Source organism: Nesterenkonia sp. CL21 (assembly GCF_031705515.1).
In the GTDB taxonomy this organism is placed as follows: Bacteria; Actinomycetota; Actinomycetes; order Actinomycetales; family Micrococcaceae; genus Nesterenkonia; species Nesterenkonia aethiopica.
In genome coordinates this window covers 1-49,308 of record NZ_JAUTWR010000018.1, presented here as the reverse complement: position 1 = coordinate 49,308, position 49,308 = coordinate 1, and the positions used below count along the sequence as shown (strand labels likewise).

Genomic DNA, 49,308 nt, shown 5'->3' with positions numbered 1-49,308 from the left:
GTCCTCGTCCTCGTCAGAGTCCTCGTCCGGCTCAGGCTCGGGCTCCGGCTCGGGCTCCGGCTCGGGCTCCGGCTCGGGCTCAGGCTCCGGCTCAGGCTCCGGCTCAGGCTCCGGCTCAGGCTCCGGCTCAGGCTCAGGCTCGGGCTCCGGCTCCGGCTCCGGCTCAGGCTCAGGCTCAGGCTCAGGCTCCGGCTCAGGCTCAGGCTCAGGCTCAGGCTCCGGGACGTCAGGCGTCTCGAGATCCTCCTGCGGGTCAGATGCCGACGTCTCGTCGGGGCTGACCTCCGCGGGCACGTCGCGGACCGACTCTTCGGTCTCCGCATAGGCCGGAAGTGCGCTCAGCGGCGCGCTCAGGCCGACCACCACGGCAGCAGCAAGACCGGCTCGCACGCCAGCAGGACGATTCATCGGTGTCATCAAGCATCCCCTCGGTCCCGGGAGAGCGCCACCACCGAACCATCCGGCTGCCGCACCCACATCGTCCCCCCTGGGGACACCCCGATCACTCTGTCAGTCTCTGAATACACGTGCTGGTCCAGCACGATATGACGCCCACTGTCGGTCTCCACCACCGCCGCGGGCCCCAAGGCCACGGTGAAATCGGCTCCATCCCAGGCCGCCTCCAACTCGCCAGACGTCAAAGACACAGCATAATTCTCGATGATGGCCAGGTCCATACCCCGCCCGACCTCCCAGGCCGGCGCCTCGGAGGCCGGGGTCGGCGTCTCGAGCACGGCACGGGCCGCCCCGTCGTCGAGATCGTGGACCACGTAGTAGCCCTGGTCCTCGGCAGCCCAGTACGACAGTCCCTGCCCGTGCCCCACGGCCAGGTGCTTGGTGAAGGTGAACCCTTCCTCCGGCGTCTCCAGGGTCAGTGCCGTCGACTCCTCGCCCTCTGACCACGGGATACGCACGATCTCCGGTTCACCGGGTCGGGCCTGGATGATCCCGGCCCGGTCGGCCGCTCCGGTGATCAGCTCGGGATTAACCTCCAGGAGCTCCGGCTCCTCCGAGCCCAGCTCGAGCAAGTGGACGCCGTCCTGGTCATGCAGCAGCGGGATCTCCCCCATTGCCGTGACCTCCGACCCCTCAGGAATCTCCCACCTCTGCTCATCCCCTGCGGCGGTCACCACGGTGAACTCACCGTCGGCACGGACGCCCACGGCGTCGACGGCGGCCTCGGTCTCCCCTGGCAGCCGCAGCTCGGTGGTCCACTGCAGCTCGGAGTCCAGCTCGATCTCCGCCACCGGCTCGCCGGTCAGCCCAGCACGCAGCACCAGGGTCTCGCCCTCGCCGGCCACACTGAGAACGCCCGCCGAGAACACCGAGAGCTGACCGGCCTCCGACGGCGGCAGGTCCCACAGCCGCAGGGAGTACTCGTCCCGAAGATCGATCCCTGCCTCCACGAGCTCAGGAGAGGCGGTCGCCGGAGAGTCTCCCCGTGCGTCGTCCTCCCCTGTCACGGCGTACCAGGCGAGGCCGCCGACCAGCACCGCCACCACCGCTCCCAGCACCGCAGCCCGCCGACGACGACGCTTCCGCCGCTGCCGGTCCTGGGCACGGCGCGCACTGCGGGTGAGCGCTTCGAACTCACCGGTGTCCAGGGAAGGCTCACCCTCAACAGCCCCGGCCACAACAGGAGCGGAGTCCGAGCCGACCTCGTCGGCGCGGCTCGCGTGCCCTGCCGCCTCATGCTCAGCCGTGCCGTCTGACTCCGGCTCCTCCTGGGGCAGCCCGGCGGACCGGATGTGCTCCGCCAGTGCTGCGGGTGCGGGCGCAGCACGGCCGTCGGTGTCCAGGGTGAAGACGGTCGGTCGCAGGCCCAGCAGATCCCCGACGACTTCGGCGGGCCGCCCGCTGGCGCGGATCACCGACGCGAGTTCCTCGCCCAGCTCCGCGACATCGACCGGGCGAGGCCCCTCTCCCGGGACCGTCATCGTCCAATCCGTGTAGGCAAGAGTGAAGTCCACGGCCTGACGAGGAGGCCGTTCGCACCGCTCCGGATCGATGTACTCCAGCGTCCAGCACCCGGACTCGACGACGTCGGCGGCGCCCGGACCCGCGTCGAGCCCGATGACCGGAGACAGGTGCCCGTGATGACCGCGACGCACCGCGGCTAGCGCGGAGGCAAGGTCCGCATGCCGCGTCCGCTGACCGTCCCGATCAGCGAGGTCCACGGCGGCGTCAAGACGCACCGGAATCAGCAGGGGCGAGCTGCTCTCAGCGTCCGCCCCGTTCCCCTCAACCCGTTCTGGATCGCCTGCCACCTCAGCCTCTTTCTCGCCGCACCGCAGCGGTGATCGTTCTGAAGCCTCACCCTCGAGGCTGTGCTCACCGTTCTACCAGCTGGACCTGCCGGGCCACCAGAGATCCACGGACCTTCTCCCGAGGTGAGACGCCTCAGCCTGCTGGCGCCTCACCGCCCGCGTCGCTCCCCCTCAGACGGATTCGGACGCCCGCCGACGTCGGCGGTAGTCCCACGTCACCGCCGCCAGCAGCGGACCCCAGGCGACCAGGGGCAGGTAGAGGAACCCGACGGCAGTGTGCCAGCGCGGATCCACCCCGCTGGACAGGGGCTCCACGGCCCACCACCAGAACAGCTGCGCCCAGAGCAGGGTGAGCAGCACCGCGCCGATCGAGGCCACCACGACCACGGGACGCACGGGGACGACCCGCCCACCCAGCTGCGGCACCCAGCCCGGCACGGTCTGACCCCAGGAGCGCACCAGGCCGAGGCTGAGAGCCGCCGTCGCGGTGGTCAGGAGCGACAAGGCGATCAGGGCTGGCCGGTCCTGGTCCCACCGCGCGCTGGCATAGCCCCACGGAAGGCCCAGCGCGTTGCCGAGCCTCCATAGACCGCTGGGAAGCGTGGTGAGCACGGTGCCCCAGGCAGCCCAGACCGCCCAGCGCGGCGCGGGCACGGCCCCGCCCGCGGAGCACGTGGAGCCCGTGGAGCCCGAACTCATCGGCCAGGTCCCTCGGTGGGCTCGCTGCCGGTCGGCACCGCAAGAGTCCGGGGCTCCCTCCAGGACCAGTCCCGGTCCGCCTCGGTGATCTGCCTCAGGACGCGCGCCGGGGTCCCGCCGACCACCGTCAGCGGTGGCACGTGGGCGTGGACCACCGCACCGGCGGCGACCACGGACCCGGCCCCGACCCTGACGCCGGGGAGGATGACGGCATGGGCCCCCACCCAGACGTCGTCCTCGATGATCACGGGTGCGGAGAACTGGGTGCCGTCCCGGCGCAGCTCCGGGTGGACAGGGTGTCCGGTGGAGGTGATGGTGACCCTGGGGGCGAGCATCACGCGGTCGCCGATGTGGACCTCGCCGTCGTCGACGAGAGTGAGCCCGGTGTTGACGAAGACGTCGTCGCCGAAGAACGTGTGCGCGCCGTAGGAGACCACGACATCAGGCTCCACCCACAGGTCGCGGCCCGCGCGACCGAACAGCTTCCCGAGCAGCTCGGCCCGCCGGGAGGCGTCTCGCGGACCCGTGGCGTTGTACTCGCCGGCGAGCTCCTTCCCCCTCATGCGGGCCTCCTCCAGGCCGTCGAGGCCGGGCGCCGCATCGGTGTAGAGCTCCTGGGCGGCGATACGACGACGGACCTCACGCTCGCGGGGGTCCATGCCGACGTCGGCGCCCGGGACGTTGCGGAAATCACGGCGATGGTGGGATGCAGTGGGGGTCGTCTCCATAGGCCCATCCTGCCTCACGACCTCGTGAGTGCGATGTGAGTGAGATGTGAGCACCCCCTGGGAGAGTCGTCAGCGTCGACATAGTCGGCCATGCCGAGGGGCGCGGCCTCACGGGCGTCCGGACGACATGCGTCCGGGCATCTGCCACCTCACCGCGCCCCTCGGTCCAGACCGCGACGCCAGGACCCGAGAGGAGGAGCCATGCTCGAATTTCTCACCACGGTGATGAACTTCATGAACATCATGTACATCCTGTGAGCCGCATACACGGCCACGTGATCACAGAGGTGGACGTCCCACCCCTGGGCATCTGCTCAGGGATCTCTCCCGTGGAACGGACGCAGTAGCCGATCGGGGCTGGTGACGCCGCATGCGTCGCCAGCCCCGTGGCATGACTGTCAGGCGGCGGCGGCGAGGTCCCGTCACGCCCCGGAGGGCCGTTCGAGGGCGGATCACTCGACGACGAGCGTGGCGGTCATGGACGGATGCGGGGTGCAGTGCAGGCTGTAGTCGCCCGGCTCCTCGGGGGCGGCGAAGGTCACGGTCTCACCGGCGCCCACCGCGACGTCGAAGATCCCGGACTCATCGGAGGTCACGGTGTGGGCCTCACCGTCATGGTTGGTCACGGTGATCTCCGCCCCGGGAGCCACGGTGTCCGGGACATCGAACTCGTGGTCGGTGATGGTCAGGTGGACCGGTGTCGCCGCGCTGTCACCGTCGTCGGCACCGTCTGCCTCTTCCTCGGCCTCTCGAGGGGCGCCGTAGCCCGGCCGGGGGCTGTCGGTCTCCTCCTCAGTGCCGCGGTCATCGGCCGGATCGTCACCCTCGCAGCCGACGAGCAGGAGCCCCGCGGCGGCCAGGACTGCCAGGGTGGTGCTCGTCCGGCGCCTGCCGGGCTGTGCAGGAGTTCTCCTCAGGTGTGGTCTCATACCGACGATACGTCTGGAAGCCGCAGAGGGATTGGTCGGTCACAGGCGGGAGGAGGCCCACCGCTGCCCGTCCTGGTCGATGAGCAGGACCTCCACCACGCTGGGGTCGCGGTCGGCGACGACCCACGTGCCGCCGCCCTCACCCAGCGGCCACTCGCCGACCTCCTGCACGGTGCCGTCGGCCAGCCTGACCAGGCATGTGACGGCCCGGCCCTCCGGGGCCGCGACCACGTCGATCACCAGCACCGCCCCAGACTCTCCGTAGGCGCGGGAGACCTCACCCACCGGATCGGCGTCATCCTCGTCGGCGGCGACGAGAGGGAACCCCGCTGCGTCTTTCGGTCCCGCCGGTGGCTGCCCGCCGAGCACTCCCCACATGATCCCCGCCCCGATGGTCAGGCCCGTCACCGCTGCCGCGGAGGGCAGCAAGGCCTTCCGCAGGCGACCGGTGGACCCGGGGGCAGGCGCCGCCGTCGGGAAGGACGACGGCGGCTCCACACCCAGACCGGCCAGCACGCGTGACTCCAGCCCCGGCGCGGGGGCCGCCCGCGGCGCCGCCGGCAGGACCGCTTCCACGGCGTCCAGGAGTTCGGCGACGGTGCGGCGGCAGCTCGGGCATTGGGATACGTGGTCCACCAGCGGCGCGGTGGGCTCGGGGTCTCCGGTGCCCAGTGCGAGGTCCGTCAGCAGGTGCGGGTCGGGGTGGGCATCAGGCATGGTCCGCCTCCTTCCGATCCCGCAGGCGGCGCAGCCCGTCGCGGATGCGCGTCTTGGCGGTGCCCAGCGGGATCCCCTCCCGGTCAGCGACCTCGGCGGCGGTGCAGCCGCCGAACACTGCCAGCACCACCGCCCGCGCCTGGGGAGGTGACAGGCTCTGCAGCCTCCGGAGGGCCCGCTCCGACTCGATGCGGTTGAGCGCCGTCTCCTCCTGTTCCGGCACCGCCGTCAGCGTGTCCTGCACCAGCCGGTCCAGGATCTCGTCCTCCACCGGGGTGACCCGTCGGGCACGCACGGCGTCGATGGCGGCGTTGCGGGAGATCGTCAGAAGCCAGGTCAGCACGGAGGCGCGCCGCAGGTCATAGGTGCCCGCGGCCCGCCAGGCACGCAGGAACACCTCCTGGCTGACGTCCTCGGCGAGGGCCGGGTCGCGGGTGATGCTGACCGCCATGCCGACCACCGCACGCTGGAATCGGCGCACGAAGGCCGTGGCCGCAGCGGCGTCTCCCACTGCGAGGCCCGCCAGCAATGCGGCGTCGTCCGCCCGGTCCGCCCGGGACAAGCCCTCCATAGTCCATGGTACGAGTCACAGCCGCCGGGAGATGGGTCAGCTCGGGCGACCCCGGGGGCGGTCTGCGGGGCTCAGTCCAGTGTGACGCCGGTGTGCTGGGCCAGCGCGGACAACAGCTGCCCCTGGAACTGCTCATCGTGGACGGCGGCATGGGGCTCTTCGCGACGCCGGTGGTGCCAATACCCGCCGACGCCGGCGGCGGCGTCGGCGGTGACGGCCAGCCATTCCTGGGTCCGAGTTCCTTCCCGGAGGTCCCCGGTGGCCGAGGCGCCGCCCATGCGGGTCGGCACCCAGCCGGGGTCCACCGCGTGTGAGACGGTCTCCGGCCATCGGCGCTCGACGGCGGCGGCCAGAGCGGTGGCCATCAGCTTGGTGTCCGCATAGGTGGCGGTCTCCTGCTCTCCGGCCCAGTCGAGTCCCTCCAGGGCGGGGTGGCCTCCGTGGTGAAGACCGCTGGAGAGGATGATCAGGCACCGGGGACGGGGCAGCAGCGCCGTGAGCAGATAGGGGGCCACCACATTGACCGGCGGCAGGTGCGCACCACGGAGGACGCCGGCGTTGTGGATGACCGCATCGAAGCCACCGAGCTCCTCCGCCTGGGCGGCGATGTCCCGGACCTGCTCCCTGTCGGCGAGGTCGCCGACCACGGCCGAGGCGCCGTCGTCCACCAGCGGCCGCAGGGAGGCGAGACGGTGGTCGTCGCGGGCGTGGACCGTGACGTGGTGTCCTGCCGCCTGCAGGTGCTCCGCGGCGATGCGACCGAGTCCGTCGGTGGATCCGGTGATGAGGATGCGTGCCATGGGCGGGTCCTTCCGGTGTGCTCGCAGGATAGTCAGCGGCACCTCGCCTGCGCGAGGTTTCGGCGTCGCCGGCTGTCCCACCCCTCAGCGCTGGACACCGGGCCCTGGTCCTGGCCCTGGGCGCCCCTCAGCCTCGGGCGGACAGCTGCATCAGCGTCTGCAGGGCACGCTGCACCACAGGGCGCGGCTGCGGGGCACGCCGGACATGCACCACGATGCGCCGGCGGACCTCCGGGGCTGTCAGCCCCCGGACCGGGAGCCTCTCCTCCACGCCGGTGAGCGCCAACCGCGGCAGGACTGTGAGACCGATCCCGGCCTCGACCAGCGCCAGCGCCGCGTGGTGGTCGTCCAGCCGCGCCACATAGCCCGGCGCGAATCCCGCCGCGCGGCAGGCGGTGCTGATGATCCGGCCCGTCGGGCTGTCATAGATGTCGTGGTCGATCCAGGGCTCGTCCTGCAGCTCCTGCAGCGGAATGACGTCCCGGTCGGCCAGCCGGTGCCCCGGCGGCAGCACCACGAAGAAGGCGTCCACGGCCAGCGGATGCCGCTCGTAGCCCTCCAGGCGGGGAGCATCCGGCTCCGGCGGATCGTCGAGGGGCTCGTTGCGGATGTCGAGGTCGGCATGACGGCGGCCATGCCCGCCATAGGGCTCGTTGAGGCTGACCTCCACCGTGACCTGAGGGTGGTGGGCGCGGACCGCCTCGATGACTCCCGGCAGCCAGACCTGCGCGGCCGAGGAGAAGCACGCCACCGCCAGGTGTTCCGCCGGGGATTCCCGCAGGTCAGCGATGGTGCGGTCCAGCCGACGCAGCTCGGTGAGCGCTCCCGAGGCGTGGGCGACGAGCTCCCGGGCCGCCTCGGTCGGCACGATCCCCCGGCCTTCTCGGGTGAACAGCTCCAGCCCGGTCTCGCGGGCCAGCTGTTTGAGGTGCTGGCTGACGGTCGCCGGCGAATAGTTCAGGTTCCGGGCCGCCGCCTGGACGGAGCCGCTGGCGATCACGGCCTCCAGCATCTGGAGACGGTGCGGGTTCTGCATGCCATGACCATACGGTGATGACGAACAATCATTCAAGAACACCCGCTTGTCCCGAACAGTTGAAGGAGGTGGAATGGTGAGGCTGGCCGTTCGCCCCCGAGGAGACATCGTGACCCTGAGCAGCTACCTGGCCTTTCTCGGCGTCGCCGCGATCCTGGCGGTCACTCCGGGACCGGACACGTTCTTGGCTCTGCGCTATGCCATGGCTGGCCGTCGCCCCGGCCTGCTGGCCGCCACCGGATCCTCCGCGGCGATCTTCGCCTGGGCCGCGCTGGCGGCGGCCGGAGTGGCGGCGGCGCTGCGCAGCTCCACCACCGCCTACTACGGACTCACCCTGCTGGGCGGCACGTACCTGATCATCGTGGGCGCCCGGGCACTGCACGCCGCGCGGGAGGCCCGCGCGTCCCTCTCGGCCACTTCCGCTCCGGTCACGCCTGCCACCCATGCCCACGGCCCGCGGGCCGACGCCGAGCCGGCCAGGACCGACGACGACGCCGCCGTCGGCCCGTCGGGGGCGGTGGCCGTCGCCGCGCCGCCCAGGATCCGGAACCGGACCGCACTGCTGGCCGGGGTGACCACGTGCCTGACGAATCCGAAGACCGGACTGTTCTTCATCGCCCTGTTCCCGCAGTTCACCTCGGCCGAGATGAGCGTGCCGCAGGTGACCTTCGCCCTGGGCGGGACGGTGGCGCTGTGCATCTTCCTCTACCTGATCGCCGTCGTGGTGCTGGCCGACGCCGCCCGTCGCTGGCTGGCCCGGCCGGCGGTCACCCACGGCATCCAGGCCGTCAGCGGGGCGGTGCTCGGCGGGCTGGGCGTCTACATGGTCGCCACGGCTCTGCCTCAGCTGATCTGAGCCTCAGGCCCCGCCCTCCACGCCGGCGAGGGCGGCGGCCAGGAAGCCCTCCTCGGCCTGGTTCCCCGGCAGTTCGAGGGCGCGCCGGTACGCTGCTGCGGCGGCGCCGTGATCCCCCAGCTGCTCCAACGTGAGCCCCCGGGCGGTGTGGAACGGCCGGAACCGCGAAAGGACCGGATCCTCGGCGAGCGCATCCAGCTCTCGCAGGCCCGTCTCCAGGCCCCGAGCCTTGCCTCGCGCGACGGCCCGACCGAGCAGGACCACCGGGCCGTCGTCGTGGGTCCGCAGCATGTCGTAGAGCACCGCGATCTGTGCCCAGTCGGTGGACTCTGCGGCGGGCGCCTCGGCATGCACCGCAGCGATGGCCGCCTGGATGGCGTACGGCCCTGCGCCAGGGGAGGCGGCCGCCTGTTCGGTGAGGGCCACACCCTCGCGGATGAGCGCCTCGTCCCACAGGGCCCGGTCCTGGGCGGCCAGCGGCACCGGGCGCCCGTCATCGGCCAGCCGGGCGGGACGCCGGGCCTGGGTGAGCAGCAGCAGGGCCAGCAGGCCGGTGGTCTCGGCGGAGCCCGGGATGAGTAGGTGGAGCACCCGGGCCAGGCGGATCGCCTCGGCGGTGAGGTCCTCCCGGGTGTGAGACTCTCCCCCGGTGGCGACGAAGCCTTCGGTGTAGAGGAGGTAGATGACGCGCTGCACGCCGACGAGCCGCGCCCCGAGATCCTGCCGTCGAGGCGGGGTGAAGGCGATGCCGAGGGTGCGGATGCGGCGCTTGGCCCGCACGAGCCGCTGCTGCATGGTCGCAGTGGGCACCAGAAGCGCCTGCGCCACCTCCGCAGTGCTCAGACCGCCGAGGAACCGCAGGGTCAGCGCGATGCGATCCTCGGGGGCGAGCAGGGGGTGGGCGCAGGCGAAGAACAGTCCGAGGCGCTCATCCGGGATCTCGGCATGCTCGTCGTCGTGGTCCTGCTGGGCGGGGTCCTCCAGCGCCTCAGGGACGGGGCCGCGGTCCTGCTCCACCCGCAGCCGCGGCAGCGCGGCGGCCCGCACCCTGCCCCGGCGCAGGGAGTCGATGCCCTTGCGGCGCGCCGTGGTGGTCAGCCAAGCCTCCGGAACGGCGGGCACGCCCGTCTCGGACCAGCTGTGCAGCGCTTGGACGATGGCGTCCTGGAGCATGTCCTCGGCGAGGTCGAGGTCTCCGAACCGACGCGCCAGGGCGGAGAGAATGCGCGCCCGGGCGTCCCGGCCGAGGCCGGCGATCGCCCGGTGCGCGGCATCCGCTCCGCCGATGTGCGGGGCTGTCACGGCCGGCGGCTCAGTAGGGGGCCACAGGGCGGACCTCCACATGCCCGCCCGGGGCGGAGCCGGGGCTGCGGCGGGCCCACTCGATGGCCTCGTCGATGTCGGCCACCTCGATGATGTAGGTGCCGCCGACGAACTCCTGAACCTCGGCGAAGGGGCCGGAGGTGACGACCCGGGCGCCGTCGTCGTCACTGGCGACCCGCACCCCGTGCTCGGGGTCCTCCAGGGCGAAGGAGGTGACGACGACGCCGGCCTCGGTGATCTCCTTGTCGAAGGCGAAGAACTCCTCAGGGTCCGCGCCTCCGTGCTCGCCGCAGCCGGCGTCATCCGTGCGACCCATCAGCAGCAGTGCGTATTTCATAGTGACTCCTCATATCTGTCGGCCGTGGACCGCGGCCCGGGGAGGGACGCGACGAGAGCCGAAGGACGTCGCACCGGATGGTCCGACAACATCTTGACGCACGGGGTGTGCCGGGATCGACAGATCCGGGCGAAGTTTTTCTCGGGGTTCCTCTCACGGTCCCCGATCTGTGTCTCCGTTGCAGGCACGAGACGGTCCCCTGATGCGAGGCGGGGCGGGGCGGGGGTTTCTATGAGTGGCGGGGCGGTTTCTATGAGTCGTCGCATCCCTGAAACTGGGACAGCGACGGTGCTCGACCCGGCGACCGCCCCGGGAATCCTCCTGCACCCCCGATGGTTCCCACTGTGGACGTCGCTGCAGCAGTGGACGTCGGCACAGCATCCCGCCGATCGCATCGCCCGAGAGGACCCGCCATGACCGAGACGACCCCCGCCACGATCCGTATGTTCGGCGCCCAGTGGTGCGGTGACTGCCGCCGCACCAAGGCGCAGCTGGACGGCCTCGGCGTCGACTACCAGTACATCGACTTGGAGCAGGATGTGGCAGCCGCCGACGTCGCCCGGGAGATCTCCGGGCGCACCAACATTCCCGTGGTGGTCTACCCGGACGGCTCCCACCACGTGGAGCCCAGCAACGACGACGTCGCCGCCAAGCTGCGGGAGCTGGCGCTGATCTGATCAGCGCCGGCTCCCGCAGGTCTGCGTGACGGCCGTTCTCCGTGGCCCCTTGGATCTCGGATCCGCCCTCGAGCCCGGCTCAGGACTGCTCGACTCAGAGGTGCTGACCGAAGAACTCCACAGCCTTCTCTGCTGCGACGCCGGCACCCTGGGGCTGGTCGTAGAGGTCATAGTGCGAGACACCCGGAAGCACGACCAGCTCCTTCTGCTCGGAGGCGGCCCGGCGGTGGATCTCCAGCCCGTCTCGGTACGCCCCGAAGCCGCCTTCCTTGTCTCCGACCACGACCAGCAGGGGCTGGGTCAGCAGCTCCTCCGCCAGGTGGAAGGCATCCCAGCCCAGCGCCGCGGCATTGTGCGCCAGGTCCAGGCAGGTGGTGCCGTTCTCCGCCTGAGCCCGCGGCGTCCGGTAGTAGTCATAGGCCTCGATGATGTCGATGTCACCGGTCTGCTCGGCCGCCTCTGCGGAGTCCGGCAGGTGATTCAGGATCACCTGCTGAGCCCCGGACGCCTCGGCGGTGCGCTGCTGGGCGACACCCTCCAGTGCGGCCACCACGCTCCCCGCCGTCGCTGCCGCACCTGCGCGCATCATGCGGCCGAAGTTGACCCCGGTGAAGGAGGCCACCGCTTTGAAGCGGCGCTCCGTCATCGCGGCGTTGAGCGTGTATCCGCCGCCGCCGCAGACACCCATGACGCCGATCCGCGCGGCGTCGACGTAGGGCAGGGTCGTCAGGTGGTCCACCACCCGGCGGAAGTCCTCCACACGCTGCGTCGGGTCCTCCAGATTCCGCGGGCTGCCTCCGCTGGCTCCCTGGAAGCTCGCGTCGAAGGCGATGACGACGTATCCGGCCTCTGCCAGGCGGGTGCCGTAGACGTTGCCTGCCGTCTGTTCCTTGCAGCTGCCGATCGGGTGGGCGCTCACGATGGCGGGGTAGGTCGAGCCGGCGTCGAACTGCGGAGGGAAGTACAGATCGGCCGCGATGTCCCAATACATGTCCGGGTTGCGGAAGGTGATGTTCTCGATGGTGATGGCAGTCATCAGGACTCCTCGGTCAGGGGTGAGTCTGTCATGCAGGGGACGGGCCCGAACCCGTCGCCACCTGTCCCACCATCCTGCAGAAGTGACTGAAACCTAGGAAGAGAAAGTTTGTGCCTAGGAAAATCTCTTCCTAGGCAGGATCGTCCCTCAGGCGCTCGAGCCGCTCGCGCGACGGCGAGTCGTCGTCGACGGAGTTGATGACCAGCTGCTGCTCGGGAGCGCCGGCGTACCGGAAGATGTCCCACTCGAGCGTGATCTCCCCGACTTCCGGGTGGATGATGACTTTGGTGCCGAAGTCCTGGCGCTCGACGCCCCGCGCGCTCCACCAATGCGCAAACTGCGGATCAGCAATGGTCAGCTCACCGACCAGCTTCGACAGCGCGGGGTCATCGGGAGTCGCCGCCGCCTCTCGTCGCAGGATGGCGACGCAGGCTCGCGCCACTGATGCCCAGTCCGCAAATCGTGACCGCATCTCCGGATCGGTGAAGATCAGCCGGACGTAGTTCAGCTGATGTGTCGGAAGGGCGTCGAAATCGACGTAGAGACGGGCCGCGAGCCGATTCCAGGCGAGGATGTCGGTCCTGGGGCCGAGCACGATCGCTGGGGTCTCGGTCAGCTGACGCAGCAGCCGCGCGAGCTGGGGCCGTGGCGCGGCACGCCCCCGGGCTGCAGGTCCACCGGACTGTCGCTGTGCATCGGGCCGCCGGGCGTTCTCCCGCAGCTCATTGAGATAGTCGACCTGGTCATCGTCGAGTCCGAGCGCAGAGGCCAGCGCCTCCAGCACCGGCGCAGAGGGCGGCACGCGCCCCTGCTCGATCCGCGTGTAGTAGTCGGTGCTGATCAGCGCGAGCGCCGCTGCCTCTTCGCGCCGCAGACCTTCCACCCGACGTTGTGAGGAGCCGCCGGGAAGTCCGACGTCGGCGGGCTGGACCTCGGACCGTCGTGTCCGGAGGAACTCACCCAGCTCCTGAAGATGCGGACCGCGTGCCGAGGAAGACTTCATGCTTCCCAGGATACGGTCGATTCGTTCGTGGCGACGGGAGTTCCTGACTGGTGCCAAGGCCCGGTCCCCGCACCCGGCGAGCCCTCAGACCTGGCCCCCGAGCCACTGATGCGCTATATATGGTCGGATGACCACCCGTGCGTCGGACGTCCGGCGGTGAGCCTGACGGCGTCGGCGGGGCATGGCGAGGGGAAGGACTTCACCGGGTGGCCGAGGCCGAGACGATGACTCAGCGCGGAGACCCGCGCGCGCCGACGGCGTCGAGGATCCCGTTGCGCCGCCTGCCGACCAGCATGATCCTCTGGTCCGCCATGCGCGTGCTCGTCGCGGTGCTCGCCACTGCGGCCGTGGTCGCGCAGTTCGTCGCCGCCCTGGACGGCGCCCTCACCCATGACCGGGCTCTGGGCGCCACGGTGGGGAACTTCTTCAGCTACTTCACGATCCTCTCCAATTCGGCGGCAACAGTGTTCCTGGCCTGGGCCGGGCTGCGTCCGCTCATCCGTCGGCGGGGATCACTGGTGGACCCGCCGGCACTATCCCTGGGGCTGGCCTGTGTGACCAGCTGCGTGCTGATCACCGGGGCGGTCTACAACACTCTGCTGCGCCATCTGCCGCTGCCTCCCGGCAGTGAGCCCCCGCCGTGGTCGAACGAGGTGCTGCACCTGGTGGTGCCGCTGTTCGTCTTCGCCGACCTGCTGCTGGGGCCGCGCCGACGCGCTCTGCCGTGGCGTGCCCTGTGGGTGATGGTGGCGTTCCCGCTGCTGTGGGCGATCTACACAATGGTCCGAGGCCCGCTGGTCACCGATCCGGCCACCGGCGCACCCTTCTGGTACCCCTACCCCTTCATGGATCCGGGCAACCCGGACCTGGCGCCGCTGGCCGGCTACCCGGGCGTGATCCTCTACCTGGCCGGCATCGCGGCGGCCATGATCGCCGTCAGCGCCGTCGTCGTCTGGTGCGGGCGCCGCGGACCCGGGCTGTGACACCGCTGATGCGGGACTTTCCCAGAGAGGCATTCGAGACTTCGACCATGGTCGAGCCGGGCTGCTGACGGCCCGGCACCACATCACCTCTCAAGGGAGTCGGCATGAACCTGGGCACGATAGAGCAAGCTGACGATGCCCTGAGGATGAAGGTCCGGGCCCGACTGAACCGCCGGAACGCGGCGAAGGTGCTGCGATCGATCGAATCCGCGACAGGCCCGGTGCCACGGCATGTCAGGGCGCAGGCCGACGACTACGCCGGCGATGTGCTCGGTTCCACGAGCCATGCGGCCTGGCTGTACGTCTACTGCGCGATCGCCGGCGAGTTCCGCGACGGGTGGATCCCCGACGACTACTACATGTCCGTGGTCCTTCCCGCGATCGAGGGGCGACATGGCGCGCTCTCCGACATGCGGTCGATGACAGCCCGCATCTTCGGGCACGAGAAGGAGATCCCCGACAGCGGATACGTGGTCAAGGGACGGCTGTTCAGCGCATCACTCGACGAGAGCACGTCCCTGGAGGAGTTCACCGACCTGGTCTTCGCAGGAGGGGACAGAGTGGCCTTCAAAGCTGACGGGAGCGCGCGCGGCCGCGGCGTGCAGATCCTTGATCGAGAGAGCTTCACGCGGACGGCGAGGGGCCTTCCCGACGGCGTGGTCCAACCCTTCATCCACCAGCACGAGGCCTTCGCCGAGATCGCGTCCGGCTCCGTCGGGACGCTGCGGATGACGACGGTCATCGAACCTGACGGGCAGACATCCCTCAGGGATGCGTACCTGCGCTTCGGGCGGGAGGCGGAGGACCATGTCGCCTCGGACTCGAACATCCGGGTTCTGCTCGACACGACCACGGGCGCCTTCAGCCCGATCGGCTACTCGGTGGACTGGCTCGAGATCGACCGGCATCCCGACTCCGGCGCCGTGTTCGCCGGACATGAGGTGCCGAACTACGCCGCCTGCCGCGAGGCCGTGGAACGGCTTCACGGGCGATTCCCGGTGGCCCCGGTGATCGGGTGGGACCTGACCGTTGGTCATGACGGTTCCGTCCACGTGCTCGAGTGGAACAACGGGCACAACGACATCAAGTTCTCCGAAGCGACCTCGGGGCCGTGCTTCACGGGGTTGGGCTGGGAGTTCCTCGGCCGGAAGGGAGGGCGGCCCGGTGTCCCTCACTGAGACGGAGGCGCCCGCGGCGATCTTCGCCCAGTCTGGCGCAGCCCTCTCCCCCGATCAGCGAGTCGTCGACCTGCTGGCGGATCTCATCGGAAGCACCTCTCTGGCTCTCGGCCTGGGGCTGACCTTGGCGCCGAAGAATGTGGGGAGCCTCCTGGGCCTCGACGGGACGCCACCGGCGCGAGCCCGTCTCATCGGTGTCGCCGACGTCAGCCTCGGGTCCGCGATCCTCACATCCTCCCGCATCTGGCCGCGACGGCGCTGGCCAGCCCTGATGGCCCGTGAAGGCCTCCACCTGGTCATCGCCTCAGAGTATGCCCGCCACTGCAGAACCCCGGCAGCACTCGCCATGATCGGGCTGTTCATCGTCGATGGGGTCGTCACGGTGATGATGCACCGGCAGGAGCGCCGCTGATCAGCCTCCCGGGCGATCGCCCCGTCCTAGCGCCCTGCTCACGGGTGCAGGGCGACGTCGGCTTCAGTGGTCCGCCACGCGTGGAAGGTCACGGTCAGCCCGGCCCGTGTCGGGGCACAGACCAGCGGGCCGGCGGCGACGTCGTCGCGGGCGGGGAACGGGAAGACCCGCAGCAGGCGCAGCTCGCCGCCGAGGAGCTCCGCGCGCACGGTGATCGCGTCATCGCTCCAGCTGGCGCGGACCAGCACCCGCTGGCCCAGCCAGTCGTCCGCCGGGGAGAGCGACCAGTCCGAGGCGCCATCGGTGACGACGGCGCCGGCGCTGAGGTGCCCGTCCGAGAACTCCGTGGCCGCCTTGGTCCAGTGATCCTGCGCGGCGCGGATGAACAGGCCCGCCTGGTCGAACTGGGCGGAGAAGTCAGCCGTGTACTCCACCTCCATGGCGGCGCCGGGCCGGAAAGGTGCCAGCAGGGCGTGTTCGGTGTCGTGGACGAATCCGTAGCTGGTGTGCCGCCAGGCGTCAGAGGTCTCCACCGCGGTGACCAGAAGGTCTGAGCCCTGGTTCTCCACCGCCGCGGGCGGGTTGCTCCACACTCCCTGCTCCCAGGGGATGTCCCCGGACGGAACGGACGACGACGTCATGGCGGCTCCTCTGGGAGAGCTGATCAGGGACGGGTGCGGGTGCGGGTGGTGCGGCGTGAGTGATGACGCCTCCGGATGACACCCCTAGATGATGCCACCGGGGCAGCTCTCACCGGGACAGATCTCACCGTAGATCCCGCCACCTGTACAGCGGAAGCCCCCGGGCGGCGCACCGCTTCACCCCACCCCTTGACAGGTACCCCCTAGGGGTATACTTTTGTCTCCCAGGTACCCCATTGGGGTATATCCATCGACCGTCCGGGAGAGAAGGAGCCACCGATGAAGGCACCCGCACGACTGGGGCTGTACGGGCTGATCCTGGTGACCGTGTTCGCCGTGGCCGGATTCACGGCGAACGCCGTCGTCCCCGACGCCACCGTGCAGACCTGGACCGACCAGAGCCCAGACGGCCACCACCAGAACGAGGACGGAGACGAGGACATGACCGGCACAACGCACCACGGCCACCACCCAGACCCGGCGGCGCTGGGACTCGGGCTGGCCCAGGACGGCTACCGACTCACCGACGTCAGCGCGCCTGCCTCCCCCGGAGTCCACGGCGAGCTGACCTTCGCGGTCACCGGCCCCGACGGCCGACCGGTCACCGACTTCGCGCTCGAGCACGAGAAGGAGCTGCACCTGATCGTCGTGCGTGCCGACGGCCAGCACTTCGCCCACGTGCACCCTGAGCGCGACGAGACCGGCACGTGGTCGATCCCCTGGGAGTGGGAGGCCGCAGGGTCCTACCGCATCATCGCCGACTTCCTCCCCGCCGAGACCGGGGAAGGGCTCACCCTCTCCACCACCGTGCACGCCGGGGGCGACTACACTCCGACACCGGCTGAGCAGCCGATCACCGCCGCCACGACGGACGGCTTCGACGTCGCCGTCGAGGGTGACCTCGTCGCAGGGGAAGCCTCCCCGCTGACCATGACGGTCTCTCGCGACGGCGAGCCCGTCACCACCCTGGAGCCCTACCTGGGCGCCTTCGGGCACCTGGTGGCCCTGCGCGACGGAGACCTGGCCTATCTGCACGTCCATCCGCACGGGGCCGCGCCGCAGCCCGGGGAGACCTCGGGGCCTGAGATCGCCTTCGAGGCCACGGCCCCCACCGAGGGCCGCTACCTGCTGTACCTGGACTTCCAGGTCGACGGGCAGGTCCACACGGCTCCCTTGGTGCTCGACGCGGGCGACGCGGGCGACCGACCCGACCACGGCACGCACGAGGACGACACGCACGAGGACGAGGACGGAATGGATCATGACCACTGAGCGCACCAGCACCCCCGACGGCCTCGCCGGCGTCGAGCTGAGGATCAGCGGCATGACCTGCGCCTCCTGCGCGAACCGGATCGAGAAGAAGCTCAACCGGCTCGACGGCGTCACAGCGAGCGTGAACTACGCGACGGAGAAGGCCAGCGTCACCGCTCCCCACGACTACGACCCCCAGCTGCTGATCGCCGAGGTGGAGAAGACCGGCTACACCGCCGAACTCCCACCCGCCGCCACGGACGCCGCCCAGGCCGCCGGGGAGGAGCGCGAATCGAGCGAGGACACCGAGATCCGGGTGCTCAGGCAGCGACTGATCGGGGCGGCCGCCCTCTCCGTGCCGGTCATCGCCATGGCCATGATTCCGGCGCTGCAGTTCGACTACTGGGGATTCGCGTCCCTGGTCCTGGCCGCACCGGTCGTGGTGTGGGCGGGCTGGCCCTTCCACCGGGCCGCCTGGGCCAACCTCAGGCACGGCACGGCCACGATGGACACGCTGATCTCAGTGGGCACCTCCGCCGCGTTGGTGTGGTCGGTCATCGCGCTGTTCTTCGGCACCGCCGGTCAGCCCGGCGTCGTCCACCCCTTCGAGCTCACGATCTCCCGGGCCGACGGGCTCGGCCACATCTATCTGGAGGTCGGCGCCGGGGTGATCACCTTCATCCTGTTGGGGCGCTACTTCGAGAAGCGCTCCAAGCGCCAGGCCGGCGCCGCCCTGCGGGCCCTGCTGGAGCTGGGGGCCAAGGAGGTCTCGATCCTCCGGCAGGGCCAGGAGGTGCGGGTCCCCGTCGACGAGCTGTCGGTCGGCGACGAGTTCGTCGTCCGCCCCGGCGAGAAGATCGCCACTGACGGCACGATCGTCTCGGGGACCTCCGCCGTCGACGCTTCCATGCTCACCGGCGAATCGGTGCCGGTGGAGGTCTCCGCGGGCGACGCCGTCACCGGCGCCACGGTGAACGCCGGCGGGCGGCTGGTGGTGCGGGCGACGCGCGTGGGCGCCGACACCCAACTGGCACAGATGGCGAAGATGGTCGAGGACGCGCAGTCCGGGAAGGCCGAGATCCAGCGGCTGGCCGATCGCGTCTCCGCCGTGTTTGTGCCCGTGGCGATCGCTATCGCCGTCGCCACGCTCGGAGCCTGGCTGGGGGCCGGATTCCCGGTCAGCGCGGCCTTCACCGCCACCGTGGCGGTGCTGATCATCGCCTGCCCGTGCGCCCTCGGGCTGGCGACGCCGACCGCACTGCTGGTCGGCACCGGGCGCGGAGCCCAGATGGGCGTGCTCATCAAGGGCCCGGAGATCCTGGAGTCCACGCGCAGGGTCGACACCATCGTGCTGGACAAGACCGGCACCGTCACCACCGGGAAGATGACCCTGGCAGACGTCATCCCTGCCGCCGGCGTGGACCGCTCCGAGCTGCTGCGGATCGCCGGCGGCCTGGAGGACCACTCGGAGCACCCCATCGCGCAGGCCGTCGCCGCCGGCGCAACCGCGGAGGTGGGCGAGCTGCCCACCCCGGAGTCCTTCGAGAACATCGAAGGACTCGGGGTCCAGGGGGTGATCGACGGTCATGCCGTCGTCGCCGGACGCGAGGCGCTGCTGGCGGACTGGTCGATGCACCTGGACGAAGATCTCCGGTCCGCCAAACGCGCGGCGGAGGCCGAGGGCCGGACCGCGATCACAGTGGGCTGGGACGGCCAGGTCCGCGGCGTGCTGGTGGTCTCCGACACGATCAAACCCACCTCCGCGGAGGCCATCGCGCAGTTCAGAGAGCTGGGACTGACCCCGGTCCTGCTGACCGGCGACAACCAGGCCGTGGCCGAGCAGGTCGCCTCCGAGGTCGGCATCACGGAGGTCTTCGCCGAGGTGCTGCCGCAGGACAAGGTCGACGTCGTCACGCGCCTGCAGGATCAGGGCAAGGTGGTGGCCATGGTCGGCGACGGCGTCAACGACGCCCCCGCCCTGGCCCAGGCCGACCTCGGCCTGGCCATGGGCACCGGCACCGACGTCGCCATCGAGGCCGCTGACATCACCCTGGTCCGCGGCGATCTGCGGGCGGCGGCCGACGCGATCCGCCTCGCCCGACGGACCCTGCGCACGATCAAGCAGAACCTGTTCTGGGCCTTCGGGTACAACACCACGGCGATCCCCATCGCAGCGTTCGGGCTGCTCAACCCGATGCTCGCGGGGGCGGCGATGGCCTTCTCCAGCGTGTCGGTGGTCGCCAACAGCCTCAGGCTGCGCGGCTTCAGGGCCACGGCCGACGACGGCGCCGCCCTGGCGGTCCGTACCGCGGCGCCGGCACGCGGATCGGCGAACGAGTCGGCGAACACCTGACCATCCATCATCGAGACCAGACGAGAGGACACACGATGACTGCACGAGAGAGCCTGCCCCTGACCGGCACCTCCTCCGGCGGTGGGAGCTGCTGCGGCCACACGCCCCGCCCTGAGGCCACCACGAAGGCCCCGGCCGACGACATGGCCGAATGCCCGGTGATGGCCGGCACCCCGGTCGTCAAGGCCCAGGCGGAGGAGGCCGGCCTGTACCGCGACCACCGGGGCACGCGGCATTGGTTCTGCTGCGCAGCCTGCGGCCCGCTCTTCGACGCGGACCCGGAGCAATACGCGCACCCCGCGTGATCCACCGACGGTCTCAGCCCGCCCCGGCTTCAACCTGCCCCGGCTTCAACCGTGACCGGGCCGACGTCGGCCAGTGGCGGCACCCTGCGCCCCCGACGCTCCCCGACTCCCGAGGTTGCTGGGCGCCGGGGGTGCGGGTGCTCCTGAGGAGCACATTCACACCCCGGGAATACCCCCTAGGGGTATATCGTTGGTCATCGGTGAGACACTCTAGGAGGACCCCATGAGTCTGTTCGCGATCCGTGACTACCGGCACCTCTTCAGCGCCCAGGTCATCGCGCTCTTCGGCACCGGCCTGGCCACGGTCGCACTCGGCCTGCTCGCCTATGACCTGGCCGGAGCCCAGGCCGGGGCGGTCCTCGGGACCGCGCTGACCATCAAGATGGTCATGTACGTGCTCGTCGCCCCGGTGGCGGGGGCCTACGCCGACCGTCTGCCCCGGCGGATGTTCCTCACCCTGCTCGACGCGGTGCGGGCCGGCGTCGTCCTGGCCCTCCCGTTCGTCACGGAGATCTGGCAGATCTACCTCCTGGTCGGCCTCCTCCAGGCCGCCTCGGCGGCCTTCACGCCGACGTTCCAGGCCACCATCCCCGACATCGTGCCGCAGAAGGCCGACTACACCCGGGCCCTGTCTGCGTCGCAGGTCGCCTACACCATGGAGAGCCTGCTCAGCCCGGTCCTGGCGGCCGTCGCCCTGACCTTCATGTCCTTCAACTGGCTGTTCGTCGGCACCTCCGCGGGCTTCCTGGTCTCGGCCGCCCTGGTGCTCTCCACGCGCATCCCCGACGCCCGGCCCAGCGGCCACACCGGCGTCTGGGCACGAGTCGCCTCCGGCAGTGGGCTCATGCTGCGCACCACTGGGCTGCGCGGGGTCCTCGCCCTGAACCTCGTCGTCGCCGCGGCCGGCGCGATCGTCGTGGTCAACACGGTCAACTACGTGCGGGACCAGCTCGGGGGAACCCAGGCGGACGTCGCCTGGATGCTGGCCGCCTCAGGCCTCGGCACCCTGGTGGCCGCACTGATGCTGCCTCGCGTGCTGGACTCCATGCGTGAACGGACCGTGATGATGACCGGCGCCGTGACCCTGCTGGCGGCCGTGCTCGCCGCCGTGACGATGAGCGCCACCGGCATCACCGCCTGGGGCGTCACCGCTCCGCTCTGGGCGCTCATCGGGGCGGGCATGGCACTGATCGTCACGCCCACCGGACGGGTGATCCGCGGCAGCGTGGAGGACCACCAGCTGCCCGCCGTGTTCGCCGCACAGTTCTCCCTGTCCCACGCCGCCTGGCTGATCACCTACCCGATCGCCGGATGGCTCGGCACCGCCGTCGGGCTCACCCCCGCCTGGGCGACCCTGGCCCTGCTGGCCCTCGCCGGGCTGGTCGGTGCCTGGGTGCTGTGGCCTCGCCGTGCGGAGCTCCCAGCCTCCGTGCCCGAGGAGGCCCTCGCGCCCTCGGCCCGGTGCGACCACGATCCCTCCCGCCCCACGGAGGCCGCCGCCTCGGAGGGAACGCTGACGGCCTGCCAGTGCGCGGCGGCCCGGGCGGTGTAGGGGCGCGCACCGGCCCAGCGCGCTGATGGTGGGAATGACACCAGGCGTTTCAGCGCGGGTGACCCAGCCATCGTCGGCAGTCATCCGGAGGTCCTGGTCATGGCTGTCGAGGCCAGTGCACGCCGGGGGCAGTCCCCAGGCAAGTTCAGAGGAACACGCGCCGGCAACGGACGAACCCTGCCCGGCGTCGCCGCGGGGCAGGGTTCGGACGTCTTCAGTTGTGGAGCTAGCGCGACAGTGCTCGAACCTTGCCCCGTCCTTGCAGTTGGCGGTCTCGTCGCATCGTGCGATTCGTCGGCGGAGCAGACCAGCGCTGGTCTCGCCTGACTCGACGCGGGCGCTGCCGCGTCCGGTCCCGTGCTTGACGGCGGCGATGCTGGATGAGGCCAAGCGCCGGTACAGGGGCGGCGAGATCCTGCGGGTGATCGCTGTCGATCTGGGAGTGAGCCGTCAGCGACTCGCTGAGCGGTTGCGGGAGCGAGGCGTGCGTCTGCGTCGTGAGAAGCCATCATCGGAACAGGTGCTCGAAATGTGCCGTCGCTACGAGCAGGGCGAGTCGCTGGCCAGGGTCGGCGAGCGACTGGGCTTCAACCCGAGCACGGTTCGTCTGCACCTGCTTCGTGCGGGGATGACACTTCGCGATCCACAAGGCCGCGCACGGTAGCTTGGCCCAATCGTCATCCCATCAGTCGTTTGTAACGCGCAGCGAATGCCGGCTCCCCTCCCTCCATAATGAGGCGAATTGAGCGCTTCATATCTGCGCGTTGTATGGAGCCATGAGACTCAACCTCTGGCACTGGGCCATGTCGCAAGATCGTTACGTGCTCCGCGTCTGCATTCACCACGACGTTCGCGTTGTGAGTCACGACAATAACCTGCCGATTCGCCTTAATCCGCTTGAGTGTCGTGACTACGAGGTCATAAATGAGTTTGTTGTCCAGATCATCTTCCGGCTGGTCAAGGAGGAGGGGGTCATTGCTGAGCTGGAGGACAACTGCAAGAAGTGCGGCAGTCTTCTGACCGGGAGAGCCTTCATCAATTTCACTAAGACGATTCTCGCCTTCTTGTCGATACTGAACTCTGAGATGGTCTTCGGGGAACCAGAGATTTACCTCAGTCTCGTACGCGTGCGGGTCGAGAGAGCTTAGGTGAGCGAAGAACCTCTGGTCGAAGTTGATTCCTGAGTGTTTTTTGAGCAGCGGAGCCGCTCCCCCATGCTCTTGAAGCTCCAGAAGGAGCTTCTTGAGTTCGGTCACGCGCTTGTCTCTTCCCGGTTTGAATTGGTGATCCAAGACCACAGGCAAGCCGTCGTCACCGAACACAGGATCGAACGAGGAAGGCTTCTGTACCAGCTCCCGAAGCTCGGCCTCCAACGCGGTATCGTCCGCTTGGGCGAGCACTCTCAGGTTGAGGTCGCTGTCGCTCAAGCTACTTGCGAGCGCGCTTCGCCTCTTAGTCAGGTCCGAACGTTGCTCGATGATGCGTTCAAGCGTGCGCTGCGCGTCTTGGACGACTCGTTCCCGCCGCTTCTTTGCCTGCTCAATCTCTCCAAGAACTGTTTCCCGCTCGTTCTTCGCCGCGACCAGACGGCTATTGGCCTCGTTCGGGTCTTCGATGTGGCTCGGCGCATCGGTCTCGTCATCTACGGGATTAAGTTGGCTGTTCAGCTCCTCGATGCGCTTCCTTCGCGGAGAATTGCCCTCCACCGCTTCCCAGACCCCTCGGGACTCGCGCAAGATACGAGAGACACCCTCTAGTGCAGTGTATGCACGGACAATCTCCAAGCGACGCGCTTGTTCTGGCGCCCAACCCTCTCCTGTCTCGTCCTCAGCCGGCAGCTCTTCACTCGGAGCTTCTTGTTCAGGACGGAGTTCACCAAACTCTTCCACCAATGTGCTAGCTGCCTCTTCGAGTCTCACAGCAACAGACTCAAACCTTGCTGTTTCCTGCTCCTCTTGAGTAAGGCGGTCCAGCTCCCGTGCTTCAGGAGAGTTTCTGAGCTTCGCGATATGCTCAAGCTCAGCGCGTATGTCTGAGAGTTCCCCATTCAGGCGATCCTCTGAGGCAATCTTGACGTTGAGCTCATTGATCTCTGAACGCTGCGTTCGGTACTGCCCGCAGAGCTCATCGAAGCCTTCTTTCCACGTCACATAGTCGATGGAAGGCTGATCGTCTAGCGCCTTTAGCAAGCTCTGCGGGTCACGAGCAGTCTCGTAGATCTGTTTTTGGCTGTTGATGAGTAAGGCGAAGCGATCACGCGGCGCACCGCCCTCGCGCTGCCATTCACCTCCGGCGAGAACTTCGATAATCGGTTCGTCAGGTTGACTGCCATCCCAAACGACACGGTAGGTGCGGCCCAGACGGACAAGGTGGACCTCGACTCGTGTATCGCGGTTCCAGAAACGGGCAGTCAGGTTCTTACCGGGTTGCGGAGAGAACCAGTGGTTGTCGGCTTGGAGCTCTTTGGGAAGATCGGTGAACCGACCCATCGCAAGGCGAACAAGTTCGATGAGGGTCGATTTACCGACTCCTCTACCACCGATGATCGTGTTCATCCAAGGACCAAAAGCATAGGTTGCTTGGAAGTCGCCCTTGCCGACGACTAGACGCCGAATTATGGAATGGGTAAAGTCATTCGGGTCCGGATCGCCTTCTCGTGCGGGTATGACTGATTGCGCTCCGTCGGAGAGCGCAAGCTTGATCCCGAAGAGATTCGGGTGCTCCATCTTCACCCAAGTGAAGTGACTTCCGGGGTACTTCGCTTCGATTCCTTCTGGGCATGCAGAGCCGTCGAGATGATGAGCATCGGAGCCAAGGACTTTAATCCATCCTTGTTTTTTGGCCTTCTTCGCCCCTTCTGGGGTGACGACCTCAACTGCGACGATATTTTTGGACTGACCGATGTCTTCCTGGTTGCGAAGATCGTGCTCGAAGAGCCCTTTAGTGTCGTCGGCGTGAGCGGGTATTGCTAGGCCATCCTTTTGGACGATTTGCTCGACCACCTGCGCGAACGACATCTTGGTAGTCCCCAGGCTGCTGCCGCGTTCGGCGCTGTACCCACATACATGGAGCAGACCGTTGATGTCCTCGCTTGGAGTGTCGACATCGAAGACTCCGAGGAGGTGGTATCCGCCGTCCACGGTGAACTCAACGCCGCTGAACAGAACGATCTCTCGAAACCCCTCGGGGTTTTCGTCCCTCAGCGAGGAAAGCTCCGCTCGTGCGTTGTCGATACCCTCATGGGTATTGTGATCGGCAATGACCAGAGCATCGAAACCGCTCTTCATATAGGCGAGAAGCCAGTCTCTATAGGACGTGGGTACCGTGGCAGGTTTTCCCTCTTCCGCGCCAAAATCGAACGAGGCAGGGCTGTGCGCGTGGAAATCGACCTTCCACCATCGTGCACCTGGATGCGGACTGCTGCCTACTGGCACTGGTGCTAACGTCACCGGAACCTCCTGCCGGTGACGCTCGTCACCTACCGTTGCTGGCTCATGGTCCTGACATTGTCCTATTTCGACCACACCGGGCTCAAAGCGACACGCGGAGCCGAGGCCGAACCCTCCGAACGGCGGATGCTCAACCGGGGACTCTTCGACCGCATCACCATCGATGACGGGGACGAGGCCGCCGTTCAGCCGACCGAGGCGATCCGGACCACCCCGGCCGCCGGCCCCGGACCGCACGACGAAAGAACCCCGCCCCGCGATCACGCGGGGCGGGTTATAGGCCAAAATGTGTGTACAGCGCGGCCGGGGATCGTTGATCTGACGCCGATGTAGGGGGCTGCACATGCTTTGAAAGCATGTGGAGTGACTCCTCCCTCGAATCAGCCGGTCTGTGGTGTATGCGGCACCAAGCTGGTCAAGAACGGCAAGACCAGCGCTGGGCGGACGCGGTGGCGGTGCAAGAACTGCGGCGCCTCGGCCACTCAGTCCCGGACTGATGTGACCAGCAGAGCTGAGTTCACTGACTTCATCAGCTGGATACTGGGCCCCTCCTCGATACCCCGGCACACCCATAGCCCCCGCACATTCCGACGCAGAACCTCATGGTGCTGGGATATCGAAGTCCCTCAGCCTGACCCGACCGGGGAAGTTCACCGGCAGGTCATCGTTGATGGCACCTACTTCAATGGATGGTGCGTGCTCATCGCCCACAACGGCACCCATGTGATCGGCTGGCAGTGGTGCGACAAAGAATCCAAAGCCGCCTGGGCAGCCCTGTTCAAACGGTTCCCTGCCCCGGATGTGGTGGTCACCGACGGCGGCACCGGACTCAGGGCCGCAGTCGATCAGCAGTGGCGCCGCACCCGTATCCAACGCTGCTACTTCCACATCCGCGCCGCCGTCATCCGGCACACCACCCTGAACCCACGACTGCCTGCTGGCCAGGAGATCCTGGCCCTGACCAGGGAACTGATGAGAGTCCAGGACCTCGATGCCGCTGCGACCTGGATGGGCGCCTACGCCTCCTGGGAAGCGAGATGGGAGTCCTTCCTCAAGCAGCGCACCTACGCGAAGAAAGGCGTAGAGCGCCCCTCCTGGGCTAAGCCGAACCAGAACTGGTGGTACACCCACATCCGTCTGCGCCGAGTCCAGGGACTCTACCGGCAGCTGATCCGCGATGACTCCCTGTTCACCTTCCTCAACGAGGACTACATCGAAGACCAGCAGCGAACCGTGGAACGGGCCACCTCCCGGTTGGAGGGTGGTCCCAACAGTGGGATCAAGCACCTGCTGCGCCATCATCGGGGCATGCCCGATCACCACGCCCGCAAAGCAGTGGGCTGGCTGCTCAACAGTCTCACCGAGCACCCACATGCTCCTTGGATACTCGCTCAGCGGCATCACCAGGAATCGGAGAAGCAAGCCCAGTCAAAGCCGGTGGAGGAAGACCCGATCGGCCCTGAGCTCTACGGCACCTCAGCTATAGCTGAGGAAGGCCTCTGGACCCGCAGAGGCTGGGCCGGAAGGGGATGGCACGCCCGGGCCATACACACATTCTGGCCAATAACCCCGCGGGGCAGGGTTCGTGCGTCGTCACGTGTGGAGCTAAGGGGAGTCGAACCCCTGACCTCGTCGATGCGAACGACGCGCTCTACCAGCTGAGCTATAGCCCCGTATTGAACTGTGCCTGCGCGGCGGTCTCGTCGCGCGTGACCACACCAGGATATAGCCGCTGAGGCGCTCACCGAAAATCTTGGCCGACAGATGACGCCGGGGCCGTCCACGCCAGCCGTCGCCGCTGGTCAGCCGGAGGGATGAACTACGTCACACGGCGTCCGTCGGCACGTCTGCCCTCAGAACGTGAGAACCGCCACTGCTGTGCGCGCCCAGATCCCGGATACTGGTCAGATGACCGTCTCCACCACGCCCCGCCCTGCCGTCGTCGCCGAGCCTGCCTTCGGGCTGCTGCTGGACGTGGACGGCCCCATCGCCTCCCCGGTCTCCCGCACTGTGGCGATCGATTCCATCGGCCAGGACCTGGCCGCGATGTCCAACCAGGGCATCCCGGTCATCTTCAACACGGGGCGCTCCGACGACTTCATCGCCCAGGAGGTCGTCCCGCCGCTGCGGGCATCCGGGCTGCGCGACGGCGCCCCGGTCTTCACCATCAGCGAGAAGGGTGCGGTCTGGGCCGAGGTCACCCCGCACGGACTGGGCGAGATCCACCTGGACGAGGAGCTCCGCCTTCCCACCGCACTGGCTGAGGATGTCCGAGCCCTGGTGGCCGAGCGCTTCAGCGGGCACGTGTTCTACGACGAGACCAAACGGACGATGATCTCCGTGGAGCAGCTGGTCGACGTCGAGAATGAGGACTATCTGATGATCCAGCCGGAGTTCGACGCGGCCGTCGCAGACCTCCTGGAGAAGCACCGGCTGGATCAGGTGCGCATCGACCCGACCATCATCTCCACTGACGTCGAGCATCAGCGGGTCGGCAAGGACCTCGGCGCCGCCCGGGCCCTGGAGCTGCTCCGCGAGCGCGGCATCACCCCGCAGGCCTGGTACACCATGGGCGACTCCCGCACCGACTACGCGATGGCCTCCTGGCTGCACGAGCGCGGCCACCAGGTCAGCCATGTGGACGTCCGGCCGGCCGACGGCATCCCGGAGACCGCCCACCCGGTGCTGACCTCGGACACCGGCGCCATCCATGACGACGCCGGCGCCGAGTTCCTCCGGCGTTGGGCGACGTCGCTGGGCTGAGGTCCGCCTGCGGCGCGTCCTGCCGCAGGCGTCACAACTCCGGGCAGGTCCTCTGCGGCCTGCTCGCCGACGGCATCGGATCCATCGCCAGGACCCGGCGCCGACTCAGACGTTACGCCCTGCCCAGGCCCCGCAGCTCGGCGAGCAGCGCGAACACCCGCTCGTCCATCGCCACCTGCATCATGGCCAGGCAGATCCTGCCATCGGGGTCGACGAAGAAGTCGGTGCCGAGGCCCCCGGACCAGCTGAACCGACCACGATCCGGGCCGTCCGTCACCACCGAGACGCCGTACCCCCATCCCATGCCCTCCCAGAAACCCGGGTAGAAGCTGTCCAGGGTCTTCGCCGCCTGGTCCACCTGGTCGCGGCACATCTCATCCCGCAGGTCAGAGTCGATCAGGCGACCATCACGCAGCGCGCTGAGGAAGGCGTGGTAGTCCCCCACGGTCGAGACCAGCTCCGAATGGCTGACGTCGAACGGCGCCGGGGCGACGTAGAAGCCCGCCCCGGCCGGCTCGCACGCCTCGAAGCCCTCAGCCGTGCGCTGGAACACCGCGGGCAGACGGTGCGCCTGCTCGCTCGGCACGGTGAAGCCGGTGTCGACCATGCCTGCGGGGGTGAACACGGTCTCGGCGAGCACGTCCTCGGTGCTGCCGCGGCCGAGACGTCCCAGCAGGATGCCCAGCAGGCCGAAGTCGTGGTGATATCGCCACCCGTCGCCGGGCTGGAAGGCCAGCGGCAGGGACGCGAGCGCGTCGAGCCAGTCCTGAGCGCCGAGTGCCACAGGTTCGGCGCCTGCTTCGACCCCGCGGTCGATCATCGCCTGCCTCAGAGGAGTGTCAGCGGTCATGACCCCGTAGCCGGACTGATGCGTGAGCAGGTGGCGCACTGTGATCGGACGTCGGGCCGGCTGCGTTTCCTCCAACGGAGCATCCGGATGCGCGAGCACACGTGGCTCCGCCAGCTCCGGGAGCCAGGCGCCGATCGGATCATCCAGGGTCATCACCCCGTCCTGCACCAGGCGCAGCGTCGCCGCGGCGACGACGGTCTTCGTCATGGACTGGATGCGGAATATCGTGTCGATCTCCAGCGGGGCACCGTCCGGAGCGTCGAGCCCGATGCTGATCGGCGCGAACTCCTCACCGTCGGTGCCGACGACCCCGGGCATCGTCCCGTCCTCGACGTGACGGGTCAGGAGCTCGTGCAGAGAGTTGGTCACGGCGGCCCTTTCCGGAGGAGGACATCTGTGCCGCTCATGCTAGCCGCCTCCACCACGCGGGGGTCCAGAGGCCCCAGCCGACCCGGAAGGGAACGTGACGGCGCCTTGCTGCCGGGCCGTCCTGACCGCGTTGACGTTCACGGCATGAGCTGCGCGTGCTGGCGGACCCAGGCGTGCATGGCGATGCCGGCCGCGGTCCCGGCATTGATGGAGCGGGTGGAGCCGAACTGCGCGATGGACAACGTCGCCTCGGCAGCGGCGCGCATCTCCTCGCTCAGGCCGGGGCCCTCCTGCCCGAAGACCATCACGCACTCCCGCGGCAGCTCGTAGGTCTCCAGCGGCACCGAGTCGGGGAACAGATCCACCCCCAGCACCGGCAGCCCCTCCTCCTGCGCCCACGCCACGAACTCCTCCACCGTGGCGTGGTGCCGGACATGCTGGTACCGGTCCGTGACCATGGCACCCCGGCGGTTCCAGCGGCGCCGGCCGACGATGTGCACCTCAGCGGCCAGGAACGCGTTGGCGGTGCGCACCACCGTGCCGATGTTGAAGTCGTGCTGCCAGTTCTCGATGGCCACGTGGAAACCGTGCCGGCGGGTGTCCAAATCGGCGACGATCGCCTCATGCCGCCAGTACCGGTACCGGTCCACCACATTGCGCCGGTCACCGTCCCGCAGCAGCTCCGGGTCCCAGTGGTCCCCCTCCGGCCAGGGCCCCTCCCAGGGGCCGACGCCGACCTCGCGGGCGCCGGAGGACTGGTCGCCCGAGACGGAGGATCCGGGCCCCTGTGCCTCGGCCTGCCCCTCGGCGGCGGAGGGGGCGGCTTCCGGGCGAGGGCGAGGCGCATCATCCATGCGCACGAGGGTACCGGAGCAGACGTCGTCTGCTCCCCTCACCCTCCCCTCACCCCCGGCCGACGACGTAGGCTCGGGCCCATGGCTCAGAGCACCCCGCACACCGAGTCCGACCCTCGCCCCACGGCCGCACCGAACCCGCTGGAGCAGCTCTCGCTGGCGGCCCTGCGCACCCGGCGCAGTGCCAAATGGCGAGCCTTCGGCGACGATGTCCTGCCGCTCTGGGTGGCGGAGATGGACGTGCCGCTGGCCGAGCCGATCGCCGATGCGCTGCGCGGCGTGATCGACCGCGGCGACACCGGATACCCCGCCGGCCGCGGCTATGCGGAGGCGCTGGCCGGGTTCGCCGAGCGCCGCTGGGGATGGAGCCTGGAGGTGGCGCACACCAGCACGGTCCCGGATGTGATGCGCGGGATCACTGAGGCGCTGAAGCTGATCACCGCCCCCGGCGACGCCGTCGTCGTCGCCTCCCCCGTGTACCCGCCGTTCTATCAGTACCCGGCCGAGGCCGGCCGGCGGGTGGTGCAGGCCCCGCTGAACCCGGCCGGGCGACTCGACCCGGCCGCGTTGGAGGAGACCTTCGCGGAGGCCGCCCGCACCTCGACGTCCCCGGCGTTCCTGCTGTCGAACCCTCACAACCCGACCGGGGTGGTGCACACCCGCGCCGAGCTGGAGCAGCTGGCGGAGCTCGCTGATCGGCACGGACTCCGGGTGGTCGCCGATGAGATCCACGCCCCGCTGGTCCTCGGCGCGTCGCAGAGCCCCGGAGATGCCGCAGATACCGACGACGACGGCGCCCCGGTCCGCTTCACGCCGTACCTGTCCGTGGATCCGCGGGGCATCAGTCTGATGTCCGCCTCGAAGGGCTGGAACCTGGCCGGGCTGAAGGCGGCGGTGATGATCGCGGGACCCGACGCCGTCGCGGATCTGTGGCGTCTGCCGAACATCGTCGCGCACGGACCCAGCCATGTGGGCGCGCTCGCGCACACTGCCGCCTTCGCCCACGGCGAGGCGTGGCTGGACGCCCTGCTGGACGGCCTGCGCGTCAACCGGACGCTGCTGGGTGAGCTGCTGGCCGAGCATGCGCCGCAGGTGCGGTGGACTCCGCCGCAGGCCACCTATCTGGCGTGGCTGGACTTCCGCAGGACCCCGCTGGCCGGGGCCGGGGACGACGTCGCGGCCGCAGGCGCCGAGGCACCGATCCGCGGCCCCGCCAAGGCGCTGCTGGCGCGGGCCGGCGTCGCGCTGACCGCGGGGAACCCCTTCGGCGACGGCGGGGCAGGCCACGCTCGGCTGAACATGGCGACGTCGCAGGGGATCCTCACCGAGGCGGTGACACGGATCGGGCGGGCGCTGAGCTGAGGATCCCGGCGCCGGGTCCGGAACCGACCGGGCGTAGCTCCGTCCCGGCTCACGGGCGGCGCCGAGCCAGATACAGCCGCCCGCAGCCCGGCGCGTACGCCAGGTCCAGCGCGTCCACGGTGAAGCCTGCCGTCTCCAGCGATCCCTCGATCTCCTCCCGGGTGCGGAACCGCAGAGTGGAGCGGGACTCCCACCGGGTGCCGTCGTCGAGCGGGGCGCCAGTCTTCTCATCGAGGAACACGGTGGGCTGATCGAAGGTGACCAGCTCGCCGTCGCCGACGACGTCGACCACCTCCACCCAGCGCTCCACCGCGCCCACCCCCGGCACACCAGCCCGGGTGCGAGACTGCTCCGGAGTCCAGGACTCCCAGGCGCGGGCCTCTCGCCGACGGGCCTCGAAGACCAGCAGCCCTCCGGGAGGCATCGCGCGGTGCGCCGCTGCCAGCACTGCGGACCACTCCGCGTCGTCTGTGAACACCTGAGCGACGTTGGCGCTCATGGTCACGGCATCCACCGGGAGCATCGCCACGATCGAGGCCGCGGCCGGGTCCAGGCCGATCACCTGCATCCCCCGGTGGGCCAGTCGACGTGCCAGCACTCCGGTGCCGCACCCGATGTCCAGGACCCTCTGGGCCTCCAGTGCGGCGACGGCGGCCTCATACTCGTCGAGGTCCCCACGGTCCGGGTCGAGCGCGTCATAGACCGCGGCCAGGCGCGGATCAGCGAACAGGGCGTCGGGCTGATCAGGCATGGCACGAGCGTACGGGACCTGCGCTGCCGACGTCAGCGGAGCGGCATACCGTCAGTGGGCAGAACGAGACCGGCGCACCACGCGGCAGGCCACATAGACTGGGCCCTCGAAAGTCCCGTGACGCGGTGCATCCGGCGGGCCGGCGACGCGCACGCCGTGACAGGACCTGACAGCTGGCCGGACGGAGGCGGATCCCGATGCATGACCGCAGCAGGACACGAGATGACGCATCGGAGGCGCACGTCCCTGCCGCCGGCACGGACTCCCCCGCGAAGTCGACCATGCACATCGGGGAACTCGCCGAGAAGACCGGCCTCTCCCACCGCACCATCCGCCACTACGACGACGTCGGCCTCCTGCCGGCCTCCCGCACCGAGGGCGGATTCCGCGTCTACACCGCCACCGATCTCGAACGCCTGCTGGTGGCCCGCACGTTGAAGCCGCTGGGCTATTCGCTCGACGAGATCACCAGGGCACTGGAGGCCATCGACGCCGTCACCGCCTCCCCGGAGGATGACCAGGCCAGAGGGCGGTTGGCCACCCTGCAGGAGGAGCTGGCGGAACGCCGGGAGAAGCTGGCCCGGAATCTGCGCCAGGCCGACGAGCTGCTGGACTCTCTGCGCCAGCTGTGAACCGCGGAGCCCCTGGCCTTGGTCCGCTCAGAGCACGTCGAGCGATCCCAGGGCGTTGATCAGCAGCAGCACCCCGACGCCGCCCACCACCCAGGCGACCATGCCCGCCGCGTGACGGCTGAGCCACCCCTCGAGCTTCTCCAGCGGGCCCTGCAGAGCCCGCTGGGCCACGAGGCGTCCGCCCAGCAGCGCCAGCGCCGGAAGCACCATCATCAGGCAGTAGAAGAGGATCATCACGGTTGACGCCGGCCACTGCGGACCCGTCGCGGCGACCATCCCGATGCCCGCCAGGTACGGCAGCACCGTGCCGATCTCCAGCAGCACGGCCAGCAGCCCCAGTCCCACCAGCGCACCCACCCCGGCCGGTCGGACCGCGGATGTCGACGTCGACGCCGACGCCGACTCCGACGCGGACTCCGACGCGGACGGGCCAGCCTGTCCGGACGACGGCGCGGCGGCGGTCTGCGCCCGCGGTGATGTCACCGCCTCAGGGGCCGGCGAGACCTCCGTGCCCAACACCCGGGCACGCCACCGAGTCACCCGGCCGGCGGAGCCCCGTGCCTGCTCGCGGCGAGCCTTCCGCGCCTTGCCCGCCCTGGTCATCGGGTCCAGGTGGAAGCTGTACGCCAGCAGGGCGGCGCCCAGCAGCGCCTGCCCCAGGAGGAACACCGGCGTGCCGCGGACCTCAGCGAACCAGCTCAGCAGCCCGTCCCCGAAGAAGGTCAGGCTGGCCAGCAGGACCACACCGATGACGGCATAGCCGGCGGCCACCACACCCAGGTAGACGAGCACCCGTCCGGCGCGCAGCCGCCCCGGCGCCATCAGCAGCCAGACCGGGATCAGCAGCGTGCCGAAGGTGGTGGAGTCGATCAGGGCCAGCACGGCGAGGATCCCCCACAGTCCGGCACCGAGCCCGTCGGTGGGCAGCTCGCCGCTGAGGTCCGAGAGGCTCACAGCAGACCAGGTCCTGACCAGGACCGGCATGAGGATGTCTGTGGTGCTCATACCTGCCACCCTGCCCTGGCCCCGCGCCCTGCGCATCGGCCGAAGGGCTGAACCCTGACCCGCTCCTCAGACTTTGGTCGGAGGACCAGGCGCCCGCGCTGTGGTGAGATGGCGTCATGGACTCCTCCCCCGGCCTGCGCAGGGCCTCCGACGACGGCAGTCCGCCTCCCCGGGGTCGACGGCCCACCTGGCCGGACCCTCTGCGGCGCCGCGATCAGGTCCAGACCGTCGTGACGCTGGCGGCCGCCCTCGGGCTGCTGGCGGTCCAGTTGCGGGGTCTGCTGCCCACGCCGTGGCTGGACTCCCTCGGGCCGGGCCCCGTCTGGTGGTGGCATCTGGGGCCGCTGGCCGTGATCGGCGCGGCGATGATCGTCAAGCCGGCGGCGCCTCTGACGGCGCTGCTGGCGGGAGGCCTCTGCGTACTGGCCGATCTGGCCATCGGTGGAAGCGTCGGGATCTGGCTGTGCCTGGCCGACCTCATCTACTTCTTCGGCCTGCGCGGAGGACGCCGCTCCCTGTCCTGGCTGGCGGGGGTGTTCGCGGCCCTGATGCTCGCCGGCGGCGTCGTGCTGTTCGCGGCCGACGGGGACGCCGGCACGGCGGTCTCCGCGACGCTGCTGATCGGCAGCGTCCTGCTGCTTCCGCTGTGGTGGTCCGTGGAGGTCCGCCGGGGATATCCCCTGGGGCCGCTCGCCGCTGAACGGGACCGGCTCGACGCGGAACGGCACGCGGCGCTGGTGCGGGTGCATGAGCTGGACCGGCGCCGGGCGGTGGCCGCGGAACGCCAGCGGATGGCCCGCGAGCTCCACGATGTGATCTCCTCGCATGTCTCGGCCATCGCCCTGCACTCCGGGGCGGCGCTTGCCGGCTCCCCTGACCAGGACCGCGACCGCCGCGCCCTCGAGGAGGTGCGGCGGACGTCCGTCACCGCCCTGGAGGACCTGCGGACCATGGTGAACCTGCTGCGTGGCCAGGACGCCGAGTCCCCCGAGGGCGTCCCGGAGGGCCGCGACGCCCAGAGCCGCGACGCCCAGAGCTCCGACGCCCAGAGCTCCGAGCTGCTGGCTCCGCCGTCCCTCGAGCACGTGGTGGAGGTCGCCCGCAGCCGCGGCCTGTCGCTGCAGGTCTCCGGCGAGGTTCCGCGCGGCGACGAGCCGACCCGCTCCGGCATCCGAGGAGTCCTCTCCCGGGTGCTGCAGGAGGCGCTGACCAATGCCGCGGCCCACGGGGACGGCTCAGCTCGGGTGGAGTTCAGCGAGACTCCACACCAGATGCGCCTGCGAGTGACCAACGGCGTGCCAGACGCCCCTGTCGGCAGAGGACCTTCCCCGGCACTGGCCACCGGCACGGGGATCATCACCATGCGGGAACGGCTCGCCCAGGCCGGCGGCACGCTTCAGGCGGGGCGCGACGGGGACCTCTGGGTGCTGACGGCAGACCTTCCCCGAGGACGGAGACGATGAGCATGCCCTTCCCCACCCCGCACGCCGACGACGGAACGCCGCCCGTCCGCGTGCTGCTCGCCGATGACCACCCCAGCATCCGGGCCGGGCTGCGACTGCTGCTAGAGACGGCGGCGGACATCGAGGTGATCGGTGAGGCCGCCGACGGTGCCGTCGCCGTGCAGCAGGCACAGTCCCTGCGCCCGGACGTGGTCATCATGGACGCACGGATGCCGGGCACCGACGGCATCGCCGCCACACGACAGATCGCCCAGGCCAGCACCGGAGAGGTGCTGATGCTGACGACCTTCGACCTGGACGAGGTGGTGTTCGGCGCCCTACGGGCCGGGGCCGCCGGGTTCCTGCTGAAGTCCGCCGACCCGCAGGAGCTGCTGGACGCGATCCGTCGCATCGCCGCCGGAGACGGCGTCATCGCACCGGAGGTCACGCGCCGGCTGCTGCGCACGTTCGTGGCCGACGAGGGCGCACCGGTCACAGGAACGGACGCCGTCACCGCCAGCGCATCCGGCAGGTCGCCGGGATCCTCCGCGAGTGTCGCCGACGGCACCGAGAGAGCGTTCGGGGAGCTCACCCCGCGGGAGCTCGACGTCCTGCGGGCGCTCGGCCGCGGGCTCTCCAACGCGCAGATCGCCGAGGAGCTGGTGATCAGCCTGGCCACGGTGAAGACGCATGTCTCCAGCGTGCTGGCGAAGCTGCACCTGAGTTCGCGGATGCAGGCGGCGATCCACGCCCGGGAGGCGGGCCTCACCTGACCGGAAGGGCTGCGCCTGATGCGTCGGACCCGCGTCAGTCCCCGGTGCGACCGTGCGCCACCCCGGTGGGGACGCCGATCAGCTCCGGCTCGGGCGCCGCCACCGAGCAGACCCCGGTCTCCGGAAGAGCCAGATCGCGGGCGACGGCGTCGTCGCCGGCCAGGTGCGCGGCGATGGACCTGACCTGCTCATAGCCGGTGGCCAGCAGGAACGTCGGCGCTCGCCCGTAGGACTTCATGCCGGCCAGGAAGAACCCACCCTCGGGGTGGGCCAGGACGTCTGCCCCGTGGGCGGGGACCGTGCCGCAGGAGTGGATCTCCGGGTCGATGAGCGGCGCCAGGCGCACCGGCGCCTCCACGGCGGGGTCGAGCTCCAGGCGCAGCTCGCGCAGCATGTCCAGCTCGGGGCGGAATCCGGTGGCCGCCACCACGGTGTCCACCGTGAGTTCGCGGGCCGAGTCGCCATCACCGACGGTGACGACGACGCCGTGCCCCTTCCCGTCCTCGACCGGACGCAGCGCAGAGACCGACGCCTGCGCGTGCAGCTGGACGGCGCCGGATTCGACCGCGCGCTGCAGCCGGGTGCCGAGCATTCCGCGGGCCGGCAAGCCGTCCGCGTCGCGCCCGCCGTAGGTCCGGCCAGGGTCCTGCCCGCGGATCGCCCAGTGGACCTGGGTGCCGGGCTCCTCCCGGGCGAGCTGGGCGAGGTTCAGCAGGGTGTTGGTCGCACTGTGCCCGGCACCGACCACCAGCGTGTGCCGGCCGGCGAACCGCTGCCGCTCCTCACCGAGCACATCTGGCAGAGCTCCCGTCAGGTGCGGCACGACGCCGGGTGCGTCTTCCCCGAGCGCCGGCAGCCCGGCCGCGCCGAGGGGATTGGGGGCGCTCCAGGTGCCGGTGGCGTCGATGACCGCGCGGGCGCGGACCTCGTCGACCTGCAGTCCGACCTCGGTGCGCCGCTGGACGCGCAGGACGAACGGCTCACCTTCACGACCCCGGACATGGGTCTTGTCCCGGGATCCGCGGGTCACGGCCACCACGCGGGAGCGTGTGCGCAGACGGTCACGGATGGCGGGCACCTGGGCCAGCGGCTCCAGGTAGTCCTCCACGATCTCCCGCCCCCAGGGCAGCGAGGTGGGCCGCGGCGGCTCCCAACCAGCGGCTTCCAGCAGGCGGGTGGAGGCGGAGTCGAGGTCGTAGCGCCACGGCGAGAACAGTCGGATGTGGCCCCACTCCCGGATGGCGGCGCCGACGTCGTCGCCGGCCTCCAGGATCAGCGGCTCGATCCCGTGCTCCAGCAGGTGGGCCGCGGCGGCGAGACCCACCGGGCCGGCACCGATGACCGCGACCGGCAGGGCGTCCGCAGCGGAGGGAGCGGCGGGAGCGGCGGGAGCGGTGCTGGTCATCTGTTGCATGGGGTCTCCTCAGGGTCGGCGTCATCTGGAGCCGACGTGGCACCAGGATGCATAGACAAGATTCGATACGAGAGACTCTAGGACCACTCATCGAAATTCGTCAATACGTGAGCTACGATGACTCCATGAGCACCGCGACACCGGCCGACAGCGCCTGCTGCCTGCCCACCTTCCAGGGCCCGCTGACCGCCGAGGAGGCCGAACCCCTGGCCGCCGTGTTCAAAGCTGTGGCGGATCCCGTGCGGCTGCGCCTGCTGTCCCTGATCGAACACACCGAAGACGGCGAAGCCTGCGTCTGCGACCTCACCGCACCGCTGGGACTGTCCCAGCCCACGGTCTCTCACCACCTGAAGATCCTCGTCGAGGCCGGGCTGCTCACCCGCACCCAGCGCGGCCGCTGGGCGTACTTCGCGGTCCAGCGCCCCGCGCTCGATGAATTCGGGTCCCTTCTTCGCCGCCGACGGGAGACTGCGGCGTGATCCTGCCCCTGGGCGTCATCCACCCTTGAGCCCGCCCATCCTTGAGCCCGCCCCACGCCTGAAGGACGAGGAGTCACATTCCGGCGCTTGCCCGCTCGCTGACGCGCGTCATGTCAGGGATGTCGTACGGGAGAATGACCCCTCGACGCACCGGGACCCCGCCTGTTCCGGTCAGCTGAGCGAATCCGCCAGTGCTCGCACCAGCTTCGCGACGGCGGCGGCCCCTGCATCCGGGGAGCCCTGGGTGGCTGAGTCCGGCACATAGACCGCCCGGCCCGCGCGCGCAGTGAGGGTCGCCGTCGCCTCGGCACCTGCTGCGGCCGCCTGAGCCACCGCCGCGGGGACCACGACGCCGTCACCCTCTGCGAGCACCCGCTGGGCGGGGATCAGCGCATCCAGCATGGTGCGGTCCCCTTCGGCGGCGCCGCCATGGTACTGCACTGCGGCGATCCCCTCGGCGAGCGCGCCGGACCAGTCCGCCCGGCCGTCAGTCTCGAGGCTGCGTCCGGCGGCGGTGGCGAGGATGGCCAGCAGCACCCCGGAGGAGCCGCCCATCGCGGTCTCCAGAGTGCGGGCGATCCGGCGCATCGCGGCGGCCGGGTCGGCGAAGCCGAGGTCCCCGGACTCCACCAGCCCGCGCACCGCCTGCGCCCCGGCGGCGAATGTGGTGCCGGCGTCGGCGTCCCCGGCGGCACGGTCCAGCTCGTCGAGCTCCCGCTGCGCGGACTCCAGGGTCCGGCAGGCCGCGGCCACGGCGTCCTCCAGGCGTCCGTCCTGGGTGCGCGGCGTGGCCTCGGCGACCACAGCGGCCACCTCGCCGGTGGCCACACCCACGCCCGGAACCTTCTGCGGGGCGCACGGACTGCTGGGCCGCACCCAGCCGGGCGCCGTCGTCGGGGCGTCCAGCGCGGCGACCAGCTCCTCGCTGGCCGGGGCGAGGGTCACGGAGAAGCCGTGCATGTCCAGGGAGGTCATCAGGCGGGCGGGCCCCAGCAGGCGGGTGACGGCGTCGCGGCCGAGCCGGTCGAGCAGCTCGTGGGTGAGCACCAGACCCTCCTGCGGGGAGCAGCCGCCCAGGTCGTTGAGCACAGCGACCACCCCGTGCTCGGACGTGCGGACGAACTCATCGGCATCGAGGGCGTCGAGCACCTGTTGCACCGCACCGGCGGCGCCGTCGACGTCGACCTCCCGGGCGCCCGGCTCGTTGTGGATGCCCAGCCCCAGCTCCGCCCCGCGGGTGGGCTCCGTGTCCTCGCCGGGCAGGGTGGCCGGGGTGAGGGCCAGTCCGATGGTGCGCAGACCGTCTGCGATCCGCTGCGCGGCCTCGGCCACCTGCTCCACGGAGGCCCCGGCGGCCGCCAGATGGCCGGCGACCTTGTGCACCAGCACGGTGCCGGCCAGCCCGCGGGGCTGCTCGATCTCCGGCAGGGAGACGTCGTCGGCCACCAGGACGGTACGCACGTCCAGGCCTTCCTCGCGGGCCCGCTCGGCGGCCAGGCCGAAGTTGAGCCGGTCGCCGGTGTAGTTCTTGATGATCAGCACACAGCCGGCCGGCCCGGTGACCGCCCGGATCGCCTCCAACACGGCGCTGACCGGCGGGGAGGCGAACAGTGAGCCGGGGACGGCGGCGGCGAGCATGCCGTCGCCGAGGAACCCGGCATGGGCCGGTTCATGCCCGGAGCCGCCGCCGCTGATCACGGCGACCCCGGCCTGCGGATCATGCCCGCGGCGGACGAGCACGGCGGTGCCGTCCGAGGTGCCGAGCCGATCGATCTCGGCGGTGGACAGCAGGCCGGAGAGCACCTCAGGCACCAGGTGCGCGCGGGAGTTGTAGAAGGCCACGGTCTTCCTCCATCCAGAGTGGTCCGTCAGTTCCTCATGCCTCCCGCGCGTCGCCGCTGGACCGCGACCCGTTCACGAGCCGCCCGGGCCGGAGCGTCGTCGGGAGGAGGTCAGTCGAGTCCGAGGTCGGACTTGGAGTACGCGAAGAGGTACGGCACCCCGGCGGAGTCCTCGATATGTTCCCGGGCGCCGGTATCGCGGTCCACGATGACCGCCACCGCCTGCACCAGGCCGCCGGCGTTGCGCACTCCCTCCACAGCGGTCAGCGCGGAACCGCCCGTAGTGGAGGTGTCCTCCAGGACCACGACCTTCCGGCCCTCCACGTTCGGGCCCTCCACCTGCCGACCCATGCCGTAGGACTTCTGGGCCTTGCGCACCACGAAGGCATCGACGGCCCGGCCCTGCTCGTGGGCGGCGTGCATGATGGCGGTGGCCACCGGGTCCGCCCCCATCGTCAGACCGCCGGCGGCCACGTAGTCGATGCCGGCGTCGTCGAGCAGGCGCATCATGACCCGGCCCACCAGGCGCGAGGCCTCATGGTGGAGCGTGATGCGGCGCAGGTCGATGTAGTAGTCGGCCTCCTTGCCGGAGGAGAGGGTCACCTCCCCGCGGACGACGGCGAGCTCACCGATGAGCTGCTTGAGCCGACGGCGCTCGGCGCTGGGAGTGGACACGTCCGTGCTGCTGCCGGTGGTGCTGGAGATCATGGGGCCATCCTACTGGTGGCGGCTCCGCTGACCAGTACCCCACGGAGCTCCAGGTCGGCGGCCTGAAAGAATGGAAGCCATGGACCTCATCAACCTCTTCATGCTGCTCGCACCGCTCGTCCTGCTGGTCGCCATCGGCGGAGTACGGGTGGGCACGAGGTTGGGTCTTCCCGCGCTGCTGCTGTTCCTGCTGGTCGGCATCATCCTGGGCGAGTCGGGAGTCGGGCTCCAGTTCGACGACGCCGTCATCGCCCAGGGGCTCGGCTATGCCGCACTGACGCTGATCCTGGCGGAAGGTGGGCTCAGCACGAAATGGGAGGACATCCGGCCCACGATCGGACTCTCCGCGGTCCTGGCCAGCGTCGGCGTCGTGGTCACCATCGGGCTGATGACCCTCATCGGCCACTACGCGCTCGGCCTGCCCCTGCTCCTGGCCCTGCTCTTCGGCGCCGTGAATGCGGGCACAGACGCCGCCGCCGTCTTCTCGGTCCTGCGTGGCATCCCCCTGCCTGCCCGCGTGCGGTCCGCCCTCGAAGGCGAGTCGGGGCTCAACGATGCTCCGACCGTGCTGATCGTCGCGGCGGCCACAGCGGCCGCCGTCGGGGCGCCCCAGCCGGGCGGCATCCCCGGTGTGGCGCTGCTGATCCTGGGGCAGCTGGTGGGCGGCATCGTGCTGGGCGTGATGCTGGGGGCGCTGGGAGTGTTCGTCCTGCGCCGCTTCGCCCTTCCTGCCGCCGGCCTCTATCCCCTGGCTGCGCTGGCCTGGGCCGTACTGGCCTACGGCATCGCCACCCAGATCAGCGTCTCCGGGTTCGCCGCCGTCTACATCTGCGCCATGGTGTTGGGCAACGGGAGGCTCCCCCATCGACGCGCCACGCAGGCCTTCGCCGAAGGAACGGGCTGGCTGGCTCAGATCGGGCTGTTCGTGATGCTCGGGCTGCTTGCCAGCCCCAGCCGGATCACCTGGGATGTCGTCCTGCTGGGCTTCACCGCCGGACTCTTCCTGACGTTCGTGGTGCGCCCGGTGGCGGTGGTCCTCTGCGCCGTCTGGTTCCGGGTGCCCTGGCGAGAGCAGGCGTTCCTCTCGTGGGCGGGGCTGCGCGGGGCGGTGCCCATCATTCTGGCCACTGTCCCGATGGCCGCCCAGATGGAGGATGCAGACAGGCTGTTCGACGTCGTCCTGGTCTTCGTCATCGCCTACACGGCGATCCAGGCCCCCTCCCTGCCATGGGTGGCCCGACGACTGGGGCTCGTCGAGGACACGGCGGCCACCGCAGTGACCCTGGAACCCGCTCCGCTGGACGAGCAGCGAGCGGACCTCGTGAAAGTGAAGCTGACCGGACACTGCACTCTGGAGGGCATGCCGCTGAAGCACCTGGATCTTCCGGAGAGCGCCGACATCTCGCTGGTCATCCGCGCCGGCTCGGCGTTCGTGCCCGATGGGCACACCGCCCTCCAGCTGTATGACGAGCTGCTGGTCGTCGCGCCGGCTGAGCACCGGGCGAACGTGGAGGCCTACTTCCGCGGGCTGCAGACGAAGGACCCTGACCAGGGAACGTGACCCTCACCGGGAGCCGCGGGGCCGCACCAGCGGCGCCAGCATCGCCAGTACTGGCAGCTCGATGAGCGGGCCGACCACCAGGGCCAGCGCGATGAGCGGCTGGTCGGGGAAGGCCGCCACGGCGATGCCCAGGGCGATGGGAGAGTTCCGCGCCACGGTGACCATCGTCAGCGTCACCCGCTGCTCTCCCGGCAGCCCCAGCAGCCGGGAGACCACGGTGGCGATCAGCGGCATCAGGACGAACCACGCCAGAAGCGGCGGGAGCAGCATCAGCAGCGTCCCTCCTGCCGTCCACACCGTCTCCGCCTGCCAGGCGAACATGGCACCCACAGCCAGGCAGAGCAGCGGCAGCGTGCTCCGGGACGCCCACCGGTCGAGCCGGCGGCGGGCCGAGGTTCCGCCCAGCCGACCCGCGGCCCACCGGAGGATCGTCGCCGCGGCCAGCGGCACCAGCAGCACCAGTGCCACGGCCTCGACCAACACCCCTGCCTCCGCAGGGGCTGCCTCACCGCCCAGGAGCAGCAGCCCGATGCGCAGGTCAGGCTGGGCGCCCAGCAGCCCGGCTCCGAGCGCCCAGGCGACCAGGGGCGTGAAGAGGTAGTTCATCACGAGGCTGGCCCCCACGAGCCGCCGGGCGCGGCTGACGCCACCGACACTGCCGACGTCGACCTGGACGACGGAGGCGGCGAGCATCACCAGGAGGGCCGGCAGCACGATGTGCTCGCCGAGCCCGGAGATCTGGTCCACGGAGCCGAGGCTGAGCCCCAGCAGGGCCGCCCCGGCCACGAGGAAGCCTTGGAGCCGCTCCGCCCAGGTCAGCTGTGCGACCTCCACCAGCGGTCAGCCGCTCTCGGAGTCGTCGTCCCGATGGGCGGCGACGGCCTTCTGCACGTCCAGCACCTCGCAGGACGTCATACGATGCCTCCTCCGCCGTCGGCACTTCCTGAGCCTCAGCCTACTGGGCCCCGGTGACGTGGCCCCCGAGCCGTCATATGCCTGTGACACGCGGCTCGGTAGACTCGGCGGCATGCGTGAGCTGCAGACTGCGATCATCACCGAGATGGGTGTCAAGCCGGAGATCGATCCCGCGGAGGAGGTCGAGCGCCGGGTCAGATTCCTGGCGGACTACCTGCTCAGCGCCCACGGCCGCTCCCTGGTGCTGGGGATCTCCGGCGGTGTGGACTCCACACTGGCCGGGGCATTGGCCCAGCGGGCGGCTGAGAGGCTGCGGGATGCGGGCCATGAGGTCCGGTTCCATGCGGTCCGACTCCCCCATGGTGTCCAGCATGATGAGGACGACGCCGCCCGCGCGGTGGAGTTCATCGGCGCCGACCACGTGCACACGGTCAACATCGAACAGGCCGTGACCGGCCTCGACGCAGCCTACGCCGAGACCATGGGCCGGCCCATGGAGGACTACCACCGCGGCAACGTGAAGGCCCGCCTGCGCATGACGGCCCAGTATGCGATCGCCGGCGAGCACGGGGGCCTGGTGGTCGGCACCGACCATGCGGCGGAGTCCATCACGGGGTTCTTCACCAAGCACGGCGACGGCGGCGCCGACGTGCTGCCCCTGTTCACCCTGAACAAGCGTCAGGTCCGCCAGATCCTGAAGCATCTGGGAGCGGATGAGGCCCTGTGGTCGAAGGCCCCCACCGCTGACCTGTTGGATGAGAACCCGGGCCAGCTGGACGAGACCGAGCTGGGCATGAGCTACGACGACATCGACGACTACCTGGAGGGCCGCGAGGTCTCGACGGACTTCGCCGAGATCATCGAACGACGCTACCTGGCCACCCGTCACAAGCGCGCCCTGCCGGTGACCATCCAGGACACCTGGTGGCGCAGCTGATCCCGTTGAGACTGGCCGCTGGCGCCCGAGTACCCTGGACTGACATCGCCCGCCCCACAGAGAGGCACCCATGTTCGAGATGAACGGCGCCGAAGGTGCCATCGTGGGCATCGTCATCGTCGTCGTCGGGCTCGTCGCCCTGGCCGTCTATTTTCTGCCGTCCCTCGTCGCCATGATCCGTAGCCACAACGTGGGCGGAGTGTTTCTGGTGAACCTGCTGCTCGGATGGTCGTTCATCGGGTGGGTGGTGGCTCTGGTGATGGCCTGCGGCTCGAAGCCCCAGCCCGCACAGGTCTACGTCCAGCACCAGCACGTTCCGCATCCGCCGCAGGGGAGCTGGCGCGGCTGATAGCGTGACCTCCGTGAGAATCGCGACCTGGAATGTGAACTCGATGCGCGCCCGGGCTGACCGGGTGGAGGCCTGGCTGGACCGTACGGACGCAGACGTCCTCGCCATCCAGGAGACCAAGTGTAAGGATGACAACTTCCCCTGGGAGGTCTTCGAGCACAACGGCTACGACGTCGCCCACTTCGGGCTGAACCAGTGGAACGGAGTGGCCATCGCCTCGCGGGTGGGGCTGTCCGACGTCGAGCGGACCTTCCCGGATCAGCCCGCCTTCGGCAAGGGCGGCAAAGACCCCATCCAGGAGGCTCGTGCGATCGCCGCCACCTGCGGCGGCGTCCGCGTCTGGAGCCTCTACGTCCCCAACGGACGGGCCCTGGAGGACGAGCACATGGTCTACAAGCTCGCCTGGCTGCAGCAGCTGCGTGAGCACGCCGAGACGTGGCTGACCGATGACCCGCAGGCCCAGGTGGCGCTGATGGGCGACTGGAACATCGCGCCGCAGGACGAGGACGTCTGGGACATCGACTACTTCCGGGCCGAGGGGCTGACCCACGTCTCCGAGCCGGAGCGCGAGGCGTTCCGCGGCTTCCTGGAGGCCGGCTACGCCGACGTCGTACGCCCCCACACCCCGGGCCCGGGGGTGTACACCTACTGGGACTACACCAAGCTGCGCTTCCCCAAGAAGGAGGGCATGCGCATCGACTTCGTGCTGGCCAGCCCGGCGCTGGCCGAGCGTGTGGACTCGGCATTCATCGACCGCGAGGAGCGCAAGGGCAAAGGCGCCTCGGACCACGCTCCCGTGGTGGTGGATCTGCACTGACCCCCGCGCCCGGGGCCGCACCCGCTCCGGGCATCCACAGCAGACGACGACGGCGCCCGTCCCCCTGTCGAGGGGGCGGGCGCCGTCGTCGTCCGGAGGCTCGGTGCTCAGGACCGGTCGCGGAGGTCCTGCCGCAGGTCCTCCAGCTCGGTGCGCACACCGGCGGTGTTCTGCGAGGTGCGGACCATCGCGATGATGAATTCGAGGGTCACGCGGAACAGGATCAGGTAGATCACCAGCGGGATCCAGCCCAGCAGCAGGGTCAGCAGGCCTGCGATCGCGTCCATGCTGAATCCGGCGATGATGGACCCCAGCCAGGCCAGACCCAGGAACGCCAGCAGGATGATGTAGATGAACTTGGCGAACTTCACCGAGACGAAGCTCTGGAAGCTGAAGTCGAACAGTGCGCCGAAGAAGCCCTTGCCCTCCACTGTGTTGGGGCGACCGGCCGGCGCCGGGGCGCCTCCGGGCTGCTGGGCGTACTGCTGCTGGTACTGCTGCTCATACTGCTGCCCATAGGGCTGGCCGCCGTACTGCTGCTGCCCGTAGCCGGGCTGCTGGGCGTAGGGGTCAGGCTGCTGGCCGTAGCCGTAGGCGGGCTGCGCCGAGGCGGCGGACTGGGCCTGCTGGTCAGCGGCAGCCTGCTGGCCGTAGTAGCCCGGCTGGGGCTGCTCGTAGGCGCCGTGCCCCTCCTGAGCGGGCTGTCCGTAGCCCTGCTGTGCGCCGGGGTGGCCCTGCTGGTGCGGGTCGTAGCCCTGACCGTGCTGGGCGGCGTCGTAGTGGTTCGGGTGCTGCCCCTCGTAGGGGTTCTGCCCGTAGCCCGGCTGAGGCTGCTGCTCAGGGGGCAGCTGCTGGTCGAAGGGCTGACCGGTCTCGGCGGCCGAGGAGGCTGAGGCTCCGGAGACGGCGTCGGCGGTGGGCTCCGGGGTGGGCTCCTGCGCCCCGGGGAAGCCGGGCTCCGGGTACGGCTGGGTCTGCTGCTCTCCCTGCTGCTCGGGGGTGCCCTCAGAGGCCTGCTCCCCGTTCTGGTCGTGGTGGTCGTCGGGGCCGGGGTGTCCGGGCTGCTGCGTCATGGCGCCTCCTGAGGTCTGCGTCGCGTCATTCACTTCACAACCTATACGAGTCAGCGCTCAGCAGTCGATGTCTCGGCGGGGCTGAGGCCGGTGCGCGTCATACGGACCCCAGACACGACGAAACCCCCGCCGGAAGCGGGGGTTTCGGGTGGTGGCTCCGACCGGCGTCGATCCGGTGACCTTTCGATTTTCAGTCGAACGCTCTACCAACTGAGCTACAGAGCCGGGGCGCCATCACAAGATGACTTCACTCTCCTCCGAGAGCTGGAGCGACCCAGACGGGACTTGAACCCGCGACCTCCACCGTGACAGGGTGGCGCGCTAACCAACTGCGCCACTGGGCCTTGCTTTTTCAGTTGTCCGTGCCGCTTGGCACGGTTAGAAACTCTATCAGAGCTTCTCGCTGGGCTCCAAATCGGAGCTTCGCAGTACCCCCAACGGGATTCGAACCCGTGCCGCCGCCGTGAAAGGGCGGTGTCCTAGGCCGCTAGACGATGGGGGCGCGATCCCGTGGTGGACCACTGAAATTCTAGGCGCAGGCCGTACCAGCCAGCAAATCACACGTCGGCCGGCGTCGCCACCCCGGCACGTTCCGCACTCCGGCGGGCATGCTCACCCGGCGACGAGATCCTGCCGGATCTGCACCAGCATGGGGCGCACGGTGCGGGCCAGCAGCCACAGGAACACCGAGGCCAGGAGCACCCCGACCCAGTCGGACCACAGCACCACCACGGCACCGACCACCACGAACAGCCCCAGCACCCCCAGGGCGGCGAGCGGGGCGGAGGCCACCCCGTACATCACCACACTGAACAGGTCCCGAGTGCGGAAGTCGAAGGTCGCGATGATCACGAGCATCGCCACCGCCACGAGCACGACGGCGCCCGCCACCACTGCCCCGCCCAGCAGGATCGCGCCGGGCACCTGCGCGAAGGCCGCATTGAAGGCGGCCAGTGTGGCGAAGATCACGGCGGGGGCCCAGACGACCATCGTCTGCCGGAAGCCTTCGACCCATCCCTTCCAGTACCGCAGCCAGGGGATGATGTCGGCGTCCGCCCGCCAGGCGTAGACCCCGGCGGTGATGGCCGGGCCGAACGCGAGGGCGAAGAGCCCGTAGAGGGGGATGTTGCTCGGATCCTGGTCCAGCAGGATGATGCCGATCAGCGCAGGCAGAGTGGCCACCACGAACGCCACTTCGATGACGATCATCCGATAGACGGCATTGGTGACCCGCGCCAGCGGGCCCTCCCTCTCCGAGTCCATGATGCTCATCCCTCACCTTCCTGCGCACTCGGTCGCCGACGGCCCGTCTCGACGCGTCGCCGTTCACCATGATCCATCACAGGACCCCACACGACGACGTCCGCGCCCGGCGCCGACTCATAGCCGGACCCGGGCGCGGACTCGCCGGACGTCCTCGGGCTGTCCCCTCTCACCCGCGCCGGACAGTGCCCCGGGGCTGACCGATCACTGGTCCATGTCCGCTTCGACGCCGTCGATCTCCTGCTGGGCCCGTTCATAGGCCTCATTGTGCTTGTCGATGTAGTCGGCCATGCCCTGACCCTCCAGCTCACTGACGAAGGCGTCCCAGTCCTCGAGGTCACGCTGCCCCAGGATGAACTGCGCAGTGGCCGTGGACACGGTGTCGTTCAGCGCCGTCTCGGTCAGGGAGACCTGCTCCCGCTCGAGCTCATCCAACGGCGTGGCGGGCACGACCGGGGTCCGCTCCTTGTCCGCCATCGACTCGCGGAACTCGACCACCTCGTCACGCAGCATCGACTGCACCAGGTCGGTGGTGGAGCCGTGAGCCGGCATGAAGACGCCGTTGTGGAAGCCGTAGTCGGCGGAGAGCTCCTCATCCCCCTCGGGATTCAGCCCGTGGATGTCGATGCTGTCGGCCAGCACACGCTCGTCGCCCTCACGCTCGAAGGTCTCGCCCTCCACACCCCACTTGGCGAACTCCAGTCCCTCGTCGGAGTAGTACAGCCAGTCGATGAACTGCAGCAGGGCCACGAAGTTCTCCTGCTCGGCCACCGAGGAGGAGAGCACCAGCCCGGATTCGGTCTGGCCGCCGGGGGCGATGTCCCCTGCGGGGCCGGCCGGAACCCGGATCAGCCTGACCTCCATGTCGTCTTCGCCCACCTCCTCGATCGAGGTGCGATAGGACAGGATCTCCTGGTCGTTGCCCCCGATGGCCGCAGACTGCCCGGAGGCGAATTTCTGAATGGCCTGATCGTCGTCCTGGACCAGGGACTCGGAGTCCATCAGCCCGTCGTCCACAAGCCCGTGGAAGTACTCGAGCAGGTCCCGGTACTCGTCCTGAGCAGCTGTATAGGTGAACTCCTCAGCATCCTCGTCCCAGTAGGCACCGCTGTACCCCCAACCGGCCTGTGTGCCGAAGTTGGGTGCCGCGAAGCTCAGCGTCGCATCCATCTGCCACCGATCGGAGAACGGCACCATGTCCGGATACGCCTCCTTCACCCCGCGCAGCTGCTCGGCGAACTCGTCCCAGGTCTCCGGCTCGTCATAGCCGAGCTCCTCCCAGATGTCCCAGCGGACCGCCACGGAGTACTGGTCCTGCGGAGACTCATGCAGACCGGGCAGGATGTAGAACTTGCCGTCGTCCTGGTAGAGGCTGTCGATGTCCTCCTCGAGGCCCCAGTCCTCCACCTTCTGGGTGAAGTTCGGCATGTGCTCCAGATAGTCGCTGACCGGCAGCAGCGCGCCGCCCGAGATGAACTGGGTCTCATCCCCGGGGTAGACGACGGGGATGAAGTCAGGGGCGTCTCCGGCTCCGATGACCAGGGATCGCCGCTCCTCCCAGTCGGAGAGCGGGGCGTTCTCAGCGGACAAGGTGACGTTGTGGTCCTCCTCGAGGTGCTCGAAGAAGGACCAGTCGTTCCGGAGCGGATAGTTCGGGTGGTCCCGATAGAGCAGAGAGAACTCCACCGGCTCGGTCGCCACGAAAGTGTCGCCGACGTCGTAGTCCTCCATCGCGCCGACACCCACCTCCTCCATGTCGACCTCGGCGTCCGCGTCCCCGTCGGCCGCGCCGCCGCAGGCCGAGAGGACCAGGGACCCTGCCGCCAAAGCGGCGGCGACCGGCAGCAGCCGACGTCGCTGTCCTGCTGTGGTTGTGATGATCATGATGCGAGTGTTCCTTTCTGAAGGCGTCCGGGACATCGGGTCCCGGACGTCGTGAACCTGGACATGCATCGCCAGAGAGTCATGGAGGGGAGGTGGGCGCCGTCGGGCGTCCTCACTGTTTGACGGAGCCCAGCATGATCCCCCGCACGAAGTACTTCTGCAG

Annotated in this window: 47 protein-coding genes, 4 tRNA genes and 1 pseudogene; 22 read left to right on the top strand and 30 right to left on the bottom strand. The window is 69.6% G+C overall.

The window, feature by feature from the left end; genetic code table 11:
• From Q7C18_RS16585 to Q7C18_RS16545, 9 genes are all read right to left on the bottom strand, one after another.
• A partial coding sequence (locus Q7C18_RS16585) for a hypothetical protein (protein WP_396954386.1) occupies nt 1-408 on the bottom strand: 408 nt, incomplete at its 3' end.
• Between the two features lie 8 nt (nt 409-416).
• On the bottom strand, nt 417-2,267 hold the full coding sequence (locus tag Q7C18_RS16580) for a hypothetical protein (RefSeq protein WP_311026312.1): 1,851 nt from the start codon (nt 2,265-2,267) through the stop codon (nt 417-419).
• 171 nt (nt 2,268-2,438) lie between these two features.
• Nucleotides 2,439-2,966, bottom strand: coding sequence for a hypothetical protein (locus Q7C18_RS16575; protein WP_311026311.1), 528 nt, complete (start codon nt 2,964-2,966; stop codon nt 2,439-2,441).
• Complete coding sequence (locus Q7C18_RS16570) at nt 2,963-3,694, bottom strand: DapH/DapD/GlmU-related protein (protein WP_311026310.1); 732 nt, start codon at nt 3,692-3,694, stop codon at nt 2,963-2,965. Before Q7C18_RS16570 ends, Q7C18_RS16575 begins: the two co-directional genes overlap by 4 nt.
• 452 nt (nt 3,695-4,146) lie before the next feature.
• Nucleotides 4,147-4,623: a cupredoxin domain-containing protein gene (locus Q7C18_RS16565; protein WP_311026309.1), complete on the bottom strand. Its 477-nt coding sequence runs from the start codon at nt 4,621-4,623 to the stop codon at nt 4,147-4,149.
• Between the two features lie 39 nt (nt 4,624-4,662).
• On the bottom strand, nt 4,663-5,340 hold the full coding sequence (locus tag Q7C18_RS16560; RefSeq protein ID WP_311026308.1) for a hypothetical protein: 678 nt from the start codon (nt 5,338-5,340) through the stop codon (nt 4,663-4,665).
• On the bottom strand, nt 5,333-5,911 hold the full coding sequence (locus tag Q7C18_RS16555; RefSeq protein WP_311026307.1) for a sigma-70 family RNA polymerase sigma factor: 579 nt from the start codon (nt 5,909-5,911) through the stop codon (nt 5,333-5,335). The genes Q7C18_RS16560 and Q7C18_RS16555 overlap by 8 nt, the downstream gene beginning before the upstream one ends.
• A 71-nt stretch (nt 5,912-5,982) precedes the next feature.
• Nucleotides 5,983-6,711: an SDR family NAD(P)-dependent oxidoreductase gene (locus Q7C18_RS16550; protein WP_311026306.1), complete on the bottom strand. Its 729-nt coding sequence runs from the start codon at nt 6,709-6,711 to the stop codon at nt 5,983-5,985.
• A 127-nt stretch (nt 6,712-6,838) separates the two neighbouring features.
• Nucleotides 6,839-7,747: a LysR family transcriptional regulator gene (locus Q7C18_RS16545; RefSeq protein WP_311026305.1), complete on the bottom strand. Its 909-nt coding sequence runs from the start codon at nt 7,745-7,747 to the stop codon at nt 6,839-6,841.
• A gap of 109 nt (nt 7,748-7,856) precedes the next feature.
• Here Q7C18_RS16545 and Q7C18_RS16540 point away from each other — a divergent pair, with 109 nt between their 5' ends.
• Nucleotides 7,857-8,603: a LysE family translocator gene (locus tag Q7C18_RS16540; protein ID WP_311026304.1), complete on the top strand. Its 747-nt coding sequence runs from the start codon at nt 7,857-7,859 to the stop codon at nt 8,601-8,603.
• 3 nt (nt 8,604-8,606) lie between these two features.
• Here Q7C18_RS16540 and Q7C18_RS16535 read toward each other — a convergent pair whose 3' ends face one another.
• Together Q7C18_RS16535 and Q7C18_RS16530 are read right to left on the bottom strand one after the other, a co-directional pair.
• Nucleotides 8,607-9,905 carry a sigma-70 family RNA polymerase sigma factor gene (locus Q7C18_RS16535; RefSeq protein ID WP_311026303.1) on the bottom strand — a complete coding sequence of 433 codons (1,299 nt, stop codon included), beginning with the start codon at nt 9,903-9,905 and terminating at the stop codon, nt 8,607-8,609.
• Nucleotides 9,906-9,915: 10 nt separating this feature from the next.
• On the bottom strand, nt 9,916-10,263 hold the full coding sequence (locus tag Q7C18_RS16530) for a YciI family protein (RefSeq protein ID WP_070162244.1): 348 nt from the start codon (nt 10,261-10,263) through the stop codon (nt 9,916-9,918).
• Between the two features lie 413 nt (nt 10,264-10,676).
• On the opposite strand from Q7C18_RS16530, the gene Q7C18_RS16525 reads away from it, so the two are divergent.
• Nucleotides 10,677-10,940: a glutaredoxin domain-containing protein gene (locus Q7C18_RS16525; RefSeq protein WP_311026302.1), complete on the top strand. Its 264-nt coding sequence runs from the start codon at nt 10,677-10,679 to the stop codon at nt 10,938-10,940.
• A 94-nt stretch (nt 10,941-11,034) separates the two neighbouring features.
• Here the strand turns inward: Q7C18_RS16525 and Q7C18_RS16520 are convergent, their stop codons facing one another.
• Both Q7C18_RS16520 and Q7C18_RS16515 read right to left on the bottom strand, forming a co-directional pair.
• Nucleotides 11,035-11,976 (bottom strand): alpha/beta hydrolase, encoded by a 942-nt coding sequence (locus Q7C18_RS16520; RefSeq protein ID WP_311026301.1) that lies wholly within the window; start codon nt 11,974-11,976, stop codon nt 11,035-11,037.
• Between the two features lie 130 nt (nt 11,977-12,106).
• Nucleotides 12,107-12,979 carry a helix-turn-helix transcriptional regulator gene (locus Q7C18_RS16515; RefSeq protein ID WP_311026300.1) on the bottom strand — a complete coding sequence of 291 codons (873 nt, stop codon included), beginning with the start codon at nt 12,977-12,979 and terminating at the stop codon, nt 12,107-12,109.
• Between the two features lie 206 nt (nt 12,980-13,185).
• Here Q7C18_RS16515 and Q7C18_RS16510 point away from each other — a divergent pair, with 206 nt between their 5' ends.
• The 3 genes from Q7C18_RS16510 (at nt 13,186) to Q7C18_RS16500 (ending at nt 15,552) form a co-directional block, all read left to right on the top strand.
• Nucleotides 13,186-13,962 (top strand): Pr6Pr family membrane protein, encoded by a 777-nt coding sequence (locus Q7C18_RS16510; RefSeq protein WP_311026299.1) that lies wholly within the window; start codon nt 13,186-13,188, stop codon nt 13,960-13,962.
• Between the two features lie 104 nt (nt 13,963-14,066).
• Nucleotides 14,067-15,140 (top strand): sugar-transfer associated ATP-grasp domain-containing protein, encoded by a 1,074-nt coding sequence (locus tag Q7C18_RS16505; protein ID WP_311026298.1) that lies wholly within the window; start codon nt 14,067-14,069, stop codon nt 15,138-15,140.
• Nucleotides 15,127-15,552 (top strand): hypothetical protein, encoded by a 426-nt coding sequence (locus tag Q7C18_RS16500; RefSeq protein ID WP_311026297.1) that lies wholly within the window; start codon nt 15,127-15,129, stop codon nt 15,550-15,552. Before Q7C18_RS16505 ends, Q7C18_RS16500 begins: the two co-directional genes overlap by 14 nt.
• 38 nt (nt 15,553-15,590) lie before the next feature.
• Here Q7C18_RS16500 and Q7C18_RS16495 read toward each other — a convergent pair whose 3' ends face one another.
• Nucleotides 15,591-16,193 (bottom strand): DUF1349 domain-containing protein, encoded by a 603-nt coding sequence (locus Q7C18_RS16495; protein WP_311026296.1) that lies wholly within the window; start codon nt 16,191-16,193, stop codon nt 15,591-15,593.
• 279 nt (nt 16,194-16,472) lie between these two features.
• Between Q7C18_RS16495 and Q7C18_RS16490 the strand changes: the two genes are divergently transcribed.
• The 5 genes from Q7C18_RS16490 (at nt 16,473) to Q7C18_RS16470 (ending at nt 22,318) form a co-directional block, all read left to right on the top strand.
• The gene (locus Q7C18_RS16490; protein ID WP_311026295.1) at nt 16,473-17,465 is read left to right on the top strand and encodes a heavy-metal-associated domain-containing protein; all 993 of its coding nucleotides are present in this window, start codon (nt 16,473-16,475) and stop codon (nt 17,463-17,465) included.
• Complete coding sequence (locus Q7C18_RS16485; protein ID WP_311026294.1) at nt 17,455-19,797, top strand: heavy metal translocating P-type ATPase; 2,343 nt, start codon at nt 17,455-17,457, stop codon at nt 19,795-19,797. Before Q7C18_RS16490 ends, Q7C18_RS16485 begins: the two co-directional genes overlap by 11 nt.
• Before the next feature lie 35 nt (nt 19,798-19,832).
• A complete protein-coding gene (locus Q7C18_RS16480; RefSeq protein WP_311026293.1) occupies nt 19,833-20,102 on the top strand; it encodes a hypothetical protein in 270 nt (89 codons plus the stop codon).
• A gap of 223 nt (nt 20,103-20,325) precedes the next feature.
• Nucleotides 20,326-21,654 carry an MFS transporter gene (locus Q7C18_RS16475; RefSeq protein ID WP_311026292.1) on the top strand — a complete coding sequence of 443 codons (1,329 nt, stop codon included), beginning with the start codon at nt 20,326-20,328 and terminating at the stop codon, nt 21,652-21,654.
• A gap of 361 nt (nt 21,655-22,015) precedes the next feature.
• The gene (locus Q7C18_RS16470; protein WP_311026291.1) at nt 22,016-22,318 is read left to right on the top strand and encodes a hypothetical protein; all 303 of its coding nucleotides are present in this window, start codon (nt 22,016-22,018) and stop codon (nt 22,316-22,318) included.
• A gap of 13 nt (nt 22,319-22,331) precedes the next feature.
• Here Q7C18_RS16470 and Q7C18_RS16465 read toward each other — a convergent pair whose 3' ends face one another.
• Nucleotides 22,332-25,103: a TrlF family AAA-like ATPase gene (locus Q7C18_RS16465; protein WP_311026290.1), complete on the bottom strand. Its 2,772-nt coding sequence runs from the start codon at nt 25,101-25,103 to the stop codon at nt 22,332-22,334.
• Nucleotides 25,104-25,118: 15 nt separating this feature from the next.
• Between Q7C18_RS16465 and Q7C18_RS16460 the strand changes: the two genes are divergently transcribed.
• Together Q7C18_RS16460 and Q7C18_RS16785 are read left to right on the top strand one after the other, a co-directional pair.
• A complete protein-coding gene (locus tag Q7C18_RS16460; protein WP_311026289.1) occupies nt 25,119-25,436 on the top strand; it encodes a hypothetical protein in 318 nt (105 codons plus the stop codon).
• A gap of 30 nt (nt 25,437-25,466) precedes the next feature.
• Nucleotides 25,467-26,630 (top strand): annotated as a pseudogene (locus tag Q7C18_RS16785) (IS1249 family transposase); the annotation flags it as partial.
• Nucleotides 26,631-26,703: 73 nt separating this feature from the next.
• Here Q7C18_RS16785 and Q7C18_RS16450 read toward each other — a convergent pair.
• A tRNA-Ala gene (locus Q7C18_RS16450) sits at nt 26,704-26,776 on the bottom strand.
• A 235-nt stretch (nt 26,777-27,011) separates the two neighbouring features.
• Between Q7C18_RS16450 and Q7C18_RS16445 the strand changes: the two genes are divergently transcribed.
• Nucleotides 27,012-27,866, top strand: coding sequence for a hypothetical protein (locus tag Q7C18_RS16445; protein ID WP_311026287.1), 855 nt, complete (start codon nt 27,012-27,014; stop codon nt 27,864-27,866).
• 112 nt (nt 27,867-27,978) lie between these two features.
• On the opposite strand, the gene Q7C18_RS16440 is transcribed toward Q7C18_RS16445, so the two are convergent.
• Entirely contained in the window at nt 27,979-29,085 is a 1,107-nt protein-coding gene (locus Q7C18_RS16440) for a serine hydrolase domain-containing protein (protein ID WP_311026286.1), read from the bottom strand.
• Between the two features lie 137 nt (nt 29,086-29,222).
• The gene (locus Q7C18_RS16435) at nt 29,223-29,939 is read right to left on the bottom strand and encodes an RNA methyltransferase (RefSeq protein WP_311026285.1); all 717 of its coding nucleotides are present in this window, start codon (nt 29,937-29,939) and stop codon (nt 29,223-29,225) included.
• Between the two features lie 81 nt (nt 29,940-30,020).
• Between Q7C18_RS16435 and Q7C18_RS16430 the strand changes: the two genes are divergently transcribed.
• Nucleotides 30,021-31,301: an aminotransferase class I/II-fold pyridoxal phosphate-dependent enzyme gene (locus tag Q7C18_RS16430; RefSeq protein ID WP_311026284.1), complete on the top strand. Its 1,281-nt coding sequence runs from the start codon at nt 30,021-30,023 to the stop codon at nt 31,299-31,301.
• Between the two features lie 49 nt (nt 31,302-31,350).
• On the opposite strand, the gene Q7C18_RS16425 is transcribed toward Q7C18_RS16430, so the two are convergent.
• A complete protein-coding gene (locus Q7C18_RS16425) occupies nt 31,351-32,052 on the bottom strand; it encodes a class I SAM-dependent methyltransferase (RefSeq protein ID WP_311026283.1) in 702 nt (233 codons plus the stop codon).
• Nucleotides 32,053-32,333: 281 nt separating this feature from the next.
• Between Q7C18_RS16425 and Q7C18_RS16420 the strand changes: the two genes are divergently transcribed.
• Entirely contained in the window at nt 32,334-32,684 is a 351-nt protein-coding gene (locus Q7C18_RS16420; RefSeq protein WP_070158813.1) for a MerR family transcriptional regulator, read from the top strand.
• Nucleotides 32,685-32,711: 27 nt separating this feature from the next.
• On the opposite strand, the gene Q7C18_RS16415 is transcribed toward Q7C18_RS16420, so the two are convergent.
• A complete protein-coding gene (locus tag Q7C18_RS16415) occupies nt 32,712-33,689 on the bottom strand; it encodes a GAP family protein (protein WP_311026282.1) in 978 nt (325 codons plus the stop codon).
• 116 nt (nt 33,690-33,805) lie between these two features.
• Here Q7C18_RS16415 and Q7C18_RS16410 point away from each other — a divergent pair, with 116 nt between their 5' ends.
• Both Q7C18_RS16410 and Q7C18_RS16405 read left to right on the top strand, forming a co-directional pair.
• Entirely contained in the window at nt 33,806-35,152 is a 1,347-nt protein-coding gene (locus Q7C18_RS16410; protein WP_311026281.1) for a histidine kinase, read from the top strand.
• On the top strand, nt 35,149-35,904 hold the full coding sequence (locus Q7C18_RS16405; RefSeq protein ID WP_311026280.1) for a response regulator transcription factor: 756 nt from the start codon (nt 35,149-35,151) through the stop codon (nt 35,902-35,904). The genes Q7C18_RS16410 and Q7C18_RS16405 overlap by 4 nt, the downstream gene beginning before the upstream one ends.
• A 34-nt stretch (nt 35,905-35,938) precedes the next feature.
• Here the strand turns inward: Q7C18_RS16405 and Q7C18_RS16400 are convergent, their stop codons facing one another.
• Nucleotides 35,939-37,309: an FAD-dependent oxidoreductase gene (locus Q7C18_RS16400; RefSeq protein ID WP_396954387.1), complete on the bottom strand. Its 1,371-nt coding sequence runs from the start codon at nt 37,307-37,309 to the stop codon at nt 35,939-35,941.
• Between the two features lie 134 nt (nt 37,310-37,443).
• On the opposite strand from Q7C18_RS16400, the gene Q7C18_RS16395 reads away from it, so the two are divergent.
• Nucleotides 37,444-37,797 carry a metalloregulator ArsR/SmtB family transcription factor gene (locus Q7C18_RS16395; RefSeq protein WP_311026278.1) on the top strand — a complete coding sequence of 118 codons (354 nt, stop codon included), beginning with the start codon at nt 37,444-37,446 and terminating at the stop codon, nt 37,795-37,797.
• A gap of 171 nt (nt 37,798-37,968) precedes the next feature.
• Here the strand turns inward: Q7C18_RS16395 and Q7C18_RS16390 are convergent, their stop codons facing one another.
• Both Q7C18_RS16390 and pyrE read right to left on the bottom strand, forming a co-directional pair.
• The gene (locus Q7C18_RS16390) at nt 37,969-39,639 is read right to left on the bottom strand and encodes a dihydroxyacetone kinase subunit DhaK (RefSeq protein WP_311026277.1); all 1,671 of its coding nucleotides are present in this window, start codon (nt 39,637-39,639) and stop codon (nt 37,969-37,971) included.
• Between the two features lie 110 nt (nt 39,640-39,749).
• Entirely contained in the window at nt 39,750-40,346 is a 597-nt protein-coding gene (pyrE, locus tag Q7C18_RS16385) for an orotate phosphoribosyltransferase (RefSeq protein WP_311026276.1), read from the bottom strand.
• A gap of 79 nt (nt 40,347-40,425) precedes the next feature.
• Here pyrE and Q7C18_RS16380 point away from each other — a divergent pair, with 79 nt between their 5' ends.
• Nucleotides 40,426-41,907, top strand: a complete 1,482-nt coding sequence (locus Q7C18_RS16380) for a potassium/proton antiporter (protein ID WP_311026275.1) — start codon at nt 40,426-40,428, stop codon at nt 41,905-41,907.
• A gap of 3 nt (nt 41,908-41,910) precedes the next feature.
• Here Q7C18_RS16380 and Q7C18_RS16375 read toward each other — a convergent pair whose 3' ends face one another.
• Nucleotides 41,911-42,741, bottom strand: a complete 831-nt coding sequence (locus Q7C18_RS16375; protein WP_311026274.1) for a bile acid:sodium symporter — start codon at nt 42,739-42,741, stop codon at nt 41,911-41,913.
• Nucleotides 42,742-42,934: 193 nt separating this feature from the next.
• Between Q7C18_RS16375 and nadE the strand changes: the two genes are divergently transcribed.
• The 3 genes from nadE to Q7C18_RS16360 all read left to right on the top strand — a co-directional run bounded on the left by nadE (nt 42,935) and on the right by Q7C18_RS16360 (nt 44,925).
• On the top strand, nt 42,935-43,759 hold the full coding sequence (gene nadE, locus Q7C18_RS16370; protein WP_311026273.1) for an ammonia-dependent NAD(+) synthetase: 825 nt from the start codon (nt 42,935-42,937) through the stop codon (nt 43,757-43,759).
• A gap of 70 nt (nt 43,760-43,829) precedes the next feature.
• Nucleotides 43,830-44,108 carry a superinfection immunity protein gene (locus Q7C18_RS16365; RefSeq protein WP_201791147.1) on the top strand — a complete coding sequence of 93 codons (279 nt, stop codon included), beginning with the start codon at nt 43,830-43,832 and terminating at the stop codon, nt 44,106-44,108.
• A 13-nt stretch (nt 44,109-44,121) separates the two neighbouring features.
• Entirely contained in the window at nt 44,122-44,925 is an 804-nt protein-coding gene (locus tag Q7C18_RS16360) for an exodeoxyribonuclease III (protein WP_311026272.1), read from the top strand.
• Between the two features lie 107 nt (nt 44,926-45,032).
• Here the strand turns inward: Q7C18_RS16360 and Q7C18_RS16355 are convergent, their stop codons facing one another.
• The 6 genes from Q7C18_RS16355 to Q7C18_RS16330 form a co-directional block, all read right to left on the bottom strand.
• Nucleotides 45,033-45,998: a DUF4282 domain-containing protein gene (locus Q7C18_RS16355; protein WP_311026271.1), complete on the bottom strand. Its 966-nt coding sequence runs from the start codon at nt 45,996-45,998 to the stop codon at nt 45,033-45,035.
• A 149-nt stretch (nt 45,999-46,147) separates the two neighbouring features.
• A tRNA-Phe gene (locus Q7C18_RS16350) sits at nt 46,148-46,223 on the bottom strand.
• A 45-nt stretch (nt 46,224-46,268) separates the two neighbouring features.
• Nucleotides 46,269-46,342 (bottom strand) — tRNA-Asp (locus tag Q7C18_RS16345).
• 85 nt (nt 46,343-46,427) lie between these two features.
• A tRNA-Glu gene (locus Q7C18_RS16340) sits at nt 46,428-46,500 on the bottom strand.
• Nucleotides 46,501-46,610: 110 nt separating this feature from the next.
• A complete protein-coding gene (locus Q7C18_RS16335; RefSeq protein WP_070158555.1) occupies nt 46,611-47,270 on the bottom strand; it encodes a DUF624 domain-containing protein in 660 nt (219 codons plus the stop codon).
• A 195-nt stretch (nt 47,271-47,465) separates the two neighbouring features.
• A complete protein-coding gene (locus tag Q7C18_RS16330) occupies nt 47,466-49,145 on the bottom strand; it encodes an extracellular solute-binding protein (protein ID WP_311026270.1) in 1,680 nt (559 codons plus the stop codon).
• Nucleotides 49,146-49,308: the final 163 nt, after the last annotated feature.

Bases quoted from the DNA above. Each gene is read 5' to 3' on its own strand.
- Q7C18_RS16575 (WP_311026311.1), bottom strand. From the start codon at position 2,966: ATGAGTTCGGGCTCCACGGGCTCCACGTGCTCCGCGGGCGGGGCCGTG.
- Q7C18_RS16570 (WP_311026310.1), bottom strand. From the start codon at position 3,694: ATGGAGACGACCCCCACTGCATCCCACCATCGCCGTGATTTCCGCAAC.
- Q7C18_RS16565 (WP_311026309.1), bottom strand. From the start codon at position 4,623: ATGAGACCACACCTGAGGAGAACTCCTGCACAGCCCGGCAGGCGCCGG.
- Q7C18_RS16560 (WP_311026308.1), bottom strand. From the start codon at position 5,340: ATGCCTGATGCCCACCCCGACCCGCACCTGCTGACGGACCTCGCACTG.
- Q7C18_RS16555 (WP_311026307.1), bottom strand. From the start codon at position 5,911: ATGGAGGGCTTGTCCCGGGCGGACCGGGCGGACGACGCCGCATTGCTG.
- Q7C18_RS16550 (WP_311026306.1), bottom strand. From the start codon at position 6,711: ATGGCACGCATCCTCATCACCGGATCCACCGACGGACTCGGTCGCATC.
- Q7C18_RS16545 (WP_311026305.1), bottom strand. From the start codon at position 7,747: ATGCAGAACCCGCACCGTCTCCAGATGCTGGAGGCCGTGATCGCCAGC.
- Q7C18_RS16530 (WP_070162244.1), bottom strand. From the start codon at position 10,263: ATGAAATACGCACTGCTGCTGATGGGTCGCACGGATGACGCCGGCTGC.
- Q7C18_RS16525 (WP_311026302.1), top strand. From the start codon at position 10,677: ATGACCGAGACGACCCCCGCCACGATCCGTATGTTCGGCGCCCAGTGG.
- Q7C18_RS16520 (WP_311026301.1), bottom strand. From the start codon at position 11,976: ATGACTGCCATCACCATCGAGAACATCACCTTCCGCAACCCGGACATG.
- Q7C18_RS16515 (WP_311026300.1), bottom strand. From the start codon at position 12,979: ATGAAGTCTTCCTCGGCACGCGGTCCGCATCTTCAGGAGCTGGGTGAG.
- Q7C18_RS16505 (WP_311026298.1), top strand. From the start codon at position 14,067: ATGAACCTGGGCACGATAGAGCAAGCTGACGATGCCCTGAGGATGAAG.
- Q7C18_RS16495 (WP_311026296.1), bottom strand. From the start codon at position 16,193: ATGACGTCGTCGTCCGTTCCGTCCGGGGACATCCCCTGGGAGCAGGGA.
- Q7C18_RS16490 (WP_311026295.1), top strand. From the start codon at position 16,473: ATGAAGGCACCCGCACGACTGGGGCTGTACGGGCTGATCCTGGTGACC.
- Q7C18_RS16485 (WP_311026294.1), top strand. From the start codon at position 17,455: ATGACCACTGAGCGCACCAGCACCCCCGACGGCCTCGCCGGCGTCGAG.
- Q7C18_RS16480 (WP_311026293.1), top strand. From the start codon at position 19,833: ATGACTGCACGAGAGAGCCTGCCCCTGACCGGCACCTCCTCCGGCGGT.
- Q7C18_RS16475 (WP_311026292.1), top strand. From the start codon at position 20,326: ATGAGTCTGTTCGCGATCCGTGACTACCGGCACCTCTTCAGCGCCCAG.
- Q7C18_RS16445 (WP_311026287.1), top strand. From the start codon at position 27,012: ATGACCGTCTCCACCACGCCCCGCCCTGCCGTCGTCGCCGAGCCTGCC.
- Q7C18_RS16435 (WP_311026285.1), bottom strand. From the start codon at position 29,939: ATGGATGATGCGCCTCGCCCTCGCCCGGAAGCCGCCCCCTCCGCCGCC.
- Q7C18_RS16430 (WP_311026284.1), top strand. From the start codon at position 30,021: ATGGCTCAGAGCACCCCGCACACCGAGTCCGACCCTCGCCCCACGGCC.
- Q7C18_RS16425 (WP_311026283.1), bottom strand. From the start codon at position 32,052: ATGCCTGATCAGCCCGACGCCCTGTTCGCTGATCCGCGCCTGGCCGCG.
- Q7C18_RS16420 (WP_070158813.1), top strand. From the start codon at position 32,334: ATGCACATCGGGGAACTCGCCGAGAAGACCGGCCTCTCCCACCGCACC.
- Q7C18_RS16415 (WP_311026282.1), bottom strand. From the start codon at position 33,689: ATGAGCACCACAGACATCCTCATGCCGGTCCTGGTCAGGACCTGGTCT.
- Q7C18_RS16410 (WP_311026281.1), top strand. From the start codon at position 33,806: ATGGACTCCTCCCCCGGCCTGCGCAGGGCCTCCGACGACGGCAGTCCG.
- Q7C18_RS16405 (WP_311026280.1), top strand. From the start codon at position 35,149: ATGAGCATGCCCTTCCCCACCCCGCACGCCGACGACGGAACGCCGCCC.
- Q7C18_RS16400 (WP_396954387.1), bottom strand. From the start codon at position 37,309: ATGACCAGCACCGCTCCCGCCGCTCCCGCCGCTCCCTCCGCTGCGGAC.
- Q7C18_RS16395 (WP_311026278.1), top strand. From the start codon at position 37,444: ATGAGCACCGCGACACCGGCCGACAGCGCCTGCTGCCTGCCCACCTTC.
- pyrE (WP_311026276.1), bottom strand. From the start codon at position 40,346: ATGATCTCCAGCACCACCGGCAGCAGCACGGACGTGTCCACTCCCAGC.
- Q7C18_RS16380 (WP_311026275.1), top strand. From the start codon at position 40,426: ATGGACCTCATCAACCTCTTCATGCTGCTCGCACCGCTCGTCCTGCTG.
- nadE (WP_311026273.1), top strand. From the start codon at position 42,935: ATGCGTGAGCTGCAGACTGCGATCATCACCGAGATGGGTGTCAAGCCG.
- Q7C18_RS16365 (WP_201791147.1), top strand. From the start codon at position 43,830: ATGTTCGAGATGAACGGCGCCGAAGGTGCCATCGTGGGCATCGTCATC.
- Q7C18_RS16355 (WP_311026271.1), bottom strand. From the start codon at position 45,998: ATGACGCAGCAGCCCGGACACCCCGGCCCCGACGACCACCACGACCAG.
- Q7C18_RS16335 (WP_070158555.1), bottom strand. From the start codon at position 47,270: ATGAGCATCATGGACTCGGAGAGGGAGGGCCCGCTGGCGCGGGTCACC.
- Q7C18_RS16330 (WP_311026270.1), bottom strand. From the start codon at position 49,145: ATGATCATCACAACCACAGCAGGACAGCGACGTCGGCTGCTGCCGGTC.